The sequence below is a fragment of the Candidatus Pseudomonas auctus genome, from assembly GCF_048654275.1.
In the GTDB taxonomy this organism is placed as follows: Bacteria; Pseudomonadota; Gammaproteobacteria; order Pseudomonadales; family Pseudomonadaceae; genus Aquipseudomonas; species Aquipseudomonas pharyngis.
In genome coordinates, this window is the sequence record NZ_JBJYZK010000001.1 from 399,692 (window position 1) to 454,414 (window position 54,723).

At 60.7% G+C, this 54,723-nt stretch carries 57 protein-coding genes (1 of these 57 running past the window's edge); 21 read left to right on the forward strand and 36 right to left on the reverse strand.

What is annotated here, in order from left to right; genetic code table 11:
* Positions 1–188: 188 nt before the first annotated feature.
* The 5 genes from ACKUG4_RS01815 to ACKUG4_RS01835 all read right to left on the reverse strand — a co-directional run bounded on the left by ACKUG4_RS01815 (position 189) and on the right by ACKUG4_RS01835 (position 5,303).
* Complete coding sequence (locus ACKUG4_RS01815) at positions 189–1,142, reverse strand: D-2-hydroxyacid dehydrogenase family protein (RefSeq protein WP_445433273.1); 954 nt, start codon at positions 1,140–1,142, stop codon at positions 189–191.
* Positions 1,143–1,155: 13 nt separating this feature from the next.
* A complete protein-coding gene (locus tag ACKUG4_RS01820) occupies positions 1,156–2,181 on the reverse strand; it encodes an alpha/beta fold hydrolase (RefSeq protein ID WP_085611706.1) in 1,026 nt (341 codons plus the stop codon).
* Between the two features lie 85 nt (positions 2,182–2,266).
* Entirely contained in the window at positions 2,267–2,701 is a 435-nt protein-coding gene (locus ACKUG4_RS01825) for a YqaA family protein (protein WP_445433274.1), read from the reverse strand.
* Positions 2,701–3,147, reverse strand: coding sequence for a DUF411 domain-containing protein (locus ACKUG4_RS01830; protein ID WP_445433275.1), 447 nt, complete (start codon positions 3,145–3,147; stop codon positions 2,701–2,703). Before ACKUG4_RS01830 ends, ACKUG4_RS01825 begins: the two co-directional genes overlap by 1 nt.
* 164 nt (positions 3,148–3,311) lie before the next feature.
* Complete coding sequence (locus ACKUG4_RS01835) at positions 3,312–5,303, reverse strand: methyl-accepting chemotaxis protein (RefSeq protein WP_085646466.1); 1,992 nt, start codon at positions 5,301–5,303, stop codon at positions 3,312–3,314.
* A gap of 382 nt (positions 5,304–5,685) precedes the next feature.
* On the opposite strand from ACKUG4_RS01835, the gene ACKUG4_RS01840 reads away from it, so the two are divergent.
* Positions 5,686–6,219 carry a hypothetical protein gene (locus ACKUG4_RS01840; RefSeq protein ID WP_064596317.1) on the forward strand — a complete coding sequence of 178 codons (534 nt, stop codon included), beginning with the start codon at positions 5,686–5,688 and terminating at the stop codon, positions 6,217–6,219.
* 40 nt (positions 6,220–6,259) lie between these two features.
* Here ACKUG4_RS01840 and ACKUG4_RS01845 read toward each other — a convergent pair whose 3' ends face one another.
* The 6 genes from ACKUG4_RS01845 to ACKUG4_RS01870 all read right to left on the reverse strand — a co-directional run bounded on the left by ACKUG4_RS01845 (position 6,260) and on the right by ACKUG4_RS01870 (position 13,688).
* The gene (locus ACKUG4_RS01845) at positions 6,260–7,177 is read right to left on the reverse strand and encodes a GNAT family N-acetyltransferase (protein WP_445433276.1); all 918 of its coding nucleotides are present in this window, start codon (positions 7,175–7,177) and stop codon (positions 6,260–6,262) included.
* Positions 7,177–8,466 carry a phenylacetate--CoA ligase family protein gene (locus tag ACKUG4_RS01850; RefSeq protein ID WP_445433277.1) on the reverse strand — a complete coding sequence of 430 codons (1,290 nt, stop codon included), beginning with the start codon at positions 8,464–8,466 and terminating at the stop codon, positions 7,177–7,179. The genes ACKUG4_RS01845 and ACKUG4_RS01850 overlap by 1 nt, the downstream gene beginning before the upstream one ends.
* A complete protein-coding gene (locus ACKUG4_RS01855) occupies positions 8,450–10,894 on the reverse strand; it encodes an aldehyde dehydrogenase family protein (protein ID WP_445433278.1) in 2,445 nt (814 codons plus the stop codon). Before ACKUG4_RS01855 ends, ACKUG4_RS01850 begins: the two co-directional genes overlap by 17 nt.
* Position 10,895: 1 nt before the next feature.
* A complete protein-coding gene (locus tag ACKUG4_RS01860; RefSeq protein WP_445433279.1) occupies positions 10,896–12,026 on the reverse strand; it encodes a LuxE/PaaK family acyltransferase in 1,131 nt (376 codons plus the stop codon).
* The gene (locus ACKUG4_RS01865; RefSeq protein WP_445433280.1) at positions 12,026–13,285 is read right to left on the reverse strand and encodes an MFS transporter; all 1,260 of its coding nucleotides are present in this window, start codon (positions 13,283–13,285) and stop codon (positions 12,026–12,028) included. Before ACKUG4_RS01865 ends, ACKUG4_RS01860 begins: the two co-directional genes overlap by 1 nt.
* A gap of 262 nt (positions 13,286–13,547) precedes the next feature.
* Entirely contained in the window at positions 13,548–13,688 is a 141-nt protein-coding gene (locus ACKUG4_RS01870) for a hypothetical protein (RefSeq protein WP_178076145.1), read from the reverse strand.
* 157 nt (positions 13,689–13,845) lie between these two features.
* On the opposite strand from ACKUG4_RS01870, the gene ACKUG4_RS01875 reads away from it, so the two are divergent.
* Positions 13,846–14,034 (forward strand): hypothetical protein, encoded by a 189-nt coding sequence (locus ACKUG4_RS01875; protein WP_039768149.1) that lies wholly within the window; start codon positions 13,846–13,848, stop codon positions 14,032–14,034.
* Positions 14,035–14,052: 18 nt separating this feature from the next.
* Here the strand turns inward: ACKUG4_RS01875 and ACKUG4_RS01880 are convergent, their stop codons facing one another.
* Positions 14,053–14,430, reverse strand: a complete 378-nt coding sequence (locus tag ACKUG4_RS01880; protein ID WP_445433281.1) for a fe2+ zn2+ uptake regulation protein — start codon at positions 14,428–14,430, stop codon at positions 14,053–14,055.
* A 293-nt stretch (positions 14,431–14,723) separates the two neighbouring features.
* Here ACKUG4_RS01880 and pvdQ point away from each other — a divergent pair, with 293 nt between their 5' ends.
* Positions 14,724–17,060 (forward strand): bifunctional acylase PvdQ, encoded by a 2,337-nt coding sequence (gene pvdQ / locus ACKUG4_RS01885; RefSeq protein WP_445433282.1) that lies wholly within the window; start codon positions 14,724–14,726, stop codon positions 17,058–17,060.
* Positions 17,061–17,122: 62 nt separating this feature from the next.
* On the opposite strand, the gene ACKUG4_RS01890 is transcribed toward pvdQ, so the two are convergent.
* Positions 17,123–18,127 carry a FecR family protein gene (locus ACKUG4_RS01890; protein ID WP_445433283.1) on the reverse strand — a complete coding sequence of 335 codons (1,005 nt, stop codon included), beginning with the start codon at positions 18,125–18,127 and terminating at the stop codon, positions 17,123–17,125.
* Between the two features lie 154 nt (positions 18,128–18,281).
* Here ACKUG4_RS01890 and ACKUG4_RS01895 point away from each other — a divergent pair, with 154 nt between their 5' ends.
* Complete coding sequence (locus ACKUG4_RS01895; RefSeq protein ID WP_085646474.1) at positions 18,282–18,551, forward strand: PepSY domain-containing protein; 270 nt, start codon at positions 18,282–18,284, stop codon at positions 18,549–18,551.
* Between the two features lie 328 nt (positions 18,552–18,879).
* Positions 18,880–19,911 carry an Ldh family oxidoreductase gene (locus ACKUG4_RS01900; RefSeq protein ID WP_445433284.1) on the forward strand — a complete coding sequence of 344 codons (1,032 nt, stop codon included), beginning with the start codon at positions 18,880–18,882 and terminating at the stop codon, positions 19,909–19,911.
* Between the two features lie 55 nt (positions 19,912–19,966).
* On the opposite strand, the gene ACKUG4_RS01905 is transcribed toward ACKUG4_RS01900, so the two are convergent.
* Positions 19,967–20,284, reverse strand: a complete 318-nt coding sequence (locus ACKUG4_RS01905; RefSeq protein ID WP_007957537.1) for an ElaB/YgaM/YqjD family protein — start codon at positions 20,282–20,284, stop codon at positions 19,967–19,969.
* A gap of 153 nt (positions 20,285–20,437) precedes the next feature.
* On the opposite strand from ACKUG4_RS01905, the gene ACKUG4_RS01910 reads away from it, so the two are divergent.
* Positions 20,438–20,692: a hypothetical protein gene (locus tag ACKUG4_RS01910; RefSeq protein ID WP_007957535.1), complete on the forward strand. Its 255-nt coding sequence runs from the start codon at positions 20,438–20,440 to the stop codon at positions 20,690–20,692.
* On the opposite strand, the gene ACKUG4_RS01915 is transcribed toward ACKUG4_RS01910, so the two are convergent.
* Positions 20,693–21,607: a LysR family transcriptional regulator gene (locus ACKUG4_RS01915; RefSeq protein WP_445433285.1), complete on the reverse strand. Its 915-nt coding sequence runs from the start codon at positions 21,605–21,607 to the stop codon at positions 20,693–20,695.
* Positions 21,608–21,691: 84 nt separating this feature from the next.
* Here ACKUG4_RS01915 and ACKUG4_RS01920 point away from each other — a divergent pair, with 84 nt between their 5' ends.
* Positions 21,692–22,615 carry a carbon-nitrogen hydrolase family protein gene (locus ACKUG4_RS01920; RefSeq protein ID WP_445433286.1) on the forward strand — a complete coding sequence of 308 codons (924 nt, stop codon included), beginning with the start codon at positions 21,692–21,694 and terminating at the stop codon, positions 22,613–22,615.
* On the opposite strand, the gene ACKUG4_RS01925 is transcribed toward ACKUG4_RS01920, so the two are convergent.
* From ACKUG4_RS01925 to ACKUG4_RS01940, 4 genes are all read right to left on the reverse strand, one after another.
* Complete coding sequence (locus ACKUG4_RS01925) at positions 22,605–23,162, reverse strand: GNAT family N-acetyltransferase (RefSeq protein WP_064596344.1); 558 nt, start codon at positions 23,160–23,162, stop codon at positions 22,605–22,607. The genes ACKUG4_RS01920 and ACKUG4_RS01925 overlap by 11 nt on opposite strands.
* Before the next feature lie 50 nt (positions 23,163–23,212).
* Positions 23,213–23,686 carry an LEA/WHy family protein gene (locus ACKUG4_RS01930; protein WP_007957522.1) on the reverse strand — a complete coding sequence of 158 codons (474 nt, stop codon included), beginning with the start codon at positions 23,684–23,686 and terminating at the stop codon, positions 23,213–23,215.
* A gap of 69 nt (positions 23,687–23,755) precedes the next feature.
* The gene (locus ACKUG4_RS01935) at positions 23,756–25,222 is read right to left on the reverse strand and encodes a nucleobase:cation symporter-2 family protein (protein WP_085611690.1); all 1,467 of its coding nucleotides are present in this window, start codon (positions 25,220–25,222) and stop codon (positions 23,756–23,758) included.
* A gap of 99 nt (positions 25,223–25,321) precedes the next feature.
* On the reverse strand, positions 25,322–26,221 hold the full coding sequence (locus tag ACKUG4_RS01940) for a LysR family transcriptional regulator (RefSeq protein ID WP_445433287.1): 900 nt from the start codon (positions 26,219–26,221) through the stop codon (positions 25,322–25,324).
* 99 nt (positions 26,222–26,320) lie between these two features.
* Here ACKUG4_RS01940 and ACKUG4_RS01945 point away from each other — a divergent pair, with 99 nt between their 5' ends.
* From ACKUG4_RS01945 to ACKUG4_RS01975, 7 genes are all read left to right on the forward strand, one after another.
* Positions 26,321–27,412: a polyamine ABC transporter substrate-binding protein gene (locus ACKUG4_RS01945; RefSeq protein WP_445433288.1), complete on the forward strand. Its 1,092-nt coding sequence runs from the start codon at positions 26,321–26,323 to the stop codon at positions 27,410–27,412.
* A gap of 26 nt (positions 27,413–27,438) precedes the next feature.
* Positions 27,439–28,398 carry an agmatinase gene (speB, locus tag ACKUG4_RS01950; protein WP_445433289.1) on the forward strand — a complete coding sequence of 320 codons (960 nt, stop codon included), beginning with the start codon at positions 27,439–27,441 and terminating at the stop codon, positions 28,396–28,398.
* Positions 28,399–28,487: 89 nt separating this feature from the next.
* Positions 28,488–29,204, forward strand: coding sequence for a helix-turn-helix transcriptional regulator (locus tag ACKUG4_RS01955; RefSeq protein ID WP_445433290.1), 717 nt, complete (start codon positions 28,488–28,490; stop codon positions 29,202–29,204).
* A gap of 51 nt (positions 29,205–29,255) precedes the next feature.
* Complete coding sequence (locus ACKUG4_RS01960; protein ID WP_007957516.1) at positions 29,256–29,597, forward strand: nuclear transport factor 2 family protein; 342 nt, start codon at positions 29,256–29,258, stop codon at positions 29,595–29,597.
* A gap of 22 nt (positions 29,598–29,619) precedes the next feature.
* Positions 29,620–30,738 (forward strand): cell division protein ZapE, encoded by a 1,119-nt coding sequence (zapE, locus tag ACKUG4_RS01965; protein ID WP_064596356.1) that lies wholly within the window; start codon positions 29,620–29,622, stop codon positions 30,736–30,738.
* Positions 30,739–30,754: 16 nt separating this feature from the next.
* On the forward strand, positions 30,755–31,336 hold the full coding sequence (locus ACKUG4_RS01970; RefSeq protein ID WP_163975105.1) for a DinB family protein: 582 nt from the start codon (positions 30,755–30,757) through the stop codon (positions 31,334–31,336).
* Between the two features lie 98 nt (positions 31,337–31,434).
* Positions 31,435–31,932, forward strand: coding sequence for a GNAT family N-acetyltransferase (locus ACKUG4_RS01975; protein WP_445433291.1), 498 nt, complete (start codon positions 31,435–31,437; stop codon positions 31,930–31,932).
* Between the two features lie 83 nt (positions 31,933–32,015).
* Here ACKUG4_RS01975 and ACKUG4_RS01980 read toward each other — a convergent pair whose 3' ends face one another.
* The 3 genes from ACKUG4_RS01980 to ACKUG4_RS01990 form a co-directional block, all read right to left on the reverse strand.
* A complete protein-coding gene (locus ACKUG4_RS01980) occupies positions 32,016–32,222 on the reverse strand; it encodes a hypothetical protein (protein ID WP_007957512.1) in 207 nt (68 codons plus the stop codon).
* Between the two features lie 230 nt (positions 32,223–32,452).
* Positions 32,453–34,204, reverse strand: coding sequence for a phosphoethanolamine transferase CptA (locus ACKUG4_RS01985; RefSeq protein ID WP_064596361.1), 1,752 nt, complete (start codon positions 34,202–34,204; stop codon positions 32,453–32,455).
* Between the two features lie 210 nt (positions 34,205–34,414).
* Complete coding sequence (locus ACKUG4_RS01990; protein WP_007957508.1) at positions 34,415–34,597, reverse strand: DUF6026 family protein; 183 nt, start codon at positions 34,595–34,597, stop codon at positions 34,415–34,417.
* Between the two features lie 273 nt (positions 34,598–34,870).
* Here ACKUG4_RS01990 and gnd point away from each other — a divergent pair, with 273 nt between their 5' ends.
* The 3 genes from gnd to ACKUG4_RS02005 are packed head-to-tail and all read left to right on the forward strand — an operon-like array spanning position 34,871 to position 38,177.
* A complete protein-coding gene (gnd, locus tag ACKUG4_RS01995) occupies positions 34,871–35,851 on the forward strand; it encodes a phosphogluconate dehydrogenase (NAD(+)-dependent, decarboxylating) (RefSeq protein ID WP_064596363.1) in 981 nt (326 codons plus the stop codon).
* On the forward strand, positions 35,848–37,371 hold the full coding sequence (zwf, locus tag ACKUG4_RS02000; RefSeq protein ID WP_445433292.1) for a glucose-6-phosphate dehydrogenase: 1,524 nt from the start codon (positions 35,848–35,850) through the stop codon (positions 37,369–37,371). Before gnd ends, zwf begins: the two co-directional genes overlap by 4 nt.
* Positions 37,368–38,177: an HAD family hydrolase gene (locus tag ACKUG4_RS02005; protein ID WP_445433293.1), complete on the forward strand. Its 810-nt coding sequence runs from the start codon at positions 37,368–37,370 to the stop codon at positions 38,175–38,177. Before zwf ends, ACKUG4_RS02005 begins: the two co-directional genes overlap by 4 nt.
* 46 nt (positions 38,178–38,223) lie before the next feature.
* On the opposite strand, the gene nhaB is transcribed toward ACKUG4_RS02005, so the two are convergent.
* The 3 genes from nhaB to ACKUG4_RS02020 form a co-directional block, all read right to left on the reverse strand.
* Positions 38,224–39,726 (reverse strand): sodium/proton antiporter NhaB, encoded by a 1,503-nt coding sequence (nhaB, locus tag ACKUG4_RS02010; RefSeq protein ID WP_445433294.1) that lies wholly within the window; start codon positions 39,724–39,726, stop codon positions 38,224–38,226.
* A gap of 74 nt (positions 39,727–39,800) precedes the next feature.
* Positions 39,801–41,090: an NHL repeat-containing protein gene (locus tag ACKUG4_RS02015; protein WP_064596372.1), complete on the reverse strand. Its 1,290-nt coding sequence runs from the start codon at positions 41,088–41,090 to the stop codon at positions 39,801–39,803.
* Between the two features lie 284 nt (positions 41,091–41,374).
* Positions 41,375–41,641 carry a hypothetical protein gene (locus ACKUG4_RS02020; RefSeq protein WP_085611679.1) on the reverse strand — a complete coding sequence of 89 codons (267 nt, stop codon included), beginning with the start codon at positions 41,639–41,641 and terminating at the stop codon, positions 41,375–41,377.
* Positions 41,642–41,987: 346 nt separating this feature from the next.
* On the opposite strand from ACKUG4_RS02020, the gene ACKUG4_RS02025 reads away from it, so the two are divergent.
* Complete coding sequence (locus tag ACKUG4_RS02025; RefSeq protein WP_039768186.1) at positions 41,988–43,313, forward strand: sigma-54 dependent transcriptional regulator; 1,326 nt, start codon at positions 41,988–41,990, stop codon at positions 43,311–43,313.
* A gap of 82 nt (positions 43,314–43,395) precedes the next feature.
* Here the strand turns inward: ACKUG4_RS02025 and fapF are convergent, their stop codons facing one another.
* From fapF to ACKUG4_RS02070, 9 genes are all read right to left on the reverse strand, one after another.
* Positions 43,396–44,715 carry a fibril amyloid transporter FapF gene (fapF, locus tag ACKUG4_RS02030; RefSeq protein WP_445433295.1) on the reverse strand — a complete coding sequence of 440 codons (1,320 nt, stop codon included), beginning with the start codon at positions 44,713–44,715 and terminating at the stop codon, positions 43,396–43,398.
* Between the two features lie 45 nt (positions 44,716–44,760).
* A complete protein-coding gene (fapE, locus tag ACKUG4_RS02035) occupies positions 44,761–45,507 on the reverse strand; it encodes a fibril amyloid subunit FapE (RefSeq protein ID WP_064596374.1) in 747 nt (248 codons plus the stop codon).
* Positions 45,508–45,550: 43 nt separating this feature from the next.
* Complete coding sequence (fapD, locus tag ACKUG4_RS02040) at positions 45,551–46,231, reverse strand: fibril amyloid maturation endopeptidase FapD (protein ID WP_445433477.1); 681 nt, start codon at positions 46,229–46,231, stop codon at positions 45,551–45,553.
* A 62-nt stretch (positions 46,232–46,293) separates the two neighbouring features.
* Positions 46,294–47,292: an amyloid-like fimbrin subunit FapC gene (gene fapC, locus ACKUG4_RS02045; protein WP_064596376.1), complete on the reverse strand. Its 999-nt coding sequence runs from the start codon at positions 47,290–47,292 to the stop codon at positions 46,294–46,296.
* A 70-nt stretch (positions 47,293–47,362) separates the two neighbouring features.
* Positions 47,363–47,935 carry a fibril amyloid subunit FapB gene (fapB, locus tag ACKUG4_RS02050; RefSeq protein WP_039768194.1) on the reverse strand — a complete coding sequence of 191 codons (573 nt, stop codon included), beginning with the start codon at positions 47,933–47,935 and terminating at the stop codon, positions 47,363–47,365.
* A 1-nt stretch (position 47,936) separates the two neighbouring features.
* A complete protein-coding gene (gene fapA / locus ACKUG4_RS02055; protein ID WP_064596378.1) occupies positions 47,937–48,386 on the reverse strand; it encodes a functional amyloid chaperone FapA in 450 nt (149 codons plus the stop codon).
* A gap of 357 nt (positions 48,387–48,743) precedes the next feature.
* Complete coding sequence (locus ACKUG4_RS02060; protein WP_445433296.1) at positions 48,744–49,268, reverse strand: AAA family ATPase; 525 nt, start codon at positions 49,266–49,268, stop codon at positions 48,744–48,746.
* On the reverse strand, positions 49,265–49,828 hold the full coding sequence (pnuC, locus tag ACKUG4_RS02065) for a nicotinamide riboside transporter PnuC (protein WP_007957471.1): 564 nt from the start codon (positions 49,826–49,828) through the stop codon (positions 49,265–49,267). The genes ACKUG4_RS02060 and pnuC overlap by 4 nt, the downstream gene beginning before the upstream one ends.
* An 81-nt stretch (positions 49,829–49,909) precedes the next feature.
* Positions 49,910–51,544, reverse strand: coding sequence for a methyl-accepting chemotaxis protein (locus ACKUG4_RS02070; protein WP_445433297.1), 1,635 nt, complete (start codon positions 51,542–51,544; stop codon positions 49,910–49,912).
* A gap of 303 nt (positions 51,545–51,847) precedes the next feature.
* Here ACKUG4_RS02070 and ACKUG4_RS02075 point away from each other — a divergent pair, with 303 nt between their 5' ends.
* Positions 51,848–52,678, forward strand: a complete 831-nt coding sequence (locus tag ACKUG4_RS02075) for an undecaprenyl-diphosphate phosphatase (protein WP_039768199.1) — start codon at positions 51,848–51,850, stop codon at positions 52,676–52,678.
* A complete protein-coding gene (locus tag ACKUG4_RS02080) occupies positions 52,675–53,103 on the forward strand; it encodes a DUF1294 domain-containing protein (protein WP_039768201.1) in 429 nt (142 codons plus the stop codon). The genes ACKUG4_RS02075 and ACKUG4_RS02080 overlap by 4 nt, the downstream gene beginning before the upstream one ends.
* Here the strand turns inward: ACKUG4_RS02080 and ACKUG4_RS02085 are convergent.
* Together ACKUG4_RS02085 and ACKUG4_RS02090 are read right to left on the reverse strand one after the other, a co-directional pair.
* On the reverse strand, positions 53,100–53,459 hold the full coding sequence (locus ACKUG4_RS02085) for an MmcQ/YjbR family DNA-binding protein (protein ID WP_445433298.1): 360 nt from the start codon (positions 53,457–53,459) through the stop codon (positions 53,100–53,102). The genes ACKUG4_RS02080 and ACKUG4_RS02085 overlap by 4 nt on opposite strands.
* Entirely contained in the window at positions 53,456–54,364 is a 909-nt protein-coding gene (locus ACKUG4_RS02090; protein WP_064596388.1) for a LysR substrate-binding domain-containing protein, read from the reverse strand. The genes ACKUG4_RS02085 and ACKUG4_RS02090 overlap by 4 nt, the downstream gene beginning before the upstream one ends.
* Before the next feature lie 127 nt (positions 54,365–54,491).
* Here ACKUG4_RS02090 and ACKUG4_RS02095 point away from each other — a divergent pair, with 127 nt between their 5' ends.
* On the forward strand, positions 54,492–54,723 hold the start of the coding sequence (locus ACKUG4_RS02095; RefSeq protein ID WP_039768205.1) for an FMN-dependent NADH-azoreductase. The gene runs 380 nt beyond the window's last position; 232 of the gene's 612 nt are visible here — the first part of the coding sequence; it begins with the start codon at positions 54,492–54,494; its stop codon lies off the right edge, out of view.

Below are 54,723 nucleotides of genomic sequence, written 5' to 3' on the forward strand. Positions count from 1 at the left end.
TCGGGAGGGGGTGCGCCCCGACGAAGTGCATGTCTGGCGGGTTCGGTGACACAAAATGGTGACCGACCAGTCACGATTTCGGGCGCCGGGAAAGTGCGGGCGCACTGTTGCGGTGCGGACAGTTGTGTTGGCGGGCAGGCAGTGGGTGCTGCTTCGCGGGCAGGGATTGCCCGCGAAGGCGAGGTGACTCAGTTAAGCAGGCGGATAGGTTCCCCGGCTGACCACCCTTGAATGTCTTCGATCATCTGCGAAAAGAACAACTCATAGTTCTGGCGGCTGACGTAGCCGACATGAGGCGTGGCCAGCACATTGTCGAGGGTGCGAAACGGGTGCAGTGCCGGCAGCGGTTCCTGATCGAACACGTCAAGGGCCGCACCGCCGATACGTTGTTTCTGCAAAGCCTTGATCAGCGCCGCTTCGTCGACAATCGGCCCGCGCGCCGTGTTGACCAGCAGGGCGGTCGGCTTCATCCAGTCCAGCGCCTGGGCATCGACCAGGCCCCGGCTGCGATCGCTGAGCACCAGGTGCACCGACAGCACGTCAGCCTGTTCGAACAATTGCTGCTTGTTGACATAGGTGACGCCAGCCTGTTCGGCGCGTTCGGCGGTGAGGTTTTCGCTCCAGGCGATGACGCGCATGCCGAACGCCTGACCGAACTGCGCCACCCGCTGGCCGATGCTGCCGAGCCCGAGGATGCCCAGGGTCTTGCCGTGCAGGTCGCCGCCCAGACCTTGCTGCCACTGGCCGGCGCGCAGGGCGTTGGCCTCGTTCAGCAGATTGCGGCTGGCGGCCATGATCAGCGCCCAGGTCAGTTCCGGCGCTGCGTGTTTGTAGCTGTCGGTGCCGCAGACCTTGATCCCGAGGCGGGCCGCGGCCGGCATATCCAGCGCCGCGTTACGCATGCCGCCGGTGACCAGCAGCTTCAGGTTCGGCAAGCGTTTGAGCAGGTCTTCGTCGAAGCGCGTGCGTTCGCGCATCACGCAGATCACTTCGAACCGGCCCAGACGTTCGGCCAGCGTGGCGTTGTCCGCCGGGTACTCATGGACGAAGGTGACTTCGCCGAGACTGTCGAGCACCGACCAGTCGACTACGCCCCGCGCGACGTCCTGCCAGTCATCGATCACCGCAATCTGCACCGCCATCAGCGTTACCTCTTCAACGAACGGGATTGGTTTTGTCCAGCCAGCCCAGCAGTGCCTCGTGGAACTTCGCCGGCTCTTCCATCTGCGGGGCGTGGCCCATGCCGGGGAATTCCACCAGCGTGGACTGAGGAATCAGTTTCGCCACCTGCTTGCCCAGCACCTCGTAGTGACCGATTTTCGCCTTCACTTCGGGCGGCGCGATGTCCTTGCCGATGGCGGTGGTGTCGGAGGTGCCGATCAGCAGCAGGGTCGGCATCTTCAAATCCTTGAACTCGTAGTACACCGGCTGGGTGAAGATCATGTCGTAGATCAGCGCCGAGTTCCATGCGACCTGAGTCTTGCCCGGACCGTTACTCAGGCCGGCGAGCATGTCCACCCAGCGGTCGAATTCGGGTTTCCAGCGGCCGTCGTAATAGGTCGTGCGTTCGTAGTCGCGAATGCCCTGGGCGGTGACTTTCAATTCGCGCTGATACCACTGATCGACGCTGCGGTAAGGCACGCCAAGGGCTTTCCAGTCTTCCAGGCCGATCGGGTTGACCAATGCCAGTTGCTCGACCTGATCCGGGTATTGCAGCGCGTAACGGGTGGCGAGCATGCCGCCGGTGGAGTGGCCGAGCAGGGTGGCCTTCTGGATGCCCAGCGCCTTGAGCAATTGCTGGGTGTTGGCCGCCAGTTGCTGGAAGGTGTACTGATAATGATCGGGTTTGCTGGAGGTGCAGAAACCGATCTGATCCGGGGCGACCACCCGGTAACCGGCTTCGCTGAGGGCCTTGATCGAACTGTCCCAGGTCGCGCCGCAGAAATTCTTGCCGTGCATCAGCACCACGGTGCGCCCGTTGGCCTTGCCGTGGGCGGCGACGTCCATGTAACCCATCTGCAGCGACTTGCCCTGAGACTGAAAGGCAAAGTGCTTGAGGGTGTAGGGATACTCGAAACCCTGCAATTGCGGGCCGTATTGCGGGCCTTCGGCGTGAGCGAGCAGGGGCAGGGCGGCGGTCAGCAGCAGGCCGGGCAGCCAGCGGGTCAGCGATACGGACATAGGACAACTCCACAAGAAATTGGCCGATGCTGGAACGGCCGGATTAGGGCGACGTTAAACACAGGCAATCCCCGGGCCCGATCGTTCAACCGAGCCAGCCGAGGGTGAGCATCGCCAGCACTCCGTAGCGGGCGCCTTTGGCGAGAGTGACGATCAACAGAAAACGCCCGAGAGGTTCGCGCATGCCCCCTGCGATCAGCGTCAGCGGATCGCCGATGACCGGCAACCAGCTGAGCAGCAACGACCAGTGACCGTAACGCTGATAGTGAACGCGGGCTCGCTCCATATGCCTGGGGCTGACCGGAAACCAGCGCCGGTCCTGAAAGCGTTCCAGCCTGCGCCCCAGCCACCAGTTCACCAGCGAACCGAGGACGTTGCCCAGCGTCGCCACGGCCAACAGCCCCCAAAGCCAATAGCGCTCGCTGACCAGCAGCCCTACCAGCACGGCTTCCGATTGCAGCGGCAACAGCGTCGCCGCGCCGAACGCCGCCAGGAACAGCCCGAGATAACCCGCAGTCATCAATGGGCCGGGTAATCCGCCACCACCACATCGGCACCGTCTTTCTTCAGGCCGATCACTTGATACGCATCACTCATGCCGTCCATTTCCATGCCCGGCGAGCCCATCGGCATGCCCGGTGCGGCAACGCCCAGCAGGTCGTCACGCTTGCTCAGGGCCAGCACCTGTTCCGCCGGTACATGACCCTCGACGAATTTGCCGTTGATGATTGCGGTGTGGCAGGACGCCAGACGTGGCGGCACGCCGTGTTGCTGCTTGAAGCTGCTCATGTCGGATTCGACGTGGTCTTCGACCTTGAAGCCATTGGCTTCCAGATGACTGATCCACTTTTTGCAGCAGCCGCAGTTGGCGTCTCGGTGGACTTCGATCGGAATAAGGTCGGCGGCTTGCGCCAGGGAGGAGATGAACAGGGCGCTCAGGGCGGCCAGACGCAGAAGGTTTCGCATGGAGGGCTCTCGGCTTAGAGGAGAAACGGTCAAAAAAGGAAGGCATTTTGACCGGTTTTTCCTGCCGGGCATCAACGGAGTGTTTCCAAGTGATACGAGGCAGGCCTGCCAATATGATCGTAGATCAAAGCTGACAGGCCACTGAGCGCAAGATGACAAAACGGTCAGCGAACCTTGAACCGCCCCATGATCGCGCTGACCCGGCTGTTGGCTTCCAGCAACTGGCGGGTGTTGAGTTCGCTGGCCTGACCGCTTTCCACCAGCTCATCAACCATGTGGCGGATCTGCACCATGCTGCGGTTGATCTCTTCGGTGACCGCGCTCTGCTGTTCGGCGGCGGTGGCGATCTGGGTGCTGAGGCTGTTGATGTGGCTGACCGAACCGGCCATCTCGTCGAGGCCACTGTTGACTCGCGCCGTGGCATCGGCGGCCGACTGGCAGCTGGCCTGGGTGTTTTCCATGGCGCTGACCGACGAGCTCACGCCCTGGGTCAGACGGCTCAACATCTCGTTGATTTCCGAGGTGCTGGCCTGGGTGCGGGCGGCGAGGGCACGCACTTCGTCCGCCACCACTGCAAAACCGCGACCCTGTTCACCGGCCCGCGCTGCTTCGATGGCGGCGTTGAGCGCCAGCAGGTTGGTCTGGCCGGCAATGGCGCCGATCACGCCGAGGATTTCGGTGATGCGCTGGGCGTCCTGCTGCATGCTTTCGACCTTGTGCGTGGCGCTGGCCACTTCGTCGATCAACGCCACCACGCTGCTTGACGCTTCGCCAACCACCACGCGCGAGCGGTCGGCGTTTTCATTGGCGCGTTGGGTGAAGGCGGCGGTTTCAGCGGCATTTTGCGCGACGCTTTCGGCGGTCGAGCTCATTTCGTTGATCGCGGTAACCGTCTGGTCGGTTTCCGAAGCGTGGCGCAGCAGAATCTGGCTGGTGTGCGCCGAGGTGCGTTGCAGGTTGTCGAGGCTTGAGGCCATGGCGCCGGTTGCCTGGGTGACCTCGCCGATCATGTTCTGCAGGTAGGCGATGAAGGTGTTGACCGAGTGCCCGATGGCGCCGAGCTCATCTTCAGCGCGGATGGTGATGCGCCGGGTCAGGTCGGCATCGCCGCTGGACAGCGAATCGATGTTGGCTTTCAGCGCTTTCATGCGCGAAACCAGTTGGCGAATCGCGTAGACCTGCAGCAGCACCAGCAGGATCACCAGCGGAATCTGCAACAGGCTCAGGCTGCTGAGCACGTCATCACGCTGGGCGGTGAGCATTTTGGTCGGCAGCGCGGTGGCGAGGAACCACGGGGTGCCTTCGATCGGGCGCATGAAGAAGGTGCTGGCTTCACCGTGGTTGTCGAATTCGACGCGCTGCGCCTGCTCGCGGTTTTGCAGCCCGGCCTTGACCTGGCTGGCGAAGGTCGAGCCACCGGCCAGTTCGCTGATGTTCTTCAGCACGATCGGCCCGCTGATGCGCGAGCTGTTGCTGATGATCTTGCCGTCAGCCTCGACGATCAGCATTTCGGCGTTGAGGTCTTTTTCCTTGCGCGCCACCAGATCGTTGAAGAAGCCCAATGTCACGTCGATGGTCGAGACGCCCCAGGCGCTGCCGTTTTTCTGGATGGCCATGGCGCAGTTGGTGCGCGGTTCGGCGCTGGCGTCATCTTTATAGGCAGCGGCCCACGCGCATTGGCCGCGCGGGGTCTGCATGCCGCCCTTGTACCAGCTCTGGTCGTAATAGTTGGGGGCTGCGTCGCTGTTCCAGAAGGTGTTTACCGCCAGTTTGCCGGAGGCGTCGCGGTGCCAGAACGTACTGAACTTGTTGCGTCCGGCCTCACGCTGGCCGGGCAACGGCCAGATGCCGCCGCCGAATACTTTGAGCTCGCCGTATTGATCCACCAGCCCCGGCAACACGGTATCGATGGCTGCGCTGTCGAGCAGCGGGATGGTCTGGGTGATGCTGCGCTGTTGCGCCTGGACCTTGTTCAGTTCGCCCTGGATCTGCTCGGCCACTTCAGCAATGCGATTGAGCACCACCTGTTCTTCGGTATGACGCAGCTTGGGCGCGACCAGCTGGCTGATGCCAACCACGGTCAGCACCGACAACAACAGAATGAACAGAACCAGAAACAGCGTGTAGCGAGCCTGAATGGTGCGGAATGCGGGCATGGAAACCGGTCCTTTAGCAGGGATTCTTATTGTGGGCAGGGGGAAAACAGCGCAGGTTTCCTAACGTATCGTCGCGACTTCGGGAAGCTTTAGGTACTTGCGTCCTAAAAGATGCAATCCCGACCGATGGAACGTATCCGGCCTGATACACGAGGACTAACTGTCCCGAACATTAGAGCGATAAACCCACTTTCATCACATTGTAATGAATGCTCTGGTCCCGTATTTCCGGGGCCGTTGTCGGTTTGTATCGTGAATGTACGAAAATTGTAAAAAAGTGCAGAAAGGAGTTGGTGCCATTAGTTTGCCGGCCGATACTCCGGGCAACTCAAAAGTCGTCCAACAAGGAATTTTTCATGTTTTCCTCGCAAGGAGCCTGCACATGACTATCGGCTATACCGGTGCCTGGCAACCCAAGGCGGGTTTGCTGGTTCGAGACACAGGAAGCTCGAGCAAACCGGTTTCCCAAAGCGTGAAGGTCAAGCAGATGCTGGCTCTGGTCGGCAACGACCCCAACGCAATCAGCATCGCCGAGATGGACAAGCAGGGTCTGCACAAGAACATCAAGGGTTTCGATCCCACCAATGTTTCGGCCAAACAATTGGGCAGCCTCAGTGCAATGCTGCGCAGCCGTGGCCTGATTTCCGAAGTCACGTCCATTACTCTGCTCAACGCCGGCGACAAGTTTGATCGCTTCGGCATTCAGAAGGATCCGGACGCCAAGTTCAATGCGCTGGAGTACTTCGCGACGCAACTGGATACCATCCAAAACAACAATCTCAAGGGCAACAAGTACGCCAATACGTTGATCCCCGAGTACAAGAAAGCCATCTATGTGCTGCAGAATCTGCAGACCTACGGTCAGGGTGGGGAGCGCAAGCCTCCTACCGACAAGGGTGTCAGCGCCAAGGCGTGATCAGGCAGGCCCGCCCCGGCAACGGAGCGGGCCTCGTCGTTTACGCAGCCTTGAGTTTGCGCTGTCGCGTGTCGTCCTGCAGAACCTGCATGCGCGGGCAGTGCAATGTCAGCGGTCCTGGTTGAAATCCGCGATGAAACAACGCCAGCCATCCGGACCCTTTTTCATCGGGTGCCAGCCCGGTGAAGGTGAAGTCCATGGTCGACAACTGGCGCCAGGCACTATCGAAACCCTGCGCGAGTCTGAGCCTGATCGAAATCAGCCAATGGTCCGGCAACTGCTGCAATTGCTTGAGCAATCCGTCGTCAAGCGCCTCCAATACGCAGTCATAGCGCCCCCAACGCTGATCCAGTTGGATGGGGTCGCCGACCCAGGGTGATGGGTTGTCCCGTGTCCCGAACATGTCGACCATCTGCTGCATGAACTCGCGGCAGCCATCCGGCCATGCGAGGCTTGGCAACGGTCGCTGGTATCCGTCGATCTGGAGATAGCCGAGCACCAACGACTCCGGCACCGGTTCGCCAAAGGGCGAAGGGGCATGATCGGGTAGCAGCCCGGTGTTGTGAAACCCCAGACGGGCGGCCATCCGTTGCGTGTAGGGATGATGGGTCATCTGCTTGATCGTCACGCCGTGGCATCCGAGCGCCTGGGCATGAATCAGTAATTGTCGGCTCAGTCGGGTGGCCACGTTCTGGCCCCGGCTCTGCGGATCAACCACGCTCAATGCGAGTTCGGCGATGCGCGACTCCTTGTCGCGAATCAATGCCGCGTGTCCCAGAATCCGCCCCTGCGACACCGCCACCAATGAATGCCAGCGCCCGCCGACATGGTTCTGCGTGATCATGCGCGGCAGGTAAACATGGGGCTGAGCGTATTGGTTGCCGTAGACCTTTCTGAAAAGCTGGCTGACGGCACGGGCGTCGCTGTTACGGTAACTGCGCAGGATCAGGGTTTCCATCAACGGTCCTCCCCGTGCAGATTGTCGTATACCCGCAGATCGACTACACGCTGCTGTTTACCTGACCGTGGATGGCGTGACAGTGACTGAATCGTGCAGCGCCGGATCTGCAATTCGAGCAAATGCCCGGTGCTCAATTCTTCGATCAATGGATAGGCTTCGATCAACGCACGGTGCAGTAACCGGTCTGCCTGCTCACCCATCGCAGACAGGGCATCCGGTACCCAGCGCAGGCACAGAATATCCCTTGTGCCTTCCTGTTCGATCACCAGTTGCCAGTCTTCACTGCCGGTAATCCGCTGTACGGTTTGGCCGATGGCCTGAGGCAAGAGGGTCAGTATGCCGACACGAACCCGCTGACTGTCGGCACAGCGTCCCATCAACGCGAATTTGCGCCGGGGAACATTACCGGGCTCTCGCCAACAGGCACGATCGCCGACCGGATAGCGAATCAAGGGCATCAAGCGACGGGTCATGTTGGTCACCACCAGTCGTCCCACCCGGTTGCACCCGTCAATCACCTCTCCGGTTTCTTCGTCGAGAATCTCCAGCACGCTATGGTTGTCCGCCGCATGATGTTCGCCCAACGCGCAATCCCGTTGACTGGCGCCGATGAAACCGGCGTCGACACTGGCATAGCCGAGAGACGCAATGCGCGCACCGGGAAAGACACGCCCCAATCGTCGCAGTTGTGCCGGAAAGAGACTTTCCCCGGCGTAGAGCAGGGTTTTCACGCCCTCGAGTACCCGCCCGTGCTGTTCCAGCCAGGCCGCGAAGGTCAGCAAATGGGCGGGCAAGCCGGCCAGCACATTGATGCGGTGCCGGACGATGGCATCGGCGAGGATGAGCGAGTCGACATGACCGGTGAACGGAAATTCGACAATGTCCGTTTCCACCTGTGCCAGCGCATCGTGGGTGAAGATGAAACTGGCGTAGAGGTCGCCAGCGAAAAACAGATTGGCGATACGGTCACCCGCGCTCAACTGACCGCCGAGACTGCGACCGAAGTCCGCTACCAGTGTTTGCCATTCCTTGCGCTGAAAAACCGAAAATTTACCGGTGCTGGTGGTTCCTCCTGTCTTGAATACCAGTGCGTTTTCCAGAGAATCGGTCAGTACAGGCCAGCGGTCGAGATCCTGGCTGCCTACCCAGTAGGCAGCGGGATCGATCACCGGCAATTCAGCCAGCGAAGTGACGTGCTCGGGCACATCAGCGAAGTGGCCTGCGTAAAAGCTTGAATGGCGACGGGCAAACGCCACGAGCTCGTTCAACTCAATCCTTGTGTTCATGTTGCATTCCTTGCAAGTCAGTGGGCGGGACCACGCTGCGGTTGTCGATCACCTGCGGCGTCTTTCCGCTGTGTTTGTTTCGGGCGAACTGATCGATCGCACAGTGTTCTGCGTCCACCGTCAGCAGTCCCGTGCGGATGAGGGTCGCCAGCGTCGGGTAATCCAGCAGGCGGTCATGAACTTCGCGGGCGGGCAGCGAACTGCGAAACCGCATCCGCTCCAGCCCGTCGGGTGCGTGTTCCAGGATCAACTGGAATTCGACCTGCAGATGCCGAGCCAGTGTTTCCAGACAGATAAAGTCCGTGCCGATGCGCAGCAGCCGGCCGTGACGTTGGAGCAGCTCGAAGCGTGGAGCCGGCAGCCCGCATGGACACCGGCCGGGTATCCAGCGGCCGCTGTCGCCAAGGTCGTATCGCTGAACGTCCTGGCCTTGTCGTTCTATCGAGGTGAACACCAGACGGCCGATTTCATCGCCATTCACCGGCTGATCGGCTTCAAACGCGACGATTTCCAGATGTTGAATATCGCTCATCAGATGGAATACGCCATCAGACGTTGCCGGGCAGGCATGGCCGAGTGGTCCGGCGTCGACGCTGCCGTAAATGGCCGAACGGATAAGCCTGACGCCGCAGATGCGCATCAACGCAAGGCTCTGTTCGCCGGGATGCTCACCGCCGAGAAAGACCTTTTCGATGCCGCCATAGTCACGCAATCGTGACTGCTCGTTTAGAAACAGACGATGCAGGGTGCTCGGCATGCCGACCAGTGTGGTGACGCGTTGTTCGATGATCAAACGGGCGATTTCGCGGTAATCGTCATCGGCAGGCGCGCCCATCGGCAGATGAGTGACACCCAGTAGCTCCAGCACTTTGGAAAAGCTGAAGAAGCCGCCATACAGCCCGCCACTGAAGAACAGGTTCATCACGCGGTCGCGGGCCGGGTCGAGGCCCGCCGCAAACAGGCCATCGGCGGCGGCACGCATTTGCCGATCAAAATCGCGGTAACTGAAACCCGACAACACCGGAACGCCGCTGCTGCCCCCGGAGCGGAAGTACAGGCGGGCCGCCGGATTGATCGGTCGGGTGACAAACGTTTCCTTGTTCATGATCGGGCGAGCTGCGATGCACGGCGGTGCCGGTAGCGGATCAAGCGTGGCACAGGTAGACAGCGTCGCAACCGGCAGGCTGACCGACACCCGCCGACTCAGGCGCTGCAAGGCATAGACACCGTCGTGAGGTTCGCCCTCGTAACCTTCGTGAATCGATTCAACGGGGGCGATTCGCGTGACGCCTGCTGCGATCAGCATCTGCGAAAGTTCTGCTGTCTCGTGTTCGGAGCAGATCAGGGCGCAGCTTTGCAGCATGTTTCGCCAAGGCACGAGCGCCTCGATGACTTGCGTTCGTGGCAGTGGTTTGAGCAGCACACTGCGAAACAGCGGCGAGGGCGCGAGTTGCTGGTCATGCGTCCAGATCACCCGCCAGCCCGGTGCTTTCCAGACATGTCCGGGGGGGCCGACAAAACTCTGGGTCAACTGCGCGATCGCCGTGTCTGTAGTGATTTGCGACGCCTCTTGAAGTGACGGCATCAAGGCCGGCCAGTGCTGGGCCCGACGTTCCAACGCCTTTGCCAGGCCCGCGCCGATGATGCGCAGAACAGCTTCGTCATCGCTGTCCACCAGCAGCCATTGCGGGCTGGAACAGGCCTGTTGGTCGAGACGACAGACTTCATCCGCCACCGCGTCCAGCGCCTCTGGCGAGGCGGTCTCGGGAGTCAGGTAAACAAAACTGATCCGATGACCCCAGTCGATCCAGCGACAGCCGGCCGGGATCTGTCGGCGGATGGATTGAAGCGCCGATTCGCCGCCCCAGGCTGAAATGCCGTTGGCGCGTTCGCAGAGTTGGCCGATTTGCTCGGTCGTTGCTGGTATGACCGCGACGTGTCCTGCGATCTGGCCGGTGGCGTCGCACTGAGTCAGCGCATGGAGCAAGCGAGCGGTCAGGCCCTGATCACTGCTGCTGGGACGCAGCCAGTTGACGTTGCCGGCCAGCAGGCTTTCGATCACGGCACAGAAGGCCAGCAGCGGCGCATTGCCAGGGGTGATGTGCACCACCAGACCCAGCGGGCTCCAGCGTTCGAAGTGCGACTCGCGATAGTCGATGCGGCGCAAGGCATCCGGTTGCTCCCCCAGCTCACGTTGCAGTTTGTGCTGCAGGGCATCAGGCTGGCAGAACTCAATCAGGGATTGACGGTGTTCAGGTTCAAGAGGCAGATCCGGATCGTGCAGTCGGGTGGAGAAAACCGCGACCGCATCGAGGACTGTCCCACGCTGGAGTGCCGTGCCCAGTCGCTGTGGCAGGTCCAGATGAAGTTGCTCCAGTGCGGCGTCGAGCCGGTAGTCGGGGTGAAGCTGTCCATTGATCAGATACATGTCAATGCCTCCCCAGCAGTTCAGCGGCGGCCAGGGCGCAGCTTCTGCCGGCCGTGGTCGCGGCGCGGCCATGCAGTTCGAACCAGTCTGCAGATAGACCGCAGCCACAGCTGGCGCCTGGATGCAGGGTGGCCAGATCGCTCATGACCACGGCGTGGGCCGGACTCGATGAAATGTAGGGCGAGACGAAACTCAGCAAGCCTTGACGGCCATACGGCAGAACCGTGAAGTCGGACGGATTGCGCACGAAGACCTGCGAATAGACGGGCACATGGAAATGATGATGAGCACATTCAAGGTAAGGCACCGGATGCTCGACCGCGCCGTAACCGTCACGGCAGCGAGAGACCTCAAGGCCCAGTTGTCGGTGCATGCGCTCGTACAGTTGCTGACGGGGAATCTCCTGCGCGGCATGGGTTTTCCAGCCACCCCCGAAGAGCGCCAACGAGTCCGGTGCCAGTTGCAGTTCGCGAACGCCGGTGGCTCGCATGCGTTCAAGGGTCTGCCAGAGAAAGGCGGGAAAGCCGAGAATCCGTACGGGCAGTCCTTCTTCGGCGAATGATTGCAGCGCTGCAATAACGCCGAAACTGTCGAACTCATGGCCGCTCCCGGTATGGCGCAGGGCGTAGGTCACTCGGTTGACGGGCGCGAACCGGCACAGGAACTGGTCGGTAAAGGAGGTTCCCAGGCTGATCGTCTCTTCCGGCTCATAGCTCAAAAGCAAGTAGTTGCACGGGGTTTGCGGGTTGCTCCAGCCATAATGGTGAAAGATGCGTTCGACCATGTACTGAGCGGCGCCCAGGCTGCGTTCGTCGTAACGCATGCGACTTTTCTGACCGCTGGTGCCTGAGGATGTCAGCTCCAACGCGTGGGTACCGGTGGGGCTGAGCAATAGGTGCTGCTTGAAAAAACTGGCGAAAATCGGCGGTAGACGCGACCAGTTGTCGAGTCTGTCCAGATCGTCCACGGTCAGCCCGTTGGCGTTCAGCCAGTGCTCGTAGCCTGGGGTGTGCTGGCTGTGGAAACGGCTGATCTCGACCATGGCCTGATCGAACAGCCCGTCCGGCACGGAGTCCGGGCAATAGGGTTGCGTCAACGCGCAGAGCTTGTCGCTGTGGGGGAAATGGAACATCAGACGTCCTTATCGTTATGGTGAACGGTCGGCCTTGCCGCAGCAGGCAAAAACCGGTTGAGCAGGGGCAGGCACAGCAGGCCGCCGACCGCGGCCCACAGCGCAAAGAAATCGAGGCGAAGGCCGCCGCCGATGGCGGCAATCAACGCTCCACCGGCACCCATTACGGCAATCGAAATCATGCCGATCGCGGCCGAGACCAGTCCTTTGCTGTCATCGCTGCAAAACAGCGCCAGCCGATACAGGGCTGCGTTGCTCATGCCCAGCCCTACGGCGTACAGCGCGAGGCCGGCAATCAGTGCGGTGAGGGAGAGACCGGTCATGGCAACGGCCACCAGGGTCAGCAGCCCCAGGCAGTACGGCCACAGTGCCAGGCGAATCAATTGCGGCAATTCACGTGTGGGCAGCAACCGGTCGAGAATCAGATTGCCGAGAATGACCGCCGAGAAAACCGGAATCTGCCACAGGGCATATTCCCGCGTTGTCAGCCCCAGTGACTGGATCAGCAACAGCGGTGCAAGACCGATCCAGGCGATCAGCGGCAGGCTCATCAGGCCAAGTGCAACGCAGGTCCCGAGAAAGTTTTTGTTGCGCGCCAACGCAAGGTATCGAACACCGATCTGGCGAAGGGAAAAGGCCATGGGCGGTTGCTGAGTGCCATCACGACGGACCACGCCGATGGTTTCGGGCATGCAGGCGTACAGTCCGGTCCATGCAAGTACGGCAACCAGGGCCAGGCCGAGAAACAGTTCGCGCCAGCTGAGCCATTCCAACAACAGACTGCCCAGCAGCGGACCGATCAGCGGCGAAAGCAGTGCAACATTGCCGAGCAGCGCCATCAGGCGCACCGCATCGGCTTCGCAGAATACTTCCTGAAGTGCGGGATAGCTGACAGCCACCACAAACCCCAGCCCCATGCCCTGGATTAGCCTTAATGCGTTGAAAACTTCAATACCGGGCGTAAAGACTGTCGCTGCACACGTTGCACCGAACAGTGCGCAACCGGCCAGCAACAACGGGCGTCGACCGAACCGGTCGGCAAGCGGTCCGATCAGCCATTGCAGGCACACACCACCGATCAGGTAGAGATTGAAGGCGTTGGGGATATGACGGGCATCGGCTTCAAGATCCTGAGTGACGGTTAGCATCGCCGGCATGACCATGTCGCTGGCCATGTAGGTCAGCCATTCGAACAGCATGATGGCGAGGCAGAAACCGAGCGCCTGCTGCGGCGAGAGATTGATGAGAGTTCTTTGCATACGCTTCCACGAGATTCGAGAGAGAGCGCAAAGGGTAGAGGCGGGGTCAGACTGTTCCTACGTCATTGCTGTGACGCTCTATGACGGGGGGTTGCTTGATGTTGCACAAGTCGGGATGCCTACTCGCAAGCGCGAATTGCCTGACAAGATAATGAATAGAGTCTTAAGAAAAATGCCCACATTCCTGTGGGCATTTCGGCTGACACTAAATCAGTTGTTGCATTTGAATGAATGGACGCTGGCATCCTTCTCGCGGCATGACTTAACGATGGTCGTAGTAGCCCGGACCTTGCGGCGCGTAGTGGCGATGATCGCCATGCCAGCCGCCGTGGGGGAAAATAATGCAGCCGCTCAGGGTGAGCAGTGCAAGGACAGGAATCAGCCAGGTGATTCGACGCAGCATTTCAAAGATCCTCATGGTTAAAGCCGCCTGAAGCCAAAGCTCTTCATCGGCTGTAACATGAGACCCCGTTTGCAGCGGCATATCCCCGTGAAAGGGTATGTGCATGGCATCGACGCCGATACAAACCCGATACATTCCAACGGTTCAGGAACCTGTAATGACCCAGAAGCAACGCTTGAAATATTCGATTCTGATCGCCCTCGCCGTACTGCTGATCATGCTTGGCCTGTCCTGGCTGCAAAACGCCGGCAAGCTCAGCGAGCAAACATTTCAGTACATAGCCATCGGTGTGGCGGTGGTGGTTGTGGTGATCAACGGCGTGATGCGCCGCAAAGTCAAGCCCTGACGGCATCTGCCGGGCGCTTCAATCGTGGTTGAGCACGGCGGCGGCCTGGGGATGGAGGCTGTAGCTCTTGTCGTCGTTGAACGTGATGACACCTTCGGCGCACAGGCGTTTGAGGACTTCGCGCACGCTGAGAAAGGACAAGGGAATGTCCAGATCCAGCAACTGGCTGTGAACACCACGCACACCCAGACGACGGTCGTCCTCGGCGGCGACCAGCAGGGTGTCGATGACTTTGAGGCGAATCAGGCTGGTGCGCAGGCCGAAGCTTTTAAGCAGCATACGGATGCGATCATTGCCGTGACGCTCGACCCGTTGCCCGAATACGTCGGCGTGTGAACCCATGGGCGTTCCTTGTGGGGTCTGGCTACCTTCCGATGGTAGGGGTGGGTTGTACATGCGATTACTCCTTTCAGAGCCTGATCAGGAAAGATTTTTCGTGCTCTCTCTAAACAAGACGTTTCAGCCCGCCAAATCATGAAGCGGAAAATGTAGAAAATTTGTCGTGGTTTTGTCTTTTCCCCGTGATTGCGGCACGAAACGGGTGTGTGACCGACTAAATTTTTTTCCGCAGCTTCGTTTTCTGAACAGGCTCATTGCGCGTGACGCGTGGGTGATTTCAGAGCGAGCCGGGTCCGACGTGTTCACGGTGGCTGGCGGTTCGCTCTTCGGCATTTCGATCAGGAGCGAGCGTGACTATTTCCAGGCAATTCACCGGACTGACCCTTGCCGGCCTCTTTCTCGGGCTGAGTGTGTCGGCGCAGGCGTTCAGCCCTTCCGGCCAGACCGGCGCCGATATCCGCCGCACCGGTTTTGGCGTACCGCACATCCGCGCGGAAAACGAACGTGGTCTCGGGTTCGGCATCGGTTATGCCTATGCGCAGGACAACCTGTGCCTGCTGGCCAACGAAGTCGTGACGGTCAATGGCGAGCGGTCGCGGTACTTCGGGCCGGAGCAACTGACAGTCGAAGAGCGCGAGAACCGCGTCAGCGACGTGTTCTTCCAGTGGCTCAACACGCCGCAGGCAGTGAACGCTTTCTGGCAGGCCCAGCCGGTCGAAGTGCGTGATCTGGTGGAAGGTTATGCCGCCGGCTACAACCGTTATCTGGCCGAACGCCGTCAGCAGGGCTTGCCACAACAGTGCCAGGGTGAATGGGTGCGCGATATCGCCGCCGAGGACCTGGTGAAGTTGACCCGTCGTCTGCTGGTCGAGGGCGGGGTGGGCCAGTTCGCCGAAGCGCTGGCGGGTGCTACTCCGCCGCAGGCCACTGCGAAGATTGAAAACGATGCGCGGGCCTATCAACTGGCGGACACGCGCCTGCAACGCTTCGCACTGGACCGTGGCAGCAACGCGGTGGCGGTGGGCAGCGAGCTTTCGTTCAATGGCCGTGGGATGCTGTTGGCCAACCCGCATTTCCCGTGGGTCGGCGGCATGCGCTTCTATCAGATGCACCTGACCATTCCTGGCAAACTCGACGTGATGGGCGCGGCGCTGCCGGGCCTGCCGATGATCAACATCGGCTTCAATCAGCATCTGGCCTGGACCCACACCGTCGATTCGTCAAAGCATTTCACCCTGTATCGCCTGCAACTCGATCCGAAGGATCCGACCCGTTACCTGCTCGACGGCCAGTCCTTGCCGATGAACAAGCAGACGGTCACCGTGCAGGTCAAACAGGCAGACGGTCAGGTGGTGCCGGTCTCGCGGGATGTCTACAGTTCGCAGTTCGGCCCGATTGTGCAATGGCCCGGCAAGCTCGATTGGGACAATCAGTTCGCCTATAGCCTTCGCGATGCGAACCTCGACAACGATCGGGTGTTGAAGCAGTGGTACGCCATGAACCGCGCCGGCAATCTCAAGGATCTGCAGGATTCGGTGCACATGATTCAGGGCATCCCGTGGGTCAACACCCTGGCCGTGGATGACAAGGGCCAGACGCTGTACATGAACCTGTCGGTGGTGCCGAACGTCAGCGCCGACAAACTGGCCAGGTGCAGCGACCCGCGCGCCGGTCTGAAAATGATCGTGCTCGACGGCTCCAACAGCGCCTGCGCCTGGGACATCGACCCGCAAGCCGCACAGAAGGGCATTTACGCTTCCAGTCAGTTGCCACAATTGTTGCGCAAGGACTTCGTTCAGCACTCCAACGATTCGGCCTGGCTGGCCAACCCGGCACAACCGTTAACCGGTTTCTCGCCGTTGATCAGTCAGGACGGCCAGCCATTGGGCCTGCGCTCGCGCTTTGCGCTGGATCGTCTGGCGACCCTGAGCAAGAAAGGCTCGGTGTCGGTGCAGGATCTGCAACACATGGTGATGGACGATCAGGTATTCCTGGCGACTCAGGTGGTGCCGGACCTGCGAAAGTTCTGTGCTTCGCAGTCTGAGGCCGCGTTGAAATCGGTATGCAGCAGCCTGAAGGCGTGGGATGGTCGGGCGAATCTGGAGTCGGGCGTCGGCCTGGTGCATTTCCAGAACATCATGCAAGCGATGCAGGAATCGCCGCAGGCCTGGCGCGTGGCGTTCGATCCCAAGGATGCTCAGCACACCCCGCGCGGGCTGGCCGTTGAAAAACCGGAAGTGGCCAAGGCACTGCGCGAGGCCATGCTGGCGTCGGCCGAATCGGCGGTAAAAATGGGCCTGAACGCCAGCACCCGCTGGGGGGATGTGCAGGTGGTCAGCAGTGGTGGCCAGCAAACGCCGATTCACGGTGGCCCGGGCACGCTCGGCATCTACAACGCCATCCAGAGCGTGCCCCGTGAAGACGGCAAGCTGGAAGTGGTCAGCGGCACCAGTTACCTGCAAGTCGTGACGTTCGATGACAAGGGACCGCATGCCCAGGGCCTGCTGGCATTCTCGTTATCCAGTGATCCGGCGTCGAAGTATTCCCGGGATCAGACCGAGGCCTTCTCGAAGAAACAGTGGAGTGTGTTGCCGTTCACCGAACAGCAGATCGAGGCCGATCCGCAATATCAGGTGCAGACCGTGCGCGATGAACTGGAAAAAACGGGGAAAGTCGCGGCGCAGTAATCAGCTGTTCAACCTGCGGACAACCGCAAAAGCACAAGGCCGCTCCCTCACGGGAACGGCCTTCAGTTTTTTGGCGGTTGCTGCGGCATCGGGTTGATCACCGGGTTGTCGTCCTTGTTGCGGGTCAGGAAGACCGGCAACACTTTCGGCAAAGAACTGGCGAAGCTGTTCAGTTCCTTGATGTTGTAAATGCCGCCCACCCGGATCGAACCGGTGGCGTTGTCGGCCAGCATCAGGGGCTTGTCCAGGTAACGATTGATCTGCGGCAATGCTTCGTTCAGCGGCAGGTTGTCGAGCACCAGTTTGCCGCTGCGCCAGGCCAGTGCGTTGTCGTTGGCATAGGTCTGGCTGATCTGCGGAGTGAAATCGCCATGCCTGTAGCGTGCCTGCATCGAAGGCCCCAGGCGCAGACCATCGCCGGGCAATTGAGTGTTGCTGGTGACCAGCACGGAACCCTCGATCAGGTTGACCTTCACCTGATCCCCATACATCCAGACGTTGAAGCGTGTGCCGGTGACGCGAATCCTGCCTTCGGCGGCCCTGACGACGAACGGGTGGCTCAGGTCGTGGCTGACTTCAAAGAACGCCTCGCCCTTTTTCAGGGTGACGCGACGCTCGTCCTTGTAATTGCTGTAGGTCAGTTCGGTGTTGAGATTCAGCTCGACCTGGCTGCCATCGCCCAGGGTGACATGGCGGACATTGTCGGTGGCCGCGAAATGCTGATAGCTGTCAGGCAGCCAGCCGAGGTTCCATCCGGTCCAGGCCGCCAGCGGCAAAGCCAGTGCGCAGACGCAAGCCGCTACGGCGTACTGGCGCCATGACCGGGTCGCCGTCGGGTGAATCGGCAGGGCCGGTGCCGTTGCCGGCCGGGGCAGGTGTTCAGCGACGTCCCAGATTTCCAGCATCGCCTCATACTCGAACGCGTGAAGCGGGTGCGCATCGCGCCATTGTTCGAACGCCATGCGCTCTTCAGCGGTGCAGTCAACGGCGTGCAGGCGCATGCACCAATGCGCGGCGGCATCGGTGATTGCATCGTATTCGGCTTCCGAGAGAGGGTTCTGGGTCATTGACTCATCCTGATTTCGCGCATTCTAACCTTGGGCGGAAGGCGCCGAGAACAGCCGTCATGGCATTTACCCATCAAACGTGGAACTTTTTTTCGCTGCAGCGCCCCAAAAAACAGGACATCCCGCGAACATTAACCATAAATGGAGTGAAAACATGATCAAAAGAACCTTGGCCGCTGTGGTTGCAACCGCCAGTCTTCTGAGCGCAGGCGCGGCACTGGCCGACCGCCCGGGCGCGGGCTGGATCACCATCGAGAAGGCCATCGAGATCGTGAAAACCAAGGCCGGTTATGTCGAGGTCTACGAGATCGAGGCCGACAACAATGGTTATTGGAAAGGCGAAGGACGCAAGGCCGACGGGGTGGTGTACGAATTCCGTATCGACGGCGCCTCCGGCAATGTCCTTCGCGATCAGAAAGACTGACCCCCACGGTTGTGGAGCGATGCGCAGGTGTCGAGCCTGCGCATTTTTTATGCGTGAATCAAACGCTCGGATCGGCTCCAGCTGGCCGACCCTTTCTACCCGGTGCTCTGGGCGACATTGATGTGATCGAGGGCAAATTCGACGACATTTCTGGCGGGGCCGGCCAGTGTCAGATTGGGATTGATCTGAATGTGAAGGGTATTGAGCCCGCTGTCTGGAAATCGGCTGTCCATTGCGGGGTTGACAGGCCACCGGCCAGCCGTGGTTAATCCTCTGGCGGGTTGTCCGTTCGCTGTTGTTCCCTCCAATAATTACTCTGGAGCTTCAGATGTCTGCGCCACACGATCATTCGCTCTCGTCCACGGTGTCCCTGGACGAGCTGACTCAACTGCTGGAAACGATTTTCACCCGTCACGGCACCTCGGCCGAAGTCGCCAGAACCCTGGCCGCCAATTGCGCCAGTGCCGAGCGGGACGGTGCGCACAGTCACGGCGTATTCCGGATTCCCGGTTATGTCTCGACGCTCGACAGCGGCTGGGTCAACGGCAAGGCCGTGCCGAAAGTCGAGGACGTGGCTTCAGGGTTTGTCAGCGTCGATGCCGGCAACGGTTTTGCCCAGCCTGCGCTGGCGGCGGCACGTCCACTGCTGATGGAAAAGGCCCGCAGTGCCGGGATTGCGGTGTTGGCGATCCGCAACTCCCACCACTTTGCCGCGCTGTGGCCGGACGTCGAGCCTTTTGCCGACGAAGGCCTGGTGGCGCTGAGCGTGGTCAACAGCATGACTTGCGTGGTGCCGCACGGCGCCGACCGGCCATTGTTCGGCACCAACCCGATCGCTTTCGCCGCACCCCGGGCCGATGGCGCGCCAATCGTGTTTGACCTGGCCACCAGCGCCATTGCCCATGGCGACGTACAGATCGCCGCGCGCAAGGGCGAGAAACTGCCGGCGGGCATGGGCGTCGACAGCCTCGGCCAGCCGACCTGCGATCCGAAAGCGATTCTGGAAGGCGGCGCGTTGCTGCCGTTTGGCGGGCACAAAGGTTCGGCGCTGTCGATGATGGTCGAGCTGCTCGCCGCTGCGCTGACCGGCGGCAACTTTTCGTTCGAATTCGACTGGAAGAATCACCCCGGTGCCAAGACCCCGTGGACCGGCCAGTTACTGATAGTGATCGACCCGAGCAAGACCGCCGGGCAAAGCTTTGCCGAGCGCAGTCAGGAACTGGTGCGGCAGATGCACGGGGTAGGGCTCAAGCGCTTGCCGGGGGATCGGCGGCATTTGCAGCGGGCCAAGTCACTGGCCAAAGGGATCGAACTGGATCAGCAGACCCTGGCGCAGTTGCGTGAACTGGCCGGCGAATGAGTTTTTGCCGGGCATGAAAAAGGCGAGCCCGAGGGCTCGCCTTTTTTGTTCGCGCTCAGCGGCGACCGAGCAACAATCCGACTACCAGGCCGAACCCGGCGGAAATCGCCACGGTCTGCCACGGGTGCCCGCCGATGTAGCTCTCGGTGGCGTCCACCGCCGGTTTGGTGCGGTCACGCACACTGGTGACCGAATCCAGCGCCTGCTGCAATTTCTGGGCGATTTGCCCGCGCAGGGTCTCCGCTTCCTCGCCGACCAGGGATGCACTGCTCTTGAGCAGTTTTTCCGACTCTTCGATCAGCGCCTGAAGTTCGCTGAAGGCCTGGTCCTTGATTTGGTCTTCGGCGGCTTGAACGGCGGTTTTCCGGGCCATTGGGTGACTCCTTGCAGGTGAATGGACAGTGAACAATGGAGTGTGGCGCGCCTTGAAAAGTTGCAGCGATTTTCCATCCGGAACAAAAACCAGCGTCAGAGGTTTCCGTCCAGCGTGTAAGATGTCGCCATTTCATGCAGCAGGTAATTCCCGATGAGTTTCAATCTGGCCGACAAATCCCTCGCAGAGCGCGCCGCGCTGGAAGATGAGAAATCCCGACTGTTCGAACTCTGGCAGAACAATCTGGGCAAAGCCAAGGGCGAGGCCGCGCGGTTGTTCGGCGAGCGCTCCAAGCGCAAGGGCAAATGGGCCGAGTTCGTGCGCGCGGAACTGGACGGCATGTCGCCGCCGGAATTCGCCAACATGGTGCGCAGTGAAGTCAATCGCCTGATGGCGGCCAACAAGTAATCACTCGGTTCTGAAGCTGGCGCCAATCGCTTCGCGCACCGTCAGCACCACCGGATCGATCTGGGTGCTGGTGCGCCAGCCCAGTTCGATCGGGTAGCGCGGCAACGCCAGCGGGCAGGGCAGCAGCGCCAGCCCGCTCATTGAAGCAATGGCCTGCGCCGCGTGGGTGGGAATGGTCGCCACCGCCTCGCTGCCCTTGAGCAGATGCGGCAACGCGGCGAAATGCGTGGTCGAGGCGCAGACCCGGCGAGTCCGGCCCAGCGCCGCCAGCCCTTCATCGGTGATCCCGATAAAACCGCCCGACGACACCAGCAGGTGCTCGCGGGTGACGAATTCTTCCAGATCGATCTGCTGCTGACCCGGCGCCAGGCTCGCCGGATCCACCAGACACGCGTAACCCCCTTCACCCAACACCTGACGGCTGAGCAGCCGCTCGGCAAATCCGCCGGCGGTGATTGCCAGATCGATGCTGCGTTCCATCAGCGCCCGGGCGACGATCTGGCTGTGGGTCTGGCGGAAGATCAGCCGCAGTTTCGGTGCGCGACGGGCGATTTCCTCGATCAGCCGACGGCCGTAAGCGATCTCGAAATCGTCCGAAAGGCCCACAGTGACCGAACGTCCTTCGTAATGATTGGCGGTCGGGTCGACCATGGCCAGGCTTTGCCGGCATTTGTTCAGGGCATCGCTGACCACCGGTTTCAATTGGTTGGCCTTGAGCGTCGGCGCCAGGCCGCGGCCGGTGCGCACGAACAATTGATCGCCATACACTTCGCGCAACCGGCGCAAGGCCGCGCTGACCGCCGACTGGGTCACGCCCAGGCGCAACGACGCGCGGCTGGCGCTGGACTCTTCATGCAGGGCTTCGAAGACTTTCAGCAGGTTGAGGTCGACGGTTGCGATATTCATTTGGCTCATATCAATCAGCAGTGGATCGGTCTTTATTCATGATCCCGTGGTGCCGGAGAATGAGCAACACCTGAACTTAACGGAGTGACCACCATGCCCAAATCAATCGTTGCCGCCCTGCAGATCGGCGCCTTGCCCGGCGGCAAGACTGAAACCCTGGAACAGATCCTGAGTTGGGAAACCGCGATCATCGAATCCGGTGCCGCGCTGGTGGTGATGCCCGAAGCCTTGCTCGGCGGTTACCCGAAAGGCGAGGGGTTCGGCACGCAGCTGGGTTATCGCTTGCCGGAAGGCCGCGAGGCCTACGCCCGTTACTTCGCCAACGCTATCGATGTGCCGGGGGCGGAAACCGAAGCTCTGGCCGGGCTGTCGGCGCGTACCGGGGCCAATCTGGTGATCGGTGTGATCGAACGGGCCGGCAGCACTTTGCATTGCACCGCGCTGTATTTCGACCCGCAGGCGGGCCTGGTGGCCAAGCACCGCAAACTGATGCCCACCGGCACCGAACGGCTGATCTGGGGCAAGGGCGACGGCTCGACGCTGCCGGTGCTCGACACTCAGGTCGGCAAGCTCGGCGCAGTGATCTGCTGGGAAAACATGATGCCGCTGATGCGCACGGCGATGTACGCCAAGGGCATTGAGGTCTGGTGCGCGCCGACTGTGGATGAGCGCGAGATGTGGCAGGTCAGCATGCGCCACATCGCTCATGAAGGGCGCTGTTTTGTGGTCAGCGCCTGTCAGGTCCAGGCCTCGCCGAATGAGCTGGGCGTGAAAATCGCCAACTGGCCGGGGGATCGGCCGCTGATCGCCGGCGGCAGCGTGATCGTCGGGCCGATGGGCGATGTGCTGGCCGGGCCGTTGCGCGGCGAGGCCGGCTTGCTCACCGCCGAGATCGACACCGCCGAACTGGTGCGCGCCCGCTACGACTACGACGTGGTTGGCCACTATGCGCGGCCGGATGTGTTCGAGTTGAGCGTCGATGAGCGGGCTAAACCGGGCGTGCGTTTCACGGTTTGACGGTTTGTCGGCGCCGCCATTCTTCGCGGGTGATTTCCCAGATTTCCCGTGGGAAGCGGCCGCCGACAAAGTCATCCTCGTCCGTGCGAATCAAGCGCATGCCGCTACGCTCCGATAGCTTTCGCGAGCCAAGGTTCGGTGCGGCTTTCGGCACGCGCATCAACGGTTGATCGAGGGTTTCGAACCAGTACCGGGTCACGGCTTCGCTGGCTTCGGTCATCAGGCCCTGACCCTGCCACGCCGGGGCGAGCCAGAACCCACGGTGGTTATCCGGCTCGTCCATCAGGCTGATGTTGCCGATCAATTGCTCTGGCGCCGATCTTAGGCGAATCGTCCAGTGCCACTCTTTGCCGGCTGCAACGGCAGGCAGCGCAATGTCGCGCAGATAGGTGAGGGCGCCGTCGTCCGGATACGGCCAGGGCACGAAAACGTTCAGATAACGCACCACTTCCCAGTGGGGAAATTGCTGCTGGATGGCCTCGGCATCCGCGAGTTCAAGCGGACGCAAAATCAGCCGTTCGGTGTACAGCGTGGGCGTGTCTTGCATAAACCACAACTTCCATGTTCTGACAGTGGGCCGTGCAGACTACCGCATCTTTACCAGGTTGCGGCACTGGCCCTCGGCAGACTGAGTTTGCCGGTATCGACAAAGCGCATCGTGCCAAACAGCCCGCCCGCCAGTTTGCCGCGCAGCACATAGGGCAGGTTGTCGAGGGTTTGCGTCTGGCTCAGGCCGAGGGTCTGGCGCAGCACCGAGAACGCGGAAATGCTCACCGGGACGCTGACAATGGTTTCGGAAAACCGTGGAATCGAGCCGCTCTGATCGCTCACACCCGACGCCAGCGAGTGGCCGTTGACCTCCAGATCCAGCGCGATGCCGTTGTAGTCGATGGGCGTTTCGTTGGGGTTCTGCACGCGCAGCTTGATCGCGAAGCGCACTTCCAGATCCTGGCTCGGCAGCGGTTCGAGGCCGACCACGTTGATGTTCACCGGGTCGCGGTTGGGGAACAGCGCGCAGGCGCTGAGGGAGAGCAGAAGCAGGGACAGGATGACGGCTTGGAGGCGGCGCATTGATGCTCTCTCATTGAAAAAGGGCTGAACCGTTGCCGGTATCAGCCCTTTTTGATGGAGCGGACAGGATCAACGGTTCAACTGTGCGACAGCGGCGTTTGTTGCGGGTTCAGCTTTGGCCGGCAGGTCGGGATTTTCCATGACCTGAAGGATAGAGGCTTCCGGATCGAAGTCATCTTCTTCCAGTTCGATGAATTCTTCCGGCAGGAAGATATTCAGCACGATGGCACACAGCGCGCCGACGGTGATCGGCGACTCGAAAATATTGCGCAGCGCCTGCGGCAGTTCGCGCAGCACTTCCGGCACGGCGGCGATGCCCAGGCCCATGCCTACGGAAATCGCCACAATCAGCATGTTGCGCCGATGCAGACCGGCCTCGGCGAGGATCTTGATCCCGGCCACCGCCACGGTGCCGAACATCACCAGCTCTGCGCCGCCGAGCACCGGTTTCGGCATCAGTTGCAGCACCGCGCCGATCATCGGGAACAGTCCCAGCAGCACCAACAGCCCGGCAATGAAGAACGCCACGTAGCGGCTGGCCACGCCAGTGAGCTGAATCACCCCGTTGTTCTGGGCGAAGGTCACCATCGGCATGCTGTTGAACACCGCCGCCATGGCCGAGTTGAGGCCGTCGGCGAGCAGGCCGGACTTGATCCGGCGGATGTACAGCGGGCCTTTGACCGGTTGCCGCGAGATCATCGAGTTGGCAGTCAGGTCACCGGCAGCCTCCAGCGGCGACACCAGGAAAATCACCGCCACCGGCACGAACGCCACCCAATCAAAGTTGAAACCATACTTGAACGGCACCGGCACGCTCACCACCGGCACTTCGGGCAGGTTGGCGAAATCCACGGTGCCCATCAGCCACGCCACCACGTAGCCGAGGGTCAGGCCGATGACGATTGCGCCCAACCGCAGGAACGGCACGTCGACCCGGTTCAACACCACGATGGTGCCCAGCACCAGCGCTGCCAGGAACACGTGACTGGCAGCGCCCAGATCCGCCGCGCCGAAGCCGCCGGCAATGTCGGTCATCGCCACTTTGATCAGCGACAGGCCCATGAGGGTGATGATGGTGCCGGTCACCACCGGGGTGATCAGCATGCGCAACTTGCCGATAAACTGGCTCAGCACCACTTCGATGAAGGCGGCGAAGAAGCACACGCCGAAGATCGTCGAGAGGATTTCATCGGTGCCGCCGCCCCGGGCCTTGACCATGAAGCCGGCGCTGAGAATCACGCTGATAAAGGAAAAACTGGTGCCTTGCAGGCACAACAGCCCGGAACCGACCGGGCCGAAGCGCTTGGCCTGAACGAAAGTGCCGAGGCCCGAGACGAACAGCGCCATGCTGATCAGGTACGGGATTTCGCTCTGCAGACCAAGAGCGCCGCCCATGATCAGGGTCGGGGTGATGATGCCGACGAAGCTGGCCAGCACGTGTTGCAGGGCGGCAAACACCGTTGCGGTGAAGTGCGGACGGTCGTTGAGGCCGTAGATCAGATCGTTGTTGCGCGGGGCTTTTTCAGAGACGGTCATGGTGGTTTGCGTGCCGCAATGCGGGGCCGGGTCGGAAAATGGGTGCGCAGGATGCCGTAAGCGGGAGACGAGGGCAACGCATTAAAACTGCCCAAAAGGTCAGGTTCGACCAAAGGCTGACAGCAGGTCTTCTTCAAAAGCCTTCTGCGCATCGCCGGGCACTTGCGCCCGATGGCGGGCCAGATGGAACGCCACGTCAAAGCTCAACTCGCCTTCGCGCACCGGGCGCAGCAAGCCTTTGTCCTGCCATTGGCGGGCGTAGTGATCGGGCAGATAACCGACGTGTTTGCCGGACAGAATGAAGGCAAGGGTGCCTTCGACCTGTTCCGAGCGTGCCGAGCAGACCTTGCCCTGAAATGGCTCGTCACTGCGCAAAAACCGATACGGGTGATCGACCCGGTCGCAGGCCTGCAACGCCGCGTCATCAGGGGCCTCGTCGGTAAACAGCGGATGGCCGGGCGCGCAATACAGATGCTGGGTTTCGCTGAACAGTTCGCGGTAGTCGAACGCGCTCTGTACCTGGGAGAAGTAACCGATGGCCAGGTCCAGCCGCTGTTGCAGCAGCAGGCGCTCCATTTCGCCGGGCATGGCGCTGATCAACTCGATGCGCACCGATTCGTCCCGCTCGCGAAACCGGCGGATCGCATCCGCCACCCGTTGCAGCACCGACTGATCGACCGCCTCCGACAGGCCCAGTCGCACTTCACCGATCAAGCGCCCGGCGACGCCGTTGGATTGATGGCGGAAGGTTTCGATCGAATCGAACAGCGCCCGCGCCGCAATCAACAGTTGCTCGCCCTTGGGCGTCAGGCTGAAACCGCCCTTGCCCCGGTTGCACACCCGATAGCCGAGACGCGTCTCAAGCTTGGCCATTTGCTGGCTGATGCTCGACTGGCTCAGCCCCAGTTCACCCTGGGCTGCGCTGAAACCATTGGATTCGACCACGCCGAGAAACAGCCGCAGAAGCTGAAGATCGACATCGTGGAGCTGACCGAGCATCACATTACTCCTGGATAAAGTCAGGTTAACAAACTTGATATTTTTCGAATGTATCCGACGGCGCATCCTGCCACCACTTCCTTCGGTCAGGTGTTCGTCATGGCTCCCGTCTTCAAGCTGTGTTTGCCCGCGTTGTTGCTTACCGTCTCCATCGCCGCCCAGGCCGAAGAGAAGACGCTCAATCTCTACAGCTGGGCCGATTACGTGGCGCCGGACACCTTGCAGCGCTTCGAAAAGGAAACCGGCATTCACGTGCGCTACGACACCTTCGATACCTCAGAGGTGCTGGAAACCAAATTGCTCACCGGTGGCAGCGGTTACGACGTGGTGGTGCCTTCGTCCAGCGTGCTGGCCCGTGGGTTGGCCGCCGGCGCATTGAAGGAAATCCCGCGCGACGGGCTCAAGGGCTACGCCAATCTCGATCCGGATCTGCTGGAAAAACTGGCGGCAGTCGATCCCGGTAACCGCTACAGCGTGCCTTACACCTGGGGCACGCTCGGGCTGGGCATGAACGTCGAAGCCGTGAAGCAGCGGCTGCCCGACGTGCCGCTCAACAGCCTCGATCTGCTGTTCAAGCCCGAATACGCCAGCAAGCTCAAGGATTGCGGGATCGCGATTCTCGATTCGCCACAGGAAGTGATCGGCCTGGCGCTGCACTATCTCGGGAAAGATCCCTACAGCACCGACAAGAAAGATCTGGCTGCCGCCGAAGCCTTGTTACAGCAGTTGCAGCCCTCGGTGCTGTACGTCGCCACCGGTCGGCAGATCAATGATCTGGCCAATGGCAGCGTCTGCCTGGCGCTGACCTACAACGGTGACGCGAGTATGGCCGCCGATCAGGCGCGCAAGGCCAACAAGCCGTTCGAAGTCGCTTACCGGATTCCCAAGGAAGGCACGCTGGTGTGGCAGGACAACCTCGCCATCCCGAAAGACGCGCCGCACCCCGAAGCCGCAAGGACTTTCATCGAGTTCATGTTGCGCCCCGAATCCGTGGCGGCGCTGACCAATACGCTGTTCTTCGCCACCGCCAACCAGGCCGCCACGCCGCTGGTGGATGAGGCGGTGCGCAGCGATCCGGACATTTTCCCAAAACCCGAAGTGCGCGAGCGGCTGTACGCCGACCACAGCATGAGCCTCAAGGACATGCGCCAGCGCACACGCCTGTGGACCACTTTCCGTAGCCGCCAATAGCCTTTCATAACAACAGGAGCACACCGATGGACGTGCCAGTGCAAAACGATCAGGCCCTGACCCGTGACAGCCTTTACGGCACTGCTGCCGAAAGCACTTACGCCGGGATCACCAGTTTCATGCGCCGACGCTACAGCCGCGACCTGCGCGGCGTGGACGTGGCGGTCAGCGGTGTGCCGTTCGACACCGCCACCAGCAACCGTCCTGGCGCTCGTTTCGGGCCGCGCGGGATTCGCGCAGCGTCCACCGGGATTGCCTGGGAACGGCACTGGCCATGGACGTTCGACCCGTTCGATCATCTGGCGGTGATCGATTACGGCGACTGCGACTTCGATTACGGCTCGCCGCACACCATCCCGGAAAGCATCGAAGCCCACGCCGAGCACATCCTCAGCTCCGGCAGCGCCATGCTCACCTTCGGCGGCGATCATTTCATCAGCTATCCGCTGCTCAAGGCCCATGCGCGCAAGCACGGCACGTTGTCGCTGATCCACTTCGATGCCCACAGCGACACCTGGCCGGACGAGGGCGGCAAACGGGTCGATCACGGCACCATGTTCTGGCACGCAGCGCGGGAAGGGTTGGTGGATCCGGCGCGTTCGGTGCAGATCGGTTTGCGCACCACCAACGACGATCATCAGGGCTTTCAGGTGCTCGATGCGCGGCAGGTGCATCGCCGTGGTTGCGAAGCAATTGTTGACGCGATTCGCGCGCGGGTCGGCGATCACCCGGTGTACCTGACGTTCGACATCGATTGTCTGGATCCTGCCTTCGCCCCGGGCACTGGTACGCCGGTATGCGGCGGGTTGAGCACGGTACAGGCTCTGGAAATCCTTGGCGGTCTGCGCGGGATCAATCTGGTCGGGATGGATGTTGTGGAAGTCGCCCCGGTTTATGACCACGCGGACGTGACGTCGCTGGCGGCGGCGACCCTGGCCATGGAGATGCTTTGCCTGTACGCGGCCCGGCACAAAGTCGACGCGTGATCCCCTCCGAGCCTGGTGAAAGCTCCTGACAATTTCTGACACCAGGCTCTGCTAAGCTCCGGCAAATTTTCTGCCCAGAGCCTCACACCGTGTCGCGAACCACTCGACTGTTGACCCTGTTGCAAGTGCTGCGTGGCAAGAAACGCCCGGTCACCGCAGCAACGCTGGCCTCCGAGCTGGAAATCTCCGAGCGCACCCTCTATCGCGATATCGCCGAACTGACCGCCCTCGGCGCGCCGATCCATGGCGAGGCGGGCATCGGGTATGTGCTGCGCAGCGGTCTGTTTCTGCCGCCGCTGATGCTCAACGCCGACGAGACCGAAGCCATCGTGCTGGGCCTGCGTTATGTCGATCAGCGCGGCGACGAAGTGCTGAGCAAGGCTGCGGCGGATGCACTGGCGAAAATCGCTGCGGTGCTGGACCCGCAGGCCCAGGAAGCGCTGCGCAATCCGACCGTCATGCCCGGGCCGCCGGGTTACGGTTTTCCGCAAAACGCCGTGCCGTTGAACGTGTTCCGCCACGCCATCCGCGATCAGGCCAAGCTGCACATCGATTATGCCGATGCGCAGCAGGTGCAAAGCCAGCGGTTGATCTGGCCGCTGGCGCTGGGTTTTCTCAACGAGGTGCGGATCATCGTCGCGTGGTGTGAATTGCGCGGTGCCTATCGCACGTTTCGCACCGACCGGATTGCCGCCGCCAGCCTGCAGGGCGAGCGCTATGCGGGGCGTCGCAGCGACCTGTTGCGCACCTGGCAGCGGCTGATGCAACTGGACGAAAACGGCCGCTTCACTCCTGACAGGAATTGACGCAGGGGTGTTCTAGGATGGCGACAGAACCCGAAAAAAGGAGCTGCACTCATGTTCCATCCCACCTCGATACTCGCCCCGGCCATCGTTGAGTACATCAATGCTGCCAATGCTCGCGATACCTCCCGGGTCGGCAGTTTTTTTGCCGAGGATGCCCATGTGTTCGATGAAGGCCATCATCAGGTCGGCCCGCAGGCCATCGCCAATTGGATGCAGGACACCGCCCAGCGCTATCAGCCACGGGTCGAAGTGCTCGGCGTCCAGCAGCGCACCGGCAAAGTACTGGTGCAAGGGCTGATCTCCGGAACGTTTCCCGGCAGCCCGCTGGAGCTGCGCTACACGTTCCGCCTCAACGAACAGGGCAAAATCGCTCGGCTGGATATTTCCTTGTAGCCGTCGTGGCATACTGCCGCGCATGACTTTCGACTCCCCCCTGAGCGCCTGGCAATATGCCGTCGACCACAAGGGCTTCATCCAGGATGAAGCCCAGGAGCACGCGGTCTGGGCCTTGCAAAAATGCCATGAAGCCCTGCACGCCGGTGCCCGTTCGGTCACCGGCGTTTACCTGTGGGGCCCGGTCGGGCGCGGCAAGACCTGGCTGATGGATCAGTTTCATCAGAGCCTGCGGGTGCCGGCGCGGCGGCAGCACTTTCATCACTTCATGGGCTGGGTGCACCAACGCTCCTTCCAGTTGACCGGGATCGCCGATCCGTTGCGAGCCCTGGCCCGTGAGCTGGCGGCTGAAGTGCGAGTGCTGTGTTTCGACGAGCTGTTCGTCAATGACATCGGCGACGCGATCATTCTCGGGCGCTTGTTTCAAGTGATGTTCGACGAGGGCGTGGTGGTGGTCTGCACTTCCAACCTGCCACCGGATCAGCTGTATGCCGACGGCTTCAACCGCGACCGCTTCCTGCCGGCGATCACCGCGATCAAACAGCACATGCAAGTGGTCGCGGTAAACGGCGCCGAAGATCATCGATTGCATCCCGGCGCCATCGAGCAGCGCTACTGGGTCACTCAGCCGGGGCAGGGTAGCGCGCTAAGCCAGGTGTTCGACGCCTTGGCGGCCGGGCAAACCGTCAGTGGCGAACCGGTGCCGGTCGGTTACCGTGCCCTGAACGTGGTGCAGGCCAGCGATTCGGTGCTGTGGTGCCGTTACGCCGACCTGTGCGAGCAACCGTTCGCCGCCATGGATTTCATCGCGCTGTGCGACACCTACCGGGCTATCCTGTTGAGCGAAGTGCCGAACCTAAGCGCGAAAAAACGCGAAGGGCGGATCGCCCGTGGCACCGAGGATGGCGCGGAGCGGGTGGTGGCCGGCGATCGCGAATTGCCGCAGTTGTCGGTGCACGACGACGGCGTGCGCCGCTTCATCGCGCTGGTCGACGAGTGCTACGACCGCAAGGTGCCGCTGTTCATCGAGGCTGAAGTGCCGATGGACGCGCTGTATACCGAGGGCTATCTGGAATTCCCGTTCCGCCGGACCCTCAGCCGCTTGCAGGAGATGCAGCTGCAACGCTTCGCCGAGACCTGAAACACGGAGGCGCCACATGACTCAGCCCCTGTCCCACCATTTGCTGACCATGGCTTATCAGAATGCCTGGGCCAACCATCGACTGGCCAAGGCCTGGAGCCAGCTCGACGACACGGAGCTGGCGGCGCCACGGGCCAGTTTCTTCCCGAGCATCCGCCTGACCCTCAACCATATCCTCACCTGCGACTGGTTCTACGTCGACGCGCTGGAGCGGGAGTTGCGCGGTGACGAACCGCATCCCGATTGCTACGTGTTCTTCAACGCTGACGAACCCTTCACCGAGTCACAGGCCTTGCGCCGGGAACAGGCCCATGTCGACCGCAGGCTGATCGCCTACTGCGAGCAACTGCGCGATGCCGATCTGGGGCGCATCGTCACCATCGCCCGCGACACGCCACAGCACGACAGCCGTCTGCGGATGATCTCGCACCTGTTCGAACATCAGATCCACCATCGCGGCCAGGTTCACGCCATGCTCAGCGGCACCTCGGTAAAACCGCCGCAACTGGACGAGTTTTTCTGTGCCGGCGAGTCCGGTTTGCGAGCCGAGGATTTTGCCGAGCTGGGCTGGACCGAAGAACTCATCTGGGGCCACTGAAAACGTCGGGTTGTCGCCGGGACCTGCCTCGCGCTAAGGTCGCCGAGCCTATCAGTGCGTATCAAACGCGCCGGGGCCCCGTGCGATCGAGGAAGGAAATGGATTCCGCAGAAATTCTTGTGCTTCAAGCCAGTTACACCAATCCGGTGCATGCCGAAGCCATCGGTGGCGTACTCAATCATTACGCCGAGGACCCGATGGGCGGCGGCCATCCGATTGCCCCTGAACTGTTGCAGCAACTGCCCGCCGAACTGGCCAAACGGCCCCACGCGTTCAGCGTCCTGGCCTTTGTCGGTGGCGAGCCGGCGGGGCTGGTGAACTGCTTTGAAGGGTTTTCCACGTTTGCCTGCAAACCGCTGGTCAATGTGCACGACGTGTCAGTGGTGACGAAGTTTCGCGGTCTGGGGCTGAGTCAGAAAATGCTGCGCAAGGTCGAGGACATCGCCCGTCAGCGTGGTTGCTGCAAGATCACTCTGGAGGTACTCGAAGGTAACGCCATAGCGCAAAATTCCTATGCCAAATTCGGCTTCGCGCCAGGCATGTTCGACCCGAATCACGGGCGCATGCTGTTCTGGATCAAGGATTTGCAGGCATAAAAAAAGGCGCCCGGAAAGGGCGCCCAACTGTCATCTGCGAGGCCAGAGCCGGGCCAGCGCAGGTCCATCGGTACAGCGTTCGCTCAAGGGCGATAGGACTCGGTGACCTGGGCGGTCTGGTCGTCCGGAACCTTGAGTTCATTGGTCTTCGCGTCAGCCTGCTGGCTCTGTGCGGAATGAACCGGGAAGTTTGCCCAGTAATGTCTCATGCGCTCGGCGCCGCCTTCGGCGAATGCGCTGGCGGATGCCAGGGTGAGTAGACCGGCAAGGATTGCAGTCGTGGTTTTCATGGTGCCTCCTACGAAAAATGTCGGAGCCGTTCATCCATGAATCTAAGCCTCGGGGCGCAGTGTCCGTCGAGGGCATTAACAAGAGGTTAACGCTCGTTCAGTCTAGGTTTTACAGCGTATTTCCACGGCGTATCGGACGAACGCTGCACGCGTGAATGACGCGTGCAGGTTGCAAGGGAAGGGGCAGTACGATTGTAAATGTTGAAAAGGGCCGGTTCCGGCCCTTTCTGTTACTCCTGCAACACCACTTCCGTGGTCGTGGCCGCGGGTTTTTTCGGCTTCATCAGGCTGAAGTCGATCAGGGCCCGCTGCTCGCGTTCGTAAGGGTTGCCGATCAACAGTGGACGTGGCTTGAAGCTGTCGCTGACCAGGCTCTTGCTGCGATCCAGTTCATCGAAACTCAAACCGGCCAGGTCCGCCCAGGTGTGGATCAGGTGCGAGCTGCTGTAAGGGCGGCTCAGATCCCCGGCGAAACTCCAGTCGTGGTTTTCACGCCACTTCGGCGACGCCCAGGCCATGAACGGAATGGTGTACATCGGCGCCGTCGGCTTGTTTTCGTTGCGACCCAGCGTGCTGTGGCCCACCGAGTCGAACACGTCTTCACCGTGGTCGGAGAGGTAGAGCAGGAAGCCGTTCGGATCGGACTTGGCGTAGTCCTTGATCAGGCTCGAGACCACGAAGTCGTTGTACAGCACCGCGTTGTCGTAGCTGTTATAGGTCGGCACCTGATCGTCACGCACACCGGCCGGAACGCCGTTGCGATCCTGGAACTTGTCGAAGCTCGGCGGATAACGGTACTGGTAGCTCATGTGCGTACCGAGCAGGTGCACGACGATCAACTTGCGCGGCGCCGCGTCGGCCAGGGCCTTGTTGAACGGCTCGATCACGTCGCCGTCGTACTGCGCGGCGTTCTGGTTGCGGTTGTTGTTCAGGTACACCTGCTCGTCGGCCTGTTCGGAGAAGGTCGTGAGCATGGTGTTGCGTTTAGTCATGGTCTGCTGGTTGGTGATCCAGAACGTCTTGTAACCGGCCTGTTTCATCATGCTGACCAGCGACGGCGTGGACAGGTACAGGTCCGGGTTTTCTTCGTCGGCGAAGGTCAGCACCTGTTGCAGCGCCTCGATGGTGTAAGGGCGCGGGGTGATGACGTTGTCGAAAACCGTCAGCTGATCCTTGAGCTTGTCCAGTTCCGGCGTGGTTTTGCGCGGGTAACCGTAGAGGCTCATGCGCTGGCGATTGGTGGACTCGCCGATGACCAGCACCAGAGTCGCCGGCTGATTGGCGCCCGAGTCCTTGAGGTTTTTCAGCGGCGGGATCTTGCTCGCGCTGTGCAGCATGCCCTGCATGTCGGCCAGGGTTTCCTGATAACGGTGATAAGCCACGGCCATCTGCCACGGCACGGCGGGTTCGATGCGGGTTTCGAATTTCTCGAAGCCTTGCTCGAAGCTGCCGGTACGCATTGTCTGCTTGACCAGCGGATAACCGATCACGGCCACCAGGATTGCCATGGCGGCGACGAATGCCCGGCCACGGGGCAGGTACACCGGACGCAGGCGGGTCCACAGGAAATACGCGAACGCAGTATGTGCAAGGAACGCCGGAACCATCCACCAGGCGAAGTACTGGGTCATGTACTCGCCAGCTTCGGACACGTTCGACTCGAACATGATGAAGATCACGCTCTGGGAGAATTCCTGTTGGTAGATGAAGAAGTAACCCAGGCTGGCCATCGAGCAGGCCCACAACACCACGCCGATCAGCGCGGCGAGCAGACGGGTGCGTTTGGGGAACAGCAGCATCGGCGCGAGCCACACGGCGCTCATCACGAAGGCCTGGCGGAACCCGGTGAACCCAGAGGTGCCCGTCAACTGGATCAGCAGTTGGGTGATACCGGAGAAGTACCAGAAGAACACGAACAGCCAGATAAAACCGGCCCAATCAAAACCTGTCGCAGTCGTATTGCTGCGTTTGAACACCGCCATTCAGCACTCCAGCTCAGTCGTTACATCCACCACCGGGCGTTTCATGCAAAGGACGCATGAGCCCGACGAACGGAGGCCATGCGCACAGACGCACGGCCAGAATGCGCGGGAGTATCAACAAGCGAATGTGAAAACTTTGTTAGTTGCCGAAAAGGGCAGGAGGTGCAGCATGTCGGGAACAGCAATGGCTGCTCCCGAAGCGGGCGGGGATCAGGCGTGGGGCGAGCGCTGTACGCGTGGCAAGGGCTGCGGCTCGGCGCCTTGGGTCAGCAGGCGCAATTGCGCGAGTTCCTGCTTGAGCTGGTCGCGTTCATCTTTCAACTGACGCAATTCATCACGACGGATGGTGACGTACAGGGTTTGTGGCGGCATTGCTGTGTGTACTGTGCCCATTGCTCACCTCGCAAATGGCGTGTCTCAACTGTAGTTCAGCCCCGAATTCGGTTGCTGACATACTATCGGCGCCGATTTTGATTTCTTTTGCTCGTGAATGGAACTTTTTTATTTTTCATGGTCGTTGTGTCTTCGGCACGTTTCCCGACGTTATCAGTCTGGATCGGGCACAATGCCCGGAAACTTCACACCGACGCTCTGGACTAAGCTCCATGATTCACGTTGGGCTATAACCTTTGACACACTTTTATTTGTAGTAAGGAGCATCAGCACATGCAACTCGGGATTATTGGACTGGGCCGCATGGGCGGCAATATTGCGCGACGTCTGATGCTCAACGGTCACACCACCGTTGTTTACGACCGCAATACCGCCTTTGTCGACACCCTGGCCGCCGAGGGCTCTACCGGCGTCGCCGATCTGCCTGCACTGGTCGCAGGCCTGGCCAAGCCGCGTGCCGTGTGGGTCATGCTGCCGGCCGGCGCACCGACTGAAGACACCATCGAAACCCTGAGCACGCTGCTCGAAGCGGGCGACACCATCATCGATGGCGGCAACACCAACTACAAGGACGACATCCGCCGGGCCAAAACCCTGGCCGAGAAGGGCCTGCACTACATCGACGTCGGCACCTCCGGCGGCGTCTGGGGCCTGGAGCGCGGCTACTGCATGATGATCGGCGGCGATGCCGAGACCGTTAAGCGTCTGGATCCGCTGTTCGCCGCTCTGGCGCCGGGCATGGGCGACATTCCGCGCACCAGGGACCGCAAGTCCGATGACCACCGTGCCGAGCACGGCTACATCCACGCCGGTCCCGCCGGTGCCGGTCACTTCGTCAAGATGATCCACAACGGGATCGAGTACGGGATGATGGCGGCCTTTGCCGAAGGCTTCGACATTCTCAAGACCAAGTCCAGCGAGCTTCTGCCGGAGGACCAGCGTTTCGACCTGAACGTGGCTGACATTGCCGAAGTCTGGCGTCGTGGCAGCGTGGTGTCGTCGTGGCTGCTCGACCTGACCGCCGATGCCCTGGCGGTCGACCCGAAACTCGACGGCTTCTCCGGCTCCGTGGCCGACAGCGGCGAAGGTCAATGGACCATCGAAGCGGCCATGGAACAAAAGGTGCCGGTACCGGTGCTGTCCAACTCGCTGTTCTCGCGCTACCGCTCCCGCGGCCAGGGCACTTTCGGCGACAAGATTCTTTCGGCCCAGCGCTTCGGCTTCGGCGGCCATGTGGAGACTCCGAAGAAATGACCCATACGATCCGCAGGAAATCCAAGGCAGAACCCGCGCCACCGACCACGCTGTTTCTGTTCGGCGCCCACGGTGATCTGGTCAAGCGTCTGCTCATGCCGGCGCTGTACAACCTGAGTCGCGACGGCCTGCTGGATGATGGCCTGCGGATCGTTGGCGTTGACCATAACGCCATTACCGATGAAGCCTTCGCGCAGAAGCTCGAAGATTTCATCCGCACCGAAGTGGCAGCCAAGGTCGGCAAGGGCGATCAGATGCTTGATCCGGCCTTGTGGGCCAAACTCGCCAAAGGCATCAGCTACGTCCAGGGCGACTTCCTGGACGACAGCACCTATTCAGCTCTGGCGGCAAAAATCGCCGACAGCGGCACTGGCAATGCGGTGTTCTACCTGGCCACCGCGCCACGTTTCTTCAGCGAAGTGGTGCGCCGTCTCGGCAGCGCCGGGTTGCTCGAAGAAACCCCGGAAGCCTTCAGAAGGGTGGTGATCGAAAAACCGTTCGGTTCCGACCTGCAAACCGCCGAGGCATTGAACGCCTGCCTGCTCAAGGTCATGTCGGAAAAGCAGATCTACCGGATCGATCACTATCTGGGCAAGGAAACCGTGCAGAACATTCTGGTCAGCCGGTTCTCCAACAGCCTGTTCGAAGCGTTCTGGAACAACCATTACATCGACCACGTGCAAATCACCGCCGCCGAAACCGTCGGTGTCGAAACCCGTGGCAGTTTTTACGAACACACCGGCGCCCTGCGGGACATGGTGCCCAACCACCTGTTCCAGTTGCTGGCCATGGTTGCGATGGAGCCGCCGGCCGCGTTCGGCGCCGATGCGGTGCGGGGCGAGAAGGCCAAGGTGGTCGGCGCGATCCGCCCCTGGACTATCAAAGAAGCACGGGAAAACTCGGTACGCGGCCAATACAGCGCCGGTGAAGTCGCTGGCAAACCGGTGGCCGGTTATCGCGATGAAAACAACGTCTCCCCCGACAGCACCACGGAAACCTACGTGGCGCTGAAAGTGATGATCGACAACTGGCGTTGGGTCGGCGTGCCGTTCTACCTGCGCACCGGCAAACGCATGAGCGTGCGCGACACCGAGATCGTCATCTGCTTCAAACCGGCGCCGTATGCGCAGTTCCGCGATACCGAGGTCGACGAATTGCAACCGACCTACCTGCGTATCCAGATCCAGCCCAACGAAGGCATGTGGTTCGACCTGCTGGCCAAACGGCCGGGGCCGGCGCTGAACATGGCCAACATCGAGCTGGGTTTCGCCTACAAGGACTTCTTCGAAATGCAGCCGTCCACCGGCTACGAAACCCTGATCTATGACTGCCTGACCGGTGACCAGACGCTGTTCCAGCGCGCCGACAACATCGAGAACGGCTGGCGCGCGGTACAGCCGTTCCTTGATGCCTGGCAACAGGACGCCAGTGTACAAACCTATGCCGCCGGCGAAGACGGGCCGAAAGCCGCCGATGACCTGCTGACTCGCGATGGTCGCGTCTGGCATGGTCTCGGATGAGCGAGCCGATCCGTTTTTTTCTGAGTGATATGGACGGCACGCTGTTGCTGCCCGATCACAGCCTGAGTCAGCGCACGATTGACGCGGTTCGTTCGCTGCGCGAAGCGGGCGTGCTGTTCAGTCTCGCCACGGGGCGGCCGCCCAAAGCCATGCTGCAGCAGATCGAAGCGCTGGGTGTCGATCTGCCGACCGCCGCGTTCAACGGCGGCACGATCGTCAACCCGGATGGCAGCATTCTGGTCGCGCATTACCTGCCGGCCACGGCCGCGCTGACGGCGCTGGCGCTGTTTGCCGATCAGCCGGATGTCGAAATCTGGGTGTTCAGCGGTGGTGACTGGCTGCTCAAGGATCCGCACGGGCCGATGGTGCCGCGCGAGCAGCACGGGCTGGGTTATCCGCCGGTGGTGGTGGAGAGTTTCGAGCCGTATCTGGAGCGCATCGACAAGATCGTGGCCACCAGCAACAACACCGAACTGCTGATCGAGCTGGAGGCGCGTTTGCTGCCGAAGGTCGAGGGCCTCGCGCAGGTGTCGCGCTCGCAACCGGTGTACCTGGACGTGACGGCAGTCGAGGCGAACAAGGGCTCGGCGCTGGTCACGCTGGCTGAACACCTCGGTGTGCCGCTGGCGCAGACGGCTGCGATTGGCGATGGCGGCAATGATCCGGCGATGTTCCATGTTGCCGGGTTGTCGATAGCCATGGGGCAGGCAGAAGACGCGGTGAAGCGTCAGGCCGACGTGGTGACGGGGCCGAACACCGAGGATGGTGTGGCGCAAGCCATCGAAAAGTACATCTTGCCGCATTGATCGAGGCATAAAAAAACGGGAGCCTTTTCGGCTCCCGTTGTTGTTTTTACAGCCAGTAACTCACGGCATACCAGCCAAGCAATCCCATCACCACGGTGTAAGGCAACGCCATCCACACCATCCGCCCGTAAGACAACCGCACCAGCGGCGCAATCGCCGACGTCAGCAGAAACAGAAACGCCGCCTGACCATTGGGCGTCGCCACGCTCGGCAGGTTGGTGCCGGTGTTGATCGCAATCGCCAGCGTCTCGAAATGTTCGCGGCTCATGTGCCCGGACAGGAACGCCTGCTTCACTTCGGTGATGTAGATCGTGGCGACGAACACGTTGTCGCTGATTGCAGACAGCAGACCGTTGGCGATGAACAGCATCCCCGGTTGCTGCTCCGCCGGCAGTGCCAGCACCCATTGAATCAGTGGCGCAAACAGTTGCTGGTCGTGAATCACCGCCACCACGGCGAAGAACACCACCAGCAGCGCAGTGAACGGCATGGCGTCCTTGAATGCGCTGCCCAGTCGGTGCTCGTCGGTGATCCCGGTGAATGCAGTGATCAACACAATCACCATCAGGCCGATCAACCCGACTTCCGCAATATGGAACGCCAGCCCGGCAATCAGGATCAGCGCAGCGCAGCCTTGTACCAGCAGGGCGGCGCGTTGGCGTGGCGTGCGTTCGGCGTTGTCTTCGGCGGCGTAGTTGGCGAGCACTGCACGTACGTTGTCCGGCAGCAGCGTGCCGTAGCCGAACCAGCGCAGTTTCTCCAGCAACAGGCAGGTCACCAGTCCCGCGACCAGCACCGGCAGCGACACCGGTGCGACCTTCAGGAAAAACTCGGCGAAGTGCCAACCCATCTCGTGGCCGATCAACAGGTTCTGCGGTTCGCCAACCAAGGTGCAGACGCCACCCAGTGCAGTACCGACGGCGCCGTGCATCAACAGACTGCGCAGGAAGGCGCGAAACTGTTCCAGATCCTCGTGATGCAGCTGGGGCAGATGCCGGTCATCGCTGAATTCGCTGTCCTGGCGCGGGTCGTTGCCGGAGGCCACTCGGTGATAAACCGAATAGAAGCCGACGGCGGCGCTGATGATCACTGCGGTGACGGTCAGCGCGTCGAGAAACGCCGAAAGAAATGCCGACAGAAAACAGAACATCAGGGCCAGCAGTGCCTTTGAACGCACGCCCAGCAGCAGGCGCGAGAACAGGAACAGCAGCAGGTCTTTCATGAAGTAGATGCCGGCGACCATGAACATCAGCAGCAGAATCACCGGGAAATTGTGCTGCAGCTCTTCGTACAGCGCCTGGGGCGTGGTCATCTTCAGCAGCAGCGCTTCGATCAGCAACAAGCCGCCGGGCATTAGCGGGTAGCACTTGAGCGCCATGGCCAGGGTGAAAATGAACTCGATCACCAGCAACCAGCCGGCGGCGACCGGACCTGCGGCCCACAGTACCAGCGCATTGAGCAGCAGAAACCCGACGATACACGCCTTGTACCAGCGGGGTGAATGCCCGAGAAAGTTGTGCGCGAACGCCTGGGCCATCGAACCGGACATTGGTTGCTCCTTGTATTAAGAAGCGCGCAAGTTGCCGTAAGCGATGGGCAAGATCAAGTGCAGTCGGATTCGCATCAGTGATTCAGATACCGCGCCACCATCGCACGGTAGTTGCCATCCAGCGAATAGCCGCCCACCAGAATTCCCCCGTCAGGCTGTATCGCCACCGAGGTGGCCGTATCGAGGCTGCGCCCCAGTCGCGTGCGCAACCAGCCATTACCGGAACCGAAGCTTCGATCAAGGCTGCCGTTGGCCAGATAGCGGGCGACGATGAAATCGGCTTCAACACCGCCGATCGTCGCGCCAACCGCGATCATGCGTCCGTCCGGCATTACCTGCGCCGCGCTCCACTGGCAGCCGCTGGAGCCGATTGCCAGCAAATGCGGTTGACCACCGTTGCAGTGCAGGTCAGGGCGGCCGTTGCCATGGACAGACTGCGCCATGCATCGAATCGGATCGCGGCTGCTGCCAAAACAATGCAAATGCTCCGCCGACTGGATGACCTGATTGACCAGTGCACTGTGCCCCTGGACTTTGAAGGCCATGAAGCCGTCCACCGCAAAACGTTCATCGAGCTGGCCGTCCGGCAGGTAGCGGGCGAGCAGGCCTTCCTGTGGGAAATCGATGGAGCCGGCCACCACGATTCTTCCGTCTCCTTGCAGCAGCACGCTGCCGAGCCAGGTATTGAGCAGCAAGTGGCGAACCATGACGAAGCCGCGACCGTTGAACGACGGGTCGAGTCTGCCATCGGGTGTGAGGCGGATCAGCATGCCGACGTGATCGGCCAGTTCGAAGTGATGGTTGGCGATCAACAGGATACGTCCGTCCGGTTGCACCGCAAAATCGCAGGCTTCGGCGCCCGGAACGCCCGGCGGGAGCCAGGCGTCGCGGGTGCCCATGGACAGGTCGCCGGGCAAGCGAACGATTTGTCGGCCGTTGTCGCCGAAGTCCGGGTCAGGCCGGCCTTGGGCGTCGAACAGGGCCAGGGCGGGAAGGGTGCAGTGTTCCGATTCATAGTGCAGGCCTGCCAGCAGAATCCGCCCGTCGGGCAAGACCTGAACCTTGCTGCCCGTCGCTTCGAATCCGCTGGCGAACCGGCCGATCACGCTGCCTTGATTACCGAAGCCAAGGTCCGCCGATCCGTCCCCGAGCAAGCGGGCCAGACCGAAGCAGTTGCCCTGAGCCGTGCCGACTTTGGCGGCGACCAGAATCCGACCTTGCGCATCAAGTGCCACGCTCTGGGTCAGGCTGGACGTACTGCCGGCGAAGTAAACCTGCGCCACACCATTACTGGAAAAAGTTTTGTCGAGTTGTCCGGCATTTTTCGCTAGCGTCGGCAACGCGATGGCGGTCTGGGTTGACATGCATGCTTCTCCTTGCGAGTCGACCGATTTCCGGGAGGCGGAACGGGTAACTGCATGAGCGAGACATTCAATCCCTGAATACGCGCAAGTACAACTGACAGAACTAACAGGTGGAGAGTCGCACTGTGCCAGAACAGTGTCTTTTTGAACCAGTCGCAAGCCTGCCAAGTATTCAGGCGCGAAAGTATCGAGGAAAGTTGTACAAAAGACTGAAGTTGGAAAAAGATTGGCAACTAACAGAAGAGGGCGGATGACTTGAGCGTCATCCGCATTACCCGCAACTATCAGTGTGGCATCGACCAGGATTGCAACGTATAGCCTTCTTCGCTCAGTTCGGCGCGGGCTTGTTGCAACAGGTGTTCAAGTTGCGCTGGATCAGAGTAGGCACTGCTTGGGATCTGGGTACGACCGATGTGGGAGTTGGTGCGGTCGATCACGGTGAGGCAAAGTTCGCCATTGCCATCTTGTGGGGCCCAGGCGACGCATTGAAACGGTTCAAATGCGCGGTTGGCAATCAAAAGAGCTTCGTTGATACGGAGCGGGGCGGTCATGGGGTCTTCTCTCTTTAAGTGCCCAATCAAGTGATGTGCCGTCGGTTGGGCTTACCGTTCGGCGAGTTACTTGTACTGATGCACGCAACCCGTTGGCAGGTCACACCGGATTTGAAGAAATTTCGAATTTCTTTCATACCTTCAATATTCCGACCGGTTTTTGAAAGCCTGGCGAAAGAATCAAGTCGATAGCTAACTAATAAAGCGCTTTCTTATAACTGCTTCACTTGTACACCTATAAGCAATCGATACAAGGCCCCGTCAAATTCTTGCTAATGTAACAGTCAGGTTCGCCAAATGACTGTTTTTACGATCATTTCCTAAAATTTGGCGCCAAGGAACAGTCATGAACGAAGCGCCTGCATTACGACGTTTACTGGTCGTCGACCCGTGCGACGACTGTCACCGATTGTTGCCGGGTTTGCGTGCCGTGGGTTGGGACGTCGACAGTTGCAGCCTGGAAAATGCCGCCGACCGAAGCTGCGATGTCGGCCTGCTGCGTTTACAGCCTTTTCACCTGGAACGTCCCGAAGCCGTCAAAGAACTGATCAGCCGCAGCGGCACCGAATGGATCGCCGTGTTGAATCAGGAAGTGCTGCGCTTGCAGAACGTCGGCGACTTCGTCTGCGAATGGTTTTTTGATTTCCATACCTTGCCGTTCGACGTCTCCCGGGTGCAGGTCACCCTCGGTCGCGCGTTCGGCATGGCCCGCCTGCGTGGCCAGGGCACGATTCACGTCGATCAGCCGGAGCACGAGCTGCTGGGCGACAGCAAACCGATCCGCGAGCTGCGCAAACTGCTGAGTAAACTGGCTCCCACCGAGTCGCCTGTGCTTATTCGCGGAGAAAGCGGGACCGGTAAAGAACTCGTCGCCCGCACCCTGCACCGGCAGTCGCAACGGCACAGCAAACCGTTTGTTGCGATCAACTGCGGGGCAATTCCCGAACATTTGATCCAGTCCGAGCTGTTCGGCCACGAGAAAGGCGCGTTCACCGGCGCCCATCAGCGCAAGGTCGGACGTATCGAAGCAGCCAACGGCGGCACCTTGTTTCTCGATGAAATCGGCGATCTGCCACTGGAACTGCAAGCCAATCTGTTGCGCTTTCTTCAGGAAAAACACATTGAACGGGTCGGCGGCAGTCAACCGATCCCGGTTGATGTGCGGGTGTTGGCAGCGACTCACGTCGACCTTGAGGCCGCCATCGAGAAGAAGCGCTTTCGTGAGGATTTGTACTACCGGCTCAATGTGCTGCAAGTAGTGACCGCGCCGTTACGCGAGCGCCACGGCGATCTGTCGATGCTGGCCAACCATTTTTCCCATTTCTACAGTCACGAAACCGGCCGTCGTCCGCGCAGCTTCAGTGAAGATGCGCTGATTGCCATGGGCAAGCACGACTGGCCGGGCAATGTCCGCGAACTGGCCAACCGCGTGCGTCGGGGGCTGGTGCTGGCCGAAGGACGGCAGATCGAGGCCCGTGACCTGGGGCTGATCAGCCAGCAGTCGATCGCGGCACCCATGGGCACCCTTGAAGACTACAAGACCCGCGCCGAACGCCAGGCCCTTTGCGATGTATTGAACCGCCACAGTGACAACCTCAGTGTTGCCGCCAAGGTGCTGGGGGTTTCCCGGCCGACTTTCTACCGTTTGCTGCACAAGCACCAGATCCGCTAGGGCGCGGCGCTTCCCTGGCCCGGGAAGCTGAAAAGGCCCGCTGCGATGCAAGTCGCAGCGGGCCTTTTCATGATGTTGCGGATTAGAAGTAGTACGGGAATTTCAGGCTGAAGGAGAAGTCCGGGGCATCGTCCGTCATGCCGATGGACAGGTTGGGCACGATAGTCAGGTTGTCGGTAGCCGCAATGGTCATGCCGACGTTGAAGTAACCGGCGTTGGCGTCGCTGGACACCACCGATTCCCAATCCCCGCCATCCTGTTTCAGCTTGCTCTTGCGTTGCACCAGGTCCGAGACAGAGAACGACATACTCATCTTCTCGTTCAGTGCGAAGGCAACACCCGCGCCGATCTGGAAGCTGTCGCCGATGCGGACCTTGCCCGGGTTTTTCTGGTTGACGGTCGAACTGATGTCGTCGAACGATTCCTCGAAGTTATGGGTGTAGGACAGGCTGCCGAACAGCACGGCCGGGTCAAACGTCTTGACCAGCGAGATGCCCGGTGTGATCGACCAGACGCCGTTGCCGGTAGGCAGGGTGTCAGGCACAAACAGGTTCGAGTTGGCATCGGTCTGGCGCAGCTTGATTCCGAACGGGTCCTTGCCGGTAGGCGCCTTGACCCGCAAGGAAACCACGGCGTCCGGGGTATTGACCGACTCGTCCAGGAACTTGTACGCAATGCCGAAGTTGACGTCGCCCAGAGTCGGGTCGCGGCTGACGTCCTGTTCGGTGGTGACGTTGGAGGCGCCGCCGTTGCCGCCGCCGGACTGATAGGTCGATTCACGGTAGACCACCGGCACGTTCAGGTCGAACTGCCAGCGATTGTCGAAGTTGTAGCGCCCCGTCAGGTCTAGTGTCCAGGTGTCGGCCTTGATCCGGTCGAGGTTGATGTTGCCGAGAAAAATCGAGTCCAGAGCGAGGAAGCCGTTGAGGATCAGCTGGCGGGTGTCATAGCGTGAATAGGTCACGCCGGTTTCAAAGCTGAACTTGCCGCCGCCAAAGAAGCCGCTGGCTTCGTCGTACAGGTTGGACACACTCTGTGCCGGTTGTGAATCGTCGGCCAGCGACTGGCCATAGGATGCGCCGCTGCCCCCGGCGGCGCCCCCCGACGCTGCTGCAGCCCCGGTCCCTGCAGCCCCGGTCCCTGCAGCCACCCGGTTGCCTTTCATGTCCGAAGGCGATTTGGCCAGGCGTTTTGGGGGCGGAGAGGCGGGTTGCTCTTCGACCTGGCGGACCCGTTGTTCGAGCACCGCCAGGGCTTTCTGTTGTACTTCGTATCGTTGCTTAAGCTCCAGAAGTTCCTGTTTCAGGGCTTCTACATCGGCGTCGGGTGCTGCTTGCAGCATCGCCGCGGGTAGAAGAGTACTCAAACATACAGCAGCACGCAGTGATACTGATCGATACATGAATAAGCCGTCCCTTTAAGCCCAATGATCGAGACTCAGCGTAGTTCAATATCCGATATTGCGTAGCGCCCCGAGTTGAGTCAGGTTGCAGTCCAGTGCGCCGGCACTTCTGCCGTTATTGTTCAGGACAACGTTGAGTTGGGTCAGGTTGTTGACTACGTTTGCATTGCCCAGCAGGCGAGTGTTCTGCAGCAGCCCGCTCTGAGCGACCTGTTGCAGTGCTGTGCCCTGGTTGCCGCTGGCCTGAATGGCCATCTGAACGCCGCCGCCGGTGGCAGAGACTGCAACACTCCCGGCGGCGTTGCTGCCGGTGATGGTCTGACCGGCTGTAAGAGCTTGCCCTTGGGCAGGCACCAGGGCGGGGGCCTGACTGGCCTCTTTGACGTTGATCGCAACGTTGTTGTAAGCGGTATTGCTGTCGCCCGCCGCGCGTACGCTTTGCGTGACGCCTTGCGAGGTGTTCAGGGCTGCGCCACCAATGACATTGCCAGTCCCCAGTTCCGGGGTACTGCCATTGCCGTGTTCCTTGATGGTCGAGACGTAGAATTCAGGTTTGACCGAAGCGGCCTGCAATTGCATCGAGGCCGATGCCCCGATCAGATCTCCACTGGCGTTGCGCCAGGTACTGCTCATGACGACACCGAAGCTGATGATCCGGCCCGGCATGACATAACGACCGCGCAGCTCTGCGAGCTCCTGGTCCTTGATTTCGATGGGTTTGAATCCTGCATTGGCATAGCCTGACGCGCTTGCTGCCAGGCAGGCGGCGGCCAGCCAGTATGAGGTTTTCATCTGCTGCTCCCGGGACATCCAGCCCCACTCTTGTAATCGGCGATTAAAAGAAGTCGCTCTGTATGAACCCGAAGTCCATCAATTCAGCATCTTTGACCGGGTTGAAGGCATCCAGCTTGTTTTTGGCCGTCACCGGTACCGGAGGGCTGCGCAAGGCATTGGCCTTGTCATATCCGGGGCCGACGATGGCAAAGACAATGCCGTTCCAACCTTTGACAAAGTCATCATGGGAGTAGCGTTTGTGTCCTAAAACCGGGTCTCCGATGTAAACCCAATCCTTGTCCGCCCGCTGCATCACCACGAAATGCTTGTAGCCGCGAATTTCCATCAGTACCACCACCGGGATCGTGACTGCGTCGAGTTTTTCCGGTGGAATCTTGTAGCCCCTGGCGCGCATGCCGATGCTTTCTATGTAGCGCTTCATGTCCAGCATGGAAAAACCCTGAGTACGAACAAGGTCCTGGTCAGCGTTGACCAGCATGCCTTTGATGATGTGCTCCTCATCGACGTCGAGCCAATAAGCCTGGCGCAATACCGTGGCCAGTGCGGCGGCGCCGCAACTGAAGTCGGTTTTCTGTTCGACGATGTCGGCAAACTTGCGCTCACGGATGCTTTGCACGTTCTTGTAGACGAGCGTGCCGCCAGGCAAGGCAGCAACGGGCATCTGGGCAGCCTGGGTCAGGCCGCAGAAGCAAAGCAGAGCGAGGAGGGCAGCCTTACGCATGATCGATACGCCTTTGGGACTGAGGAAAAGCCCCGTTTCCGGGGCTTTCGTTTCGATCGCGATTACATGCAGGCTTTGCAACCTGCAGCGATGGACAGCGAGTTGCTTTGTTGGTTGCCCACACCCGCCGAGACGTTGGCTCCGCCGTTGCCGGAGAAGTTGTTCATCGAGTTGGTCATGTTGGCATTGTTCACAACAGGTGCTTTCCAGCCATCTTTGGTCAGCACTTGCTGAGTGGTGACGCCAGCGAGGCCAAAGGTACCCACGGCTTCGAACTTGGCTTTCTGGTCATCGTTGCCGCCGTGGCCGCCGCCACGATTGCCATAACCACCGTGGTGGTCATCGTCTTCGATGGTCGCAGTGCCTTTGGCCTTGAACACGCCAGCGGCTGCGAAGGTACCGGTAAGGGTGTCTTTTTTGTAGGTCTGCACGCCTTTGTTGTCGACGACCAGGCCAGTGGAGGACTGGTTGGCAGCAGCAGCGGCAGTGGCTACACGACCACCCGATACGGCGATTGCCAGGTTGTTTTTCTGTTGGTTGAAGTTGCCGGAGGTCACGTTGATACCGATGTTGCCGGAACCATTGTTGCCTGCATTGTTGAGCGTGGCGTTATTGAAGGTGGACGAGTTTTTCACATAGTTGTTGTTGTTGACTTGAGTGGCACTCGAGGCAGCAACAGCGGTGCCGAAGATGAAGCTTTCGTCGGCGGTAGCCAGGGCCGCGGCGTTGTCTTGTTGGTTGCCGTCACCGGCTGCAACGTTGGCGCCCATGTTGCCGTTGGAGCCATTGAGCGAGTCACTGGCGTTGGCATTGTTGACGGTGCCCTGGTTTTTCACCACGTTGCCATCGCTGTTTTGTGCATCGAGCACTGCAGCGCCGGCGCCGGCGGTAATTTGCAGCAGTTGTTCCAGGGTTGGGCCTTTCGGACCATGGTTGCCATGACCGTTGCCGTGCCCGTTACCATGACCGTGATCATCATCACGACCGCCTGCCTGTGCTGCGATTGCCATCACTGCTGCAAGTGCGAAAACCAGTGGTTTGAGGGCCATTGTAGGTTTCATGGTGTTTCTCCGTGCTTATTAGTTGGTTAAGTGTTGGTACTTTCTAATTGCACTGCTTTTGTTGTTTGGGTCAGTCAGCGACCCGGATGCTCAGGGTGTTAGCCATTCGGTTCCCCACCCCGGCACTCTGGTTCACCTGGATTACCCCTCGGCTGCCGGTGAAGGCCTGATCACTTGTCGTGACCTGGCGACTGCCGGGTGAGGTGCCAGTTGCTCCTGAGCTCGGTAACAACGCCACGTTCTGTTGGGAAAGGGCGCTATCGTCAACGGCCTGCGGGCCAGCACTGATGCTGACGCGCGTGACGTTGGCCATCTGGTTGTTGGCCCCGGCGCCTTGGTTCACGCCAAGGATCCCGTTGCCGTTACTGAAAGAGGTGCCGCCGATGTTGGCGCTCGCGTTGATCGAGCGGTCGGCGGGGGTGTCGATTTTCTGCTGCACGCTGGTCCTGGCGTGGGACTCGGTGCCAATGGCAATCGCCTTGACGTTGGCCTGCTGCATCTGATCGCCAGCGGCCTGGTTGACGTTGAAGTTGCCGCGGTACTGAGCACCGGAGTCTTGAATGTTCGCGTTGTTCACAGCGCTGGGATCGGCCATCACACTGGAGCAACCGAGCAGGGCAAGCAGGAGCAGGGAACGATTCATGTCACTGGCCTCCAGCCATTCGGGTCAACGGAGCGAGACCGGAACTCATCGCGCGGTTTACGGTATTGGAAATCGAGCTGCCGGCACCGCCGCCATGACCGCCGCTCATGCCGGGCAGGCCGTTCTGGTTGGTCAGGTTGTTCATGCCGGGCAGGTTTGAGCTGGGGGTGTTGATGTTGCCGCGGATGGAAGAGCCGCTGGCTACACGGGCAAAGTCACCATCACTGAGTTCGGTATTGCTGAGCGTCGAATTGATGCGGGCAGACGGGTTGGCATTGACGGTGGTCGGATAGGGGTCTTTGCCACCGCTGCGACCGATCGGGATCGGCTGGACATCACGATTGAGCACGATCACGCCGTTGCCTTCGGCCTGAACGTTGAAACTGAGAAACGGGCTGGCGGCTGATCCGATCAGCAGAAGGCAGGTAAAGGCTTTTTTGATATTCCCCACGGCGGCAATTCCTTCTTCAGTGGGCTGAGCCTGTTCAGCGTTGTGAAGGAGAGAGCGAAAGCTGTGCCGCTTTTGAAATGTCTTTGAGTTTCAATGTGTTGAGTGGATTGAGCGTGGGGCTGATACAACAGCTGTTTCATCGATGAAACAAAACACTGCCTGCGCAACCCGTTAAAGACAGTGCAAAGCTCTGGACCAAGGGTTTGCGCGCAGGTGTTTCAGTGGCGTAACAAGTCGGATGACAAAGGGATGAAGGGCCTTGAGACGGGCACTTTGCACCTGAAGGAGTGTTTCAGGAATGGACACTTTTCCCCCAAAGCAGGGGGATACGGCGGGTCAAACGCCCCGCAAATCGGGTCAGTCCGCGAGCAAGGTGTGCACCGCATCGAAGGCCCGCTGCTGGCGTTCGGCCCAGTCGCCCTTGATGATCTGCAAGGGTTGGTGATGGTTTTCCAGCCATGTACGGGTCGCCTGATAGAACGCGAGTCGTTCGCTCAAGTCGGGCTGGCAGCGCTGACCGTCGTCCGTCCATTCGATCTGCTCCGGGGACAGGAGCAGGTGCAGGTCGTAATGACGGGCCAGCAACTCGGTTTCCAGCCAGGGCGGGCACTCGCCGAATAACGTCTGGCTCCACAGCATGTTGCTCAGCAGATGCGTGTCGAGAATCAACAGGCGCGGCTGCTGCGCGCGTGCTGCGTCTTCCCATTGCAACTGGCCGCGCGCGATCTCGGGGACGTCGGCCAGGCAGGTATCCCGAGGGTTCTGCTCGATGAACCAGCGCACATATTCGTCCACCCGCAAACCGCCGAACTGCTGTTGAATCCCGGCCGCCAGCCAGCTCTTGCCCGTAGACTCGGGACCGGTCAGCACAATCACTTTCATCGTTGCAACGCCGGATCGGCACGCCATTCGCGCCAGCCTTGCACCGCGATCAGGGTGAACAGGGCATACAGCGCCGCCGTGAGGTACAGCCCTTTATAGAGGAACAGTCCGACGAAGATCACATCCAGCACGAACCACAGCGCCCAGCATTGCAGGCGTTTGTGGGCCATCCAGAATTGCGCGACCAGGCTGAAACCGGTCAGCGCTGCGTCGAGCCATGGTTGCGCCGCGTCGGTCCAATGGGCCATGGCCGCGCCCAGCAGCAGACTGCCGACCGCACCGATGGCCAGGCCCTGCGCAATCGAGCGATTGTCGAGCCGGCTGACTTCACGCCCGTCATGCATCGTCCCGGCCCGCGTCCATTGCCACCAGCCATAGATTTGCAGCCCGGCATACACGACCTGCAGCAGCATGTCCGAATACAGCTTCACCTCGAAGAACACCCAGGTGTAGAGCGACACCATGACCAGTCCGATCGGCCAGCACCACGGATTCTGTTTGACCGTGAGCCACACGGCGATCACGCCGAGGGCGGCGGCAAACAGTTCTAGCCCGGACATGCAGGATCCTTGGGGGAGTTGGGAAGGGAGCGGATTGTACCGAAAAACAGGTGGGAAACGAGTTCCCACCTGTTGCAGGGATCAGACGCGGAACTGGCGCAGCAGCCCGTTCAGTTGTTCGCTGAGCTGGCCGAGTTTCACACTCGCCACGCTCGACTGCTCGGCCGCCAGTGCCGTGCTGTGAGACAAGCCCGCCGCCTGGGTAACGTTCTGGTTGATGTCTTCGACCACATGCGCCTGCTGCAGCGTTGCGCTGGCAATCGAGGCGTTCAGGCCATTGAGGTTACGCAGGGCCTGGCCGATCGCGTTCAGGCTGGCGCTGGCCAGACCGGCCTGTTCGATGGTCAGTTGCGAGGCCTTGCTGCTGTCGCCGATCACCTTCACGGCGGCTTCGGAGTGGTTTTGCAGGCGTTCGATCATCGTCTGGATTTCCGCCGTGGACTTCTGCGTGCGCTGCGCCAGCAAACGCACTTCGTCGGCCACCACCGCAAAACCGCGCCCCTGTTCGCCGGCCCGAGCCGCTTCAATCGCGGCGTTGAGGGCCAGCAGGTTGGTCTGCTCGGCGATCGAGCGGATCACCTCCAGCACGCTGCCGATCTGCGTGCTTTCAGTCGCCAGCGTGCGGATGACTTCCACCGCTTGATCGATGGTGCCGGAGAGCTTGTCGATCTGTTGCAGGCTGCCGTCGATGTTGATCTGGCCCTGCTGGGCCTGGGCTTCGGCGTCACGCATTTCGCTGGCGGCGTGTTCGGCGTTCTTCGCCACGTCCTGTACGCCGTAGGTCACTTCGTTGACGGCAGTGGCTACCAGCTCCATCTGCTGCGACTGCTGCTGGCTGCGTTGCTGAGCCTGCGCAGCATCGTTGCCCAGCTCGCTGGACGATTGGCCCAATGCACTGGCGGATAGCTGCAAGTCCCCGATCACCCGGCGCAGTTTGGCGGTGAAGGCATTGAAGTGATGCGCCAACTGAGTGACTTCGTCCTGGCCGTGGGTGTCGAGGCTGCGGGTCAGATCGCTTTCGCCGCTGGCGATGTTGGCCATGGCGTTCACGGTTTCCTGCAACGGACGAACGATGCTGCGGGCAATCAGAATCACCAGCAGCGCCATGATCACCGCGATGACCAGTCCGACCACGGATGCCTTGATCACCTGGTCCTGGAACTCGGCCTGCACGTCGTCGACGTACACGCCCGAACCGATGACCCAGCCCCATGGCTCGAACAATTTCACGTAAGAGGTCTTGGCCACCGGTTCACTGGCACCGGGCTTGGGCCAGCGATAGTCGACCATGCCGGCGCCCTTGGCCTTGGCGATGGCGACCATTTCATTGAACACCGCAAAGCCGTCCGGGTCGCGGATCGCCGAGAGGTTCTGGCCTTCGAGCTTGGGATTGGTCGGGTGCATGACCATCACGGGCGCAAGGTCGTTGATCCAGAAATAGTCGTTCTGGTCATAGCGCAGGCCACGGATCGCGGTCAGCGCCTGTTTCTGTGCCACATCGCGGGTCAGGGTTCCTGCGGCTTCGAGGCCTTGGTAGTAAGTCAGCAAACCGCTGGCGGTCTGCACCACATGCTGGGTTTTCTGGGCCTTGGCGTGGTAGAGGTCATCATGGATCTGCTTGAGCATCAACACGCCCAACGTCAACAGCATGACCACGGCCACAATCAAGATGAGCCACAAGCGTCGGCTGATCGACACACTGCGCAAGCTGTTCATAACGCTGTCACTCCGGATTCTTTTTCTTGTAATAAACCACCGCCAGCATCCAACCACGTTTCGGTGACCGGGCATACGCGACCCAAGTCGTAGAACGCGGCAGCGCTATTACGGCTTGTCTGTTAGGATTTCGGCCCCGCGCGTGAAAACCTGAATCGAAATTGATTTTTCACGGAATTTTGACTGTTTCGTGTGGATCCTGTGCGCGCGGAATCGGTACAGCTTTAACCAGCTACGCTGAACGCAGTGAACGTAAAAAATACTATCGGGGCATGCCTCTGTGCATCGCTCTCTGGGGGATTGATGGATCTTTGGACGGCCTTGCAGGCACTGATTCTAGGAGTTGTAGAGGGGCTGACGGAGTTTTTGCCCATTTCCAGTACCGGACACCAGATCATTGTTGCCGACTTGCTCGATTTCGGAGGCGAGCGGGCCATGGCGTTCAACATCATCATCCAGCTTGGTGCGATTCTCGCGGTGGTCTGGGAATTCCGACGCAAGATTCTCGACGTGGTCATTGGCCTGCCGACCCAGCCGAGTGCGCGGCGCTTCACCGCCAACCTGCTGATCGCCTTCCTGCCCGCCGTGGTGCTGGGAGTGGTCTTCGCCGACTTGATTCACCACTACCTGTTCAATCCGATCACCGTGGCCGCCGCGCTGGTGGTGGGCGGCATCGTGATGTTGTGGGCCGAGCAGCGTCAGCATGAAGTGCACGCCGAAACGGTCGACGAGATTCGCTGGACGGATGCGCTGAAGATCGGCTTCGCCCAGTGCCTGGCGATGATCCCCGGCACTTCGCGCTCCGGCTCGACCATCATCGGCGGCCTGTTGTTCGGCCTGTCGCGCAAGACCGCCACCGAGTTCTCGTTCTTCCTGGCGATGCCGACCATGGTCGGTGCGGCGGTGTATTCGGGCTACAAGTATCGCGACCTGTTCGTACCGGCGGACTTCCCGGTATTCGCCATCGGTTTCGTCACCGCGTTTATCTTCGCCATGATCGCGGTGCGCGGCCTGCTCAAGTTCATCGGCAGCCATAGCTACGCGGCGTTTGCCTGGTACCGGATCGTCTTCGGTCTGGTGATTCTGGCAACGTGGCAGTTCGGCTGGGTCGACTGGACGGCAGCCAAGCCATGAGCGACTCCCGCGCACGCCGCCCGGATCGCGGTCCTTCCGGTGGCAATATCCAGCACTTGAAATTGAAACTGGTGGTGCTGCTGATCGTCTGCGCGCTGCCACTGTTCGGCTCGTTGTCGATGTGGCTGCGCGGGATTTCCCTGGTACCGCTGACGGCTTACGGGCTGGTCAGCGTGCTGGCGTTTTTCCTGTACTGGGCGGACAAGCGCAAGGCCCGCGCCGACGCTTGGCGCACACCGGAAAACATCCTGCACGCGGTGGAACTGGCCGGTGGCTGGCCGGGCGCGTTGATCGCCCAGCAGGTCTTCCGGCACAAGACGCGCAAGGTGTCGTTTCAGGTGTTGTTCTGGATGATTGTGGCTTTGCATCAGGTGTTCTGGATCGATCAGTTGTTTCTCGGTTCGAACCTCCTGGCGTTGTTCTAAAGCAGCAGCCCGACCTGCACGCGCTTGGGCAGCTTGCTGACCACCAGTTGGTGGGAACGCTGCAGCAAGCCTTGCAGTTCCTCGGCGCCCAGCGGGTAGGGCGGGTACATGATGATCCATTGCGCCCGGGCAAGGTACGGCGCCGGGTGAATGCCCGGCCGGTCGCAATGACCGAGAAACAGGTCCTTGTCGACCTTGAACGCCAGCGAATCACCGCGCAGTCCCTGCAAGGCGAACATCTTGTTGCCGGCAATCGAAAACACTCGCACGCCACCCCATTTGTAGTCTTCCCTGGCACCGGGCAGGGCCAGGCAGAAGTCCGCGACATCCTGTTCGCTCATCTTTCCTTGTTTCATAACAGCCGTTCTCCACAGGCATTGAACGATTCGACCAGATGATCGATCCATGCGCGCACCGCCGGCATCACCCCGCGCCGATGCGGATACACCGCTTGCAGCCAGCCGCCGGGCAGTGACCAATCAGGCAACAACTGCACCAGCGTGCCGTTGTTCAGTTCCGTTTCGCAATACATCATCGGCAGCAGGGTGAAACCCTGGCCGGCCAGCACACAGGCCTTGCGCACGATGAAATCGTCGATGCCCAGCCGGGCTTCCAGCGCCAGATCGCAACTCTTGCCGTGCTGATCGAGCAGGCGCACATGCACCATGCGATCGGCTTCCAGAGCGCCCAGCACCGGCAGGTTCTTCAGGTCCTGCGGATGATTGATTTCCACGCCCTGCATAAAGGAAGGGCTTGCGACCACCACCATCTGCGCCTGACGCAGGCGGCGGGTCACCAGCATCGGTTCTTCATCGCCGTGTTCGCGCACGCGCAGGGCCACGTCGATGCCTTCGGTGATCAGGTCGACCCGTCGATTGATCAGGGTGACTTCCAGCTGCACCTGAGGGTATTTGCCAAGGAAATTGCTGATCACCACCGGGAGCATTTCATGGGCCAGCCCCGTGGGACTGGAAACCCGCAAGCGTCCGCGAGGCTCGCTGGACATGCTGGCCACTGTTTCATCGGCCATTTCCGCTTCCAGCAGCATGGCCTGACAGTGACGCAGATAGCGTTCGCCGACCGCCGTCAGCTTCAATTGGCGGGTGGTGCGTTGCAGCAAACGTGCGCCAAGGCGTTCTTCCAGCTCGGCGATGCGCCGCGACAGGCGTGACTTGGGAATGCCGAGCAAGCGGCCGGCGGCGGCGAAACCGCCAGCCTCGACCACTTTGGCGAAATAGTAGAGATCGTTGAGGTCTTGCATGGAGAAACCCGACTGTTCTATCAGTGGGACAAACTATCGCATTGTTGCCGTCTAATCAGCTATTGGTTTCGTCGGTAGGATTGTCTCCATTCCGTCGCCACCGGCGATTCATTCCAGGAGATTCCACATGAAACTGCTGCACATCGATTCGAGCATTCTGGGCGACAACTCCGCTTCCCGTCAGCTGAGCAGTCAAGTCACTAAAGCCTGGCAAGCCGCCGAGCCAAGCGCTGTTGTGACCTACCGCGATCTGGCCGCTGATGCCATCAGCCACTTCTCGTCGACCACCCTGGTTGCTGCCGGCACCACCGCTGAACTGCGCAACGCCGCACAACAGCACGAAGCCGAACTGAGCGCCA

Excerpts from the sequence above, each read along its gene's own strand:
- ACKUG4_RS02085 (WP_445433298.1), bottom strand. The coding sequence starts at position 53,459 with ATGAAACAAGGAAAGATGAGCGAACAGGATGTCGCGGACTTCTGCCTG.
- gnd (WP_064596363.1), top strand. The coding sequence starts at position 34,871 with ATGCAACTCGGGATTATTGGACTGGGCCGCATGGGCGGCAATATTGCG.
- ACKUG4_RS02015 (WP_064596372.1), bottom strand. The coding sequence starts at position 41,090 with ATGTCAACCCAGACCGCCATCGCGTTGCCGACGCTAGCGAAAAATGCC.
- ACKUG4_RS01990 (WP_007957508.1), bottom strand. The coding sequence starts at position 34,597 with ATGGGCACAGTACACACAGCAATGCCGCCACAAACCCTGTACGTCACC.
- ACKUG4_RS02075 (WP_039768199.1), top strand. The coding sequence starts at position 51,848 with ATGGATCTTTGGACGGCCTTGCAGGCACTGATTCTAGGAGTTGTAGAG.
- nhaB (WP_445433294.1), bottom strand. The coding sequence starts at position 39,726 with ATGTCCGGTTCGATGGCCCAGGCGTTCGCGCACAACTTTCTCGGGCAT.
- ACKUG4_RS01985 (WP_064596361.1), bottom strand. The coding sequence starts at position 34,204 with ATGGCGGTGTTCAAACGCAGCAATACGACTGCGACAGGTTTTGATTGG.
- zapE (WP_064596356.1), top strand. The coding sequence starts at position 29,620 with ATGACTTTCGACTCCCCCCTGAGCGCCTGGCAATATGCCGTCGACCAC.
- pnuC (WP_007957471.1), bottom strand. The coding sequence starts at position 49,828 with ATGTCCGGGCTAGAACTGTTTGCCGCCGCCCTCGGCGTGATCGCCGTG.
- ACKUG4_RS01895 (WP_085646474.1), top strand. The coding sequence starts at position 18,282 with ATGATCAAAAGAACCTTGGCCGCTGTGGTTGCAACCGCCAGTCTTCTG.
- ACKUG4_RS01855 (WP_445433278.1), bottom strand. The coding sequence starts at position 10,894 with ATGTATCTGATCAATGGACAGCTTCACCCCGACTACCGGCTCGACGCC.
- ACKUG4_RS01880 (WP_445433281.1), bottom strand. The coding sequence starts at position 14,430 with ATGTACAACCCACCCCTACCATCGGAAGGTAGCCAGACCCCACAAGGA.
- fapD (WP_445433477.1), bottom strand. The coding sequence starts at position 46,231 with ATGCGTAAGGCTGCCCTCCTCGCTCTGCTTTGCTTCTGCGGCCTGACC.
- ACKUG4_RS01835 (WP_085646466.1), bottom strand. The coding sequence starts at position 5,303 with ATGCCCGCATTCCGCACCATTCAGGCTCGCTACACGCTGTTTCTGGTT.
- ACKUG4_RS01970 (WP_163975105.1), top strand. The coding sequence starts at position 30,755 with ATGACTCAGCCCCTGTCCCACCATTTGCTGACCATGGCTTATCAGAAT.
- zwf (WP_445433292.1), top strand. The coding sequence starts at position 35,848 with ATGACCCATACGATCCGCAGGAAATCCAAGGCAGAACCCGCGCCACCG.
- ACKUG4_RS02070 (WP_445433297.1), bottom strand. The coding sequence starts at position 51,544 with ATGAACAGCTTGCGCAGTGTGTCGATCAGCCGACGCTTGTGGCTCATC.
- ACKUG4_RS01865 (WP_445433280.1), bottom strand. The coding sequence starts at position 13,285 with ATGCAAAGAACTCTCATCAATCTCTCGCCGCAGCAGGCGCTCGGTTTC.
- ACKUG4_RS01815 (WP_445433273.1), bottom strand. The coding sequence starts at position 1,142 with ATGGCGGTGCAGATTGCGGTGATCGATGACTGGCAGGACGTCGCGCGG.
- ACKUG4_RS01830 (WP_445433275.1), bottom strand. The coding sequence starts at position 3,147 with ATGCGAAACCTTCTGCGTCTGGCCGCCCTGAGCGCCCTGTTCATCTCC.
- ACKUG4_RS01940 (WP_445433287.1), bottom strand. The coding sequence starts at position 26,221 with ATGCTCGGTCAGCTCCACGATGTCGATCTTCAGCTTCTGCGGCTGTTT.
- speB (WP_445433289.1), top strand. The coding sequence starts at position 27,439 with ATGGACGTGCCAGTGCAAAACGATCAGGCCCTGACCCGTGACAGCCTT.
- ACKUG4_RS01860 (WP_445433279.1), bottom strand. The coding sequence starts at position 12,026 with ATGTTCCATTTCCCCCACAGCGACAAGCTCTGCGCGTTGACGCAACCC.
- ACKUG4_RS01925 (WP_064596344.1), bottom strand. The coding sequence starts at position 23,162 with ATGCAAGACACGCCCACGCTGTACACCGAACGGCTGATTTTGCGTCCG.
- ACKUG4_RS01915 (WP_445433285.1), bottom strand. The coding sequence starts at position 21,607 with ATGAGCCAAATGAATATCGCAACCGTCGACCTCAACCTGCTGAAAGTC.
- ACKUG4_RS01945 (WP_445433288.1), top strand. The coding sequence starts at position 26,321 with ATGGCTCCCGTCTTCAAGCTGTGTTTGCCCGCGTTGTTGCTTACCGTC.
- ACKUG4_RS01820 (WP_085611706.1), bottom strand. The coding sequence starts at position 2,181 with ATGTCCGTATCGCTGACCCGCTGGCTGCCCGGCCTGCTGCTGACCGCC.
- ACKUG4_RS01825 (WP_445433274.1), bottom strand. The coding sequence starts at position 2,701 with ATGACTGCGGGTTATCTCGGGCTGTTCCTGGCGGCGTTCGGCGCGGCG.
- fapC (WP_064596376.1), bottom strand. The coding sequence starts at position 47,292 with ATGAAACCTACAATGGCCCTCAAACCACTGGTTTTCGCACTTGCAGCA.
- ACKUG4_RS01910 (WP_007957535.1), top strand. The coding sequence starts at position 20,438 with ATGAGTTTCAATCTGGCCGACAAATCCCTCGCAGAGCGCGCCGCGCTG.
- ACKUG4_RS01870 (WP_178076145.1), bottom strand. The coding sequence starts at position 13,688 with ATGCTGCGTCGAATCACCTGGCTGATTCCTGTCCTTGCACTGCTCACC.
- ACKUG4_RS01875 (WP_039768149.1), top strand. The coding sequence starts at position 13,846 with ATGACCCAGAAGCAACGCTTGAAATATTCGATTCTGATCGCCCTCGCC.
- ACKUG4_RS01850 (WP_445433277.1), bottom strand. The coding sequence starts at position 8,466 with ATGAACACAAGGATTGAGTTGAACGAGCTCGTGGCGTTTGCCCGTCGC.
- ACKUG4_RS01845 (WP_445433276.1), bottom strand. The coding sequence starts at position 7,177 with ATGGAAACCCTGATCCTGCGCAGTTACCGTAACAGCGACGCCCGTGCC.
- fapF (WP_445433295.1), bottom strand. The coding sequence starts at position 44,715 with ATGTATCGATCAGTATCACTGCGTGCTGCTGTATGTTTGAGTACTCTT.
- ACKUG4_RS02080 (WP_039768201.1), top strand. The coding sequence starts at position 52,675 with ATGAGCGACTCCCGCGCACGCCGCCCGGATCGCGGTCCTTCCGGTGGC.
- ACKUG4_RS01930 (WP_007957522.1), bottom strand. The coding sequence starts at position 23,686 with ATGCGCCGCCTCCAAGCCGTCATCCTGTCCCTGCTTCTGCTCTCCCTC.
- ACKUG4_RS02025 (WP_039768186.1), top strand. The coding sequence starts at position 41,988 with ATGAACGAAGCGCCTGCATTACGACGTTTACTGGTCGTCGACCCGTGC.
- ACKUG4_RS01840 (WP_064596317.1), top strand. The coding sequence starts at position 5,686 with ATGACTATCGGCTATACCGGTGCCTGGCAACCCAAGGCGGGTTTGCTG.
- ACKUG4_RS01960 (WP_007957516.1), top strand. The coding sequence starts at position 29,256 with ATGTTCCATCCCACCTCGATACTCGCCCCGGCCATCGTTGAGTACATC.
- ACKUG4_RS01905 (WP_007957537.1), bottom strand. The coding sequence starts at position 20,284 with ATGGCCCGGAAAACCGCCGTTCAAGCCGCCGAAGACCAAATCAAGGAC.
- ACKUG4_RS02060 (WP_445433296.1), bottom strand. The coding sequence starts at position 49,268 with ATGAAAGTGATTGTGCTGACCGGTCCCGAGTCTACGGGCAAGAGCTGG.
- ACKUG4_RS01975 (WP_445433291.1), top strand. The coding sequence starts at position 31,435 with ATGGATTCCGCAGAAATTCTTGTGCTTCAAGCCAGTTACACCAATCCG.
- ACKUG4_RS02020 (WP_085611679.1), bottom strand. The coding sequence starts at position 41,641 with ATGACCGCCCCGCTCCGTATCAACGAAGCTCTTTTGATTGCCAACCGC.
- ACKUG4_RS01980 (WP_007957512.1), bottom strand. The coding sequence starts at position 32,222 with ATGAAAACCACGACTGCAATCCTTGCCGGTCTACTCACCCTGGCATCC.
- ACKUG4_RS02005 (WP_445433293.1), top strand. The coding sequence starts at position 37,368 with ATGAGCGAGCCGATCCGTTTTTTTCTGAGTGATATGGACGGCACGCTG.
- ACKUG4_RS01935 (WP_085611690.1), bottom strand. The coding sequence starts at position 25,222 with ATGACCGTCTCTGAAAAAGCCCCGCGCAACAACGATCTGATCTACGGC.
- ACKUG4_RS01900 (WP_445433284.1), top strand. The coding sequence starts at position 18,880 with ATGTCTGCGCCACACGATCATTCGCTCTCGTCCACGGTGTCCCTGGAC.
- ACKUG4_RS02090 (WP_064596388.1), bottom strand. The coding sequence starts at position 54,364 with ATGCAAGACCTCAACGATCTCTACTATTTCGCCAAAGTGGTCGAGGCT.
- ACKUG4_RS01890 (WP_445433283.1), bottom strand. The coding sequence starts at position 18,127 with ATGACCCAGAACCCTCTCTCGGAAGCCGAATACGATGCAATCACCGAT.
- ACKUG4_RS01920 (WP_445433286.1), top strand. The coding sequence starts at position 21,692 with ATGCCCAAATCAATCGTTGCCGCCCTGCAGATCGGCGCCTTGCCCGGC.
- fapE (WP_064596374.1), bottom strand. The coding sequence starts at position 45,507 with ATGAAAACCTCATACTGGCTGGCCGCCGCCTGCCTGGCAGCAAGCGCG.
- fapB (WP_039768194.1), bottom strand. The coding sequence starts at position 47,935 with ATGAATCGTTCCCTGCTCCTGCTTGCCCTGCTCGGTTGCTCCAGTGTG.